Annotated in this window: 51 protein-coding genes; 23 read left to right on the top strand and 28 right to left on the bottom strand. The window is 61.2% G+C overall.

Features of this window, described 5'->3' with window-relative positions; translation table 11 throughout:
* Positions 1-132 precede the first annotated feature (132 nt).
* The 13 genes from NKG95_RS26740 to NKG95_RS26680 all read left to right on the top strand — a co-directional run bounded on the left by NKG95_RS26740 (position 133) and on the right by NKG95_RS26680 (position 10,163).
* The gene (locus tag NKG95_RS26740; protein ID WP_352845666.1) at positions 133-1,296 is read left to right on the top strand and encodes an NAD(P)/FAD-dependent oxidoreductase; all 1,164 of its coding nucleotides are present in this window, start codon (positions 133-135) and stop codon (positions 1,294-1,296) included.
* A complete protein-coding gene (locus tag NKG95_RS26735; protein ID WP_352565029.1) occupies positions 1,293-1,562 on the top strand; it encodes a 2Fe-2S iron-sulfur cluster-binding protein in 270 nt (89 codons plus the stop codon). The genes NKG95_RS26740 and NKG95_RS26735 overlap by 4 nt, the downstream gene beginning before the upstream one ends.
* On the top strand, positions 1,555-2,868 hold the full coding sequence (locus NKG95_RS26730) for an FAD-dependent oxidoreductase (protein ID WP_352565027.1): 1,314 nt from the start codon (positions 1,555-1,557) through the stop codon (positions 2,866-2,868). The genes NKG95_RS26735 and NKG95_RS26730 overlap by 8 nt, the downstream gene beginning before the upstream one ends.
* Before the next feature lie 130 nt (positions 2,869-2,998).
* Positions 2,999-3,277 carry an aldehyde dehydrogenase family protein gene (locus tag NKG95_RS26725; protein WP_352565170.1) on the top strand — a complete coding sequence of 93 codons (279 nt, stop codon included), beginning with the start codon at positions 2,999-3,001 and terminating at the stop codon, positions 3,275-3,277.
* Positions 3,214-3,774 (top strand): aldehyde dehydrogenase family protein, encoded by a 561-nt coding sequence (locus NKG95_RS26720; protein WP_353042977.1) that lies wholly within the window; start codon positions 3,214-3,216, stop codon positions 3,772-3,774. Before NKG95_RS26725 ends, NKG95_RS26720 begins: the two co-directional genes overlap by 64 nt.
* 30 nt (positions 3,775-3,804) lie before the next feature.
* Positions 3,805-4,578 carry an aspartate/glutamate racemase family protein gene (locus NKG95_RS26715; RefSeq protein WP_352565024.1) on the top strand — a complete coding sequence of 258 codons (774 nt, stop codon included), beginning with the start codon at positions 3,805-3,807 and terminating at the stop codon, positions 4,576-4,578.
* Positions 4,565-5,221 (top strand): SDR family oxidoreductase, encoded by a 657-nt coding sequence (locus NKG95_RS26710; protein ID WP_353042976.1) that lies wholly within the window; start codon positions 4,565-4,567, stop codon positions 5,219-5,221. The genes NKG95_RS26715 and NKG95_RS26710 overlap by 14 nt, the downstream gene beginning before the upstream one ends.
* A 395-nt stretch (positions 5,222-5,616) precedes the next feature.
* On the top strand, positions 5,617-6,516 hold the full coding sequence (locus tag NKG95_RS26705) for a transporter substrate-binding domain-containing protein (protein ID WP_352565020.1): 900 nt from the start codon (positions 5,617-5,619) through the stop codon (positions 6,514-6,516).
* 66 nt (positions 6,517-6,582) lie between these two features.
* Complete coding sequence (locus NKG95_RS26700; RefSeq protein WP_353042975.1) at positions 6,583-7,257, top strand: amino acid ABC transporter permease; 675 nt, start codon at positions 6,583-6,585, stop codon at positions 7,255-7,257.
* Positions 7,254-7,394 (top strand): hypothetical protein, encoded by a 141-nt coding sequence (locus tag NKG95_RS26695; protein WP_353042974.1) that lies wholly within the window; start codon positions 7,254-7,256, stop codon positions 7,392-7,394. The genes NKG95_RS26700 and NKG95_RS26695 overlap by 4 nt, the downstream gene beginning before the upstream one ends.
* Entirely contained in the window at positions 7,391-7,915 is a 525-nt protein-coding gene (locus NKG95_RS26690; RefSeq protein WP_353042973.1) for an amino acid ABC transporter permease, read from the top strand. The genes NKG95_RS26695 and NKG95_RS26690 overlap by 4 nt, the downstream gene beginning before the upstream one ends.
* Before the next feature lie 87 nt (positions 7,916-8,002).
* Positions 8,003-9,436, top strand: coding sequence for an NAD-dependent succinate-semialdehyde dehydrogenase (locus NKG95_RS26685; RefSeq protein ID WP_352565015.1), 1,434 nt, complete (start codon positions 8,003-8,005; stop codon positions 9,434-9,436).
* The gene (locus NKG95_RS26680; protein WP_352565014.1) at positions 9,429-10,163 is read left to right on the top strand and encodes an SDR family oxidoreductase; all 735 of its coding nucleotides are present in this window, start codon (positions 9,429-9,431) and stop codon (positions 10,161-10,163) included. The genes NKG95_RS26685 and NKG95_RS26680 overlap by 8 nt, the downstream gene beginning before the upstream one ends.
* A gap of 60 nt (positions 10,164-10,223) precedes the next feature.
* On the opposite strand, the gene NKG95_RS26675 is transcribed toward NKG95_RS26680, so the two are convergent.
* Positions 10,224-11,132, bottom strand: coding sequence for a LysR family transcriptional regulator (locus NKG95_RS26675; RefSeq protein WP_352565012.1), 909 nt, complete (start codon positions 11,130-11,132; stop codon positions 10,224-10,226).
* Positions 11,133-11,550: 418 nt separating this feature from the next.
* On the opposite strand from NKG95_RS26675, the gene NKG95_RS26670 reads away from it, so the two are divergent.
* From NKG95_RS26670 to NKG95_RS26650, 5 genes are all read left to right on the top strand, one after another.
* Positions 11,551-13,275: a GMC family oxidoreductase gene (locus NKG95_RS26670; protein ID WP_352565010.1), complete on the top strand. Its 1,725-nt coding sequence runs from the start codon at positions 11,551-11,553 to the stop codon at positions 13,273-13,275.
* 24 nt (positions 13,276-13,299) lie between these two features.
* Entirely contained in the window at positions 13,300-14,037 is a 738-nt protein-coding gene (locus NKG95_RS26665; protein ID WP_352565008.1) for an aspartate/glutamate racemase family protein, read from the top strand.
* Between the two features lie 84 nt (positions 14,038-14,121).
* Positions 14,122-15,864, top strand: a complete 1,743-nt coding sequence (locus NKG95_RS26660; RefSeq protein WP_352565007.1) for a thiamine pyrophosphate-binding protein — start codon at positions 14,122-14,124, stop codon at positions 15,862-15,864.
* 75 nt (positions 15,865-15,939) lie between these two features.
* Complete coding sequence (locus NKG95_RS26655) at positions 15,940-16,899, top strand: quinone oxidoreductase family protein (RefSeq protein WP_353042972.1); 960 nt, start codon at positions 15,940-15,942, stop codon at positions 16,897-16,899.
* Between the two features lie 201 nt (positions 16,900-17,100).
* Positions 17,101-17,700, top strand: a complete 600-nt coding sequence (locus tag NKG95_RS26650; protein WP_352565003.1) for a helix-turn-helix domain-containing protein — start codon at positions 17,101-17,103, stop codon at positions 17,698-17,700.
* Between the two features lie 68 nt (positions 17,701-17,768).
* Here NKG95_RS26650 and NKG95_RS26645 read toward each other — a convergent pair whose 3' ends face one another.
* The 4 genes from NKG95_RS26645 to NKG95_RS26630 are packed head-to-tail and all read right to left on the bottom strand — an operon-like array spanning position 17,769 to position 21,986.
* The gene (locus NKG95_RS26645) at positions 17,769-18,620 is read right to left on the bottom strand and encodes an ABC transporter permease (protein WP_352565002.1); all 852 of its coding nucleotides are present in this window, start codon (positions 18,618-18,620) and stop codon (positions 17,769-17,771) included.
* 8 nt (positions 18,621-18,628) lie between these two features.
* Positions 18,629-19,828, bottom strand: coding sequence for an ABC transporter permease (locus NKG95_RS26640; protein WP_353042971.1), 1,200 nt, complete (start codon positions 19,826-19,828; stop codon positions 18,629-18,631).
* A 28-nt stretch (positions 19,829-19,856) separates the two neighbouring features.
* Positions 19,857-20,939 (bottom strand): ABC transporter substrate-binding protein, encoded by a 1,083-nt coding sequence (locus NKG95_RS26635; RefSeq protein WP_352565000.1) that lies wholly within the window; start codon positions 20,937-20,939, stop codon positions 19,857-19,859.
* A 33-nt stretch (positions 20,940-20,972) separates the two neighbouring features.
* The gene (locus NKG95_RS26630) at positions 20,973-21,986 is read right to left on the bottom strand and encodes an ABC transporter ATP-binding protein (RefSeq protein WP_353042970.1); all 1,014 of its coding nucleotides are present in this window, start codon (positions 21,984-21,986) and stop codon (positions 20,973-20,975) included.
* 192 nt (positions 21,987-22,178) lie between these two features.
* Between NKG95_RS26630 and NKG95_RS26625 the strand changes: the two genes are divergently transcribed.
* Together NKG95_RS26625 and dapB are read left to right on the top strand one after the other, a co-directional pair.
* Complete coding sequence (locus NKG95_RS26625) at positions 22,179-23,063, top strand: aspartate/glutamate racemase family protein (protein WP_353042969.1); 885 nt, start codon at positions 22,179-22,181, stop codon at positions 23,061-23,063.
* Positions 23,064-23,090: 27 nt separating this feature from the next.
* Positions 23,091-23,894 carry a 4-hydroxy-tetrahydrodipicolinate reductase gene (gene dapB, locus NKG95_RS26620; protein ID WP_353042968.1) on the top strand — a complete coding sequence of 268 codons (804 nt, stop codon included), beginning with the start codon at positions 23,091-23,093 and terminating at the stop codon, positions 23,892-23,894.
* Between the two features lie 212 nt (positions 23,895-24,106).
* Here dapB and NKG95_RS26615 read toward each other — a convergent pair whose 3' ends face one another.
* The 4 genes from NKG95_RS26615 to hglS are packed head-to-tail and all read right to left on the bottom strand — an operon-like array spanning position 24,107 to position 29,777.
* Positions 24,107-25,381, bottom strand: coding sequence for a pyridoxal phosphate-dependent aminotransferase (locus NKG95_RS26615; protein WP_353042967.1), 1,275 nt, complete (start codon positions 25,379-25,381; stop codon positions 24,107-24,109).
* An 8-nt stretch (positions 25,382-25,389) separates the two neighbouring features.
* On the bottom strand, positions 25,390-26,925 hold the full coding sequence (gene amaB, locus NKG95_RS26610) for an L-piperidine-6-carboxylate dehydrogenase (protein ID WP_353042966.1): 1,536 nt from the start codon (positions 26,923-26,925) through the stop codon (positions 25,390-25,392).
* A gap of 21 nt (positions 26,926-26,946) precedes the next feature.
* Positions 26,947-28,368 (bottom strand): FAD-binding oxidoreductase, encoded by a 1,422-nt coding sequence (locus NKG95_RS26605; RefSeq protein ID WP_353042965.1) that lies wholly within the window; start codon positions 28,366-28,368, stop codon positions 26,947-26,949.
* 8 nt (positions 28,369-28,376) lie between these two features.
* Positions 28,377-29,777: a 2-oxoadipate dioxygenase/decarboxylase HglS gene (gene hglS, locus NKG95_RS26600; protein ID WP_353042964.1), complete on the bottom strand. Its 1,401-nt coding sequence runs from the start codon at positions 29,775-29,777 to the stop codon at positions 28,377-28,379.
* Between the two features lie 109 nt (positions 29,778-29,886).
* Between hglS and NKG95_RS26595 the strand changes: the two genes are divergently transcribed.
* Positions 29,887-30,825: a LysR family transcriptional regulator gene (locus NKG95_RS26595; protein ID WP_353042963.1), complete on the top strand. Its 939-nt coding sequence runs from the start codon at positions 29,887-29,889 to the stop codon at positions 30,823-30,825.
* A 476-nt stretch (positions 30,826-31,301) separates the two neighbouring features.
* On the opposite strand, the gene NKG95_RS26590 is transcribed toward NKG95_RS26595, so the two are convergent.
* Genes NKG95_RS26590 through NKG95_RS26580 form a run of 3 tightly spaced genes read right to left on the bottom strand, consistent with a single transcriptional unit; the run spans position 31,302 to position 33,572 of the window.
* Positions 31,302-32,042: an MBL fold metallo-hydrolase gene (locus tag NKG95_RS26590; protein ID WP_353042962.1), complete on the bottom strand. Its 741-nt coding sequence runs from the start codon at positions 32,040-32,042 to the stop codon at positions 31,302-31,304.
* Positions 32,042-32,719: an amino acid ABC transporter permease gene (locus NKG95_RS26585; protein ID WP_353042961.1), complete on the bottom strand. Its 678-nt coding sequence runs from the start codon at positions 32,717-32,719 to the stop codon at positions 32,042-32,044. The genes NKG95_RS26590 and NKG95_RS26585 overlap by 1 nt, the downstream gene beginning before the upstream one ends.
* A 13-nt stretch (positions 32,720-32,732) precedes the next feature.
* Entirely contained in the window at positions 32,733-33,572 is an 840-nt protein-coding gene (locus NKG95_RS26580; RefSeq protein WP_353042960.1) for a transporter substrate-binding domain-containing protein, read from the bottom strand.
* A 134-nt stretch (positions 33,573-33,706) separates the two neighbouring features.
* On the opposite strand from NKG95_RS26580, the gene NKG95_RS26575 reads away from it, so the two are divergent.
* Positions 33,707-34,603 carry a LysR substrate-binding domain-containing protein gene (locus tag NKG95_RS26575; RefSeq protein ID WP_353042959.1) on the top strand — a complete coding sequence of 299 codons (897 nt, stop codon included), beginning with the start codon at positions 33,707-33,709 and terminating at the stop codon, positions 34,601-34,603.
* Positions 34,604-35,132: 529 nt separating this feature from the next.
* Here the strand turns inward: NKG95_RS26575 and NKG95_RS26570 are convergent.
* The 7 genes from NKG95_RS26570 to NKG95_RS26540 form a co-directional block, all read right to left on the bottom strand.
* Entirely contained in the window at positions 35,133-35,765 is a 633-nt protein-coding gene (locus NKG95_RS26570; protein ID WP_353043004.1) for a tyrosine-type recombinase/integrase, read from the bottom strand.
* 240 nt (positions 35,766-36,005) lie between these two features.
* Positions 36,006-38,147 (bottom strand): beta-galactosidase, encoded by a 2,142-nt coding sequence (locus tag NKG95_RS26565; protein ID WP_353042958.1) that lies wholly within the window; start codon positions 38,145-38,147, stop codon positions 36,006-36,008.
* Between the two features lie 24 nt (positions 38,148-38,171).
* Entirely contained in the window at positions 38,172-39,074 is a 903-nt protein-coding gene (locus NKG95_RS26560; RefSeq protein WP_353042957.1) for a carbohydrate ABC transporter permease, read from the bottom strand.
* On the bottom strand, positions 39,074-40,000 hold the full coding sequence (locus NKG95_RS26555; RefSeq protein ID WP_353042956.1) for a carbohydrate ABC transporter permease: 927 nt from the start codon (positions 39,998-40,000) through the stop codon (positions 39,074-39,076). The genes NKG95_RS26560 and NKG95_RS26555 overlap by 1 nt, the downstream gene beginning before the upstream one ends.
* Before the next feature lie 71 nt (positions 40,001-40,071).
* Positions 40,072-41,379 (bottom strand): ABC transporter substrate-binding protein, encoded by a 1,308-nt coding sequence (locus NKG95_RS26550; RefSeq protein WP_353042955.1) that lies wholly within the window; start codon positions 41,377-41,379, stop codon positions 40,072-40,074.
* Between the two features lie 111 nt (positions 41,380-41,490).
* Positions 41,491-42,675: an ROK family transcriptional regulator gene (locus tag NKG95_RS26545; RefSeq protein WP_353042954.1), complete on the bottom strand. Its 1,185-nt coding sequence runs from the start codon at positions 42,673-42,675 to the stop codon at positions 41,491-41,493.
* 773 nt (positions 42,676-43,448) lie between these two features.
* Positions 43,449-45,518, bottom strand: coding sequence for an oxidoreductase (locus NKG95_RS26540; protein ID WP_353042953.1), 2,070 nt, complete (start codon positions 45,516-45,518; stop codon positions 43,449-43,451).
* A 279-nt stretch (positions 45,519-45,797) separates the two neighbouring features.
* On the opposite strand from NKG95_RS26540, the gene argE reads away from it, so the two are divergent.
* The gene (gene argE, locus NKG95_RS26535) at positions 45,798-46,964 is read left to right on the top strand and encodes an acetylornithine deacetylase (RefSeq protein WP_353042952.1); all 1,167 of its coding nucleotides are present in this window, start codon (positions 45,798-45,800) and stop codon (positions 46,962-46,964) included.
* 75 nt (positions 46,965-47,039) lie between these two features.
* Here argE and NKG95_RS26530 read toward each other — a convergent pair whose 3' ends face one another.
* The 9 genes from NKG95_RS26530 to NKG95_RS26490 all read right to left on the bottom strand — a co-directional run bounded on the left by NKG95_RS26530 (position 47,040) and on the right by NKG95_RS26490 (position 57,482).
* Positions 47,040-47,975, bottom strand: coding sequence for a LysR family transcriptional regulator (locus NKG95_RS26530; protein WP_353042951.1), 936 nt, complete (start codon positions 47,973-47,975; stop codon positions 47,040-47,042).
* Positions 47,976-48,025: 50 nt separating this feature from the next.
* The gene (locus NKG95_RS26525) at positions 48,026-49,516 is read right to left on the bottom strand and encodes an aldehyde dehydrogenase (protein ID WP_353042950.1); all 1,491 of its coding nucleotides are present in this window, start codon (positions 49,514-49,516) and stop codon (positions 48,026-48,028) included.
* Between the two features lie 26 nt (positions 49,517-49,542).
* Positions 49,543-50,217, bottom strand: coding sequence for a DUF1028 domain-containing protein (locus NKG95_RS26520; protein ID WP_353042949.1), 675 nt, complete (start codon positions 50,215-50,217; stop codon positions 49,543-49,545).
* 5 nt (positions 50,218-50,222) lie between these two features.
* The gene (locus tag NKG95_RS26515; protein ID WP_353042948.1) at positions 50,223-50,639 is read right to left on the bottom strand and encodes a RidA family protein; all 417 of its coding nucleotides are present in this window, start codon (positions 50,637-50,639) and stop codon (positions 50,223-50,225) included.
* A gap of 72 nt (positions 50,640-50,711) precedes the next feature.
* A complete protein-coding gene (locus NKG95_RS26510) occupies positions 50,712-51,986 on the bottom strand; it encodes a flavin-containing monooxygenase (RefSeq protein WP_353042947.1) in 1,275 nt (424 codons plus the stop codon).
* Positions 51,987-52,215: 229 nt separating this feature from the next.
* A complete protein-coding gene (locus NKG95_RS26505; protein ID WP_353042946.1) occupies positions 52,216-54,591 on the bottom strand; it encodes a beta-glucosidase family protein in 2,376 nt (791 codons plus the stop codon).
* A 61-nt stretch (positions 54,592-54,652) separates the two neighbouring features.
* Positions 54,653-55,723 (bottom strand): ABC transporter ATP-binding protein, encoded by a 1,071-nt coding sequence (locus tag NKG95_RS26500; protein WP_353042945.1) that lies wholly within the window; start codon positions 55,721-55,723, stop codon positions 54,653-54,655.
* A 2-nt stretch (positions 55,724-55,725) separates the two neighbouring features.
* Positions 55,726-56,610 carry a carbohydrate ABC transporter permease gene (locus NKG95_RS26495; RefSeq protein ID WP_353042944.1) on the bottom strand — a complete coding sequence of 295 codons (885 nt, stop codon included), beginning with the start codon at positions 56,608-56,610 and terminating at the stop codon, positions 55,726-55,728.
* Positions 56,607-57,482 carry a carbohydrate ABC transporter permease gene (locus NKG95_RS26490; RefSeq protein ID WP_353042943.1) on the bottom strand — a complete coding sequence of 292 codons (876 nt, stop codon included), beginning with the start codon at positions 57,480-57,482 and terminating at the stop codon, positions 56,607-56,609. The genes NKG95_RS26495 and NKG95_RS26490 overlap by 4 nt, the downstream gene beginning before the upstream one ends.
* Between the last annotated feature and the right edge of the window lie 189 nt (positions 57,483-57,671).

Below are 57,671 nucleotides of genomic sequence, written 5' to 3'. Positions count from 1 at the left end.
AAGGGGTGGCGCCTCGGGCGCCGCGCGGACCTAACAGAAAACAGACAAGCGCAGCATCCTTATTTGGATCGACTTGCCGGTCCAAATCTAAAAAAACACTCATCAATATGAAAGAGACATACGGTCCATAAAATGCCGCCCACCAGCCGATCGCGGAAAATAGTCATTATTGGCGCGGGTATTGTCGGCATTTCCATTGCTTATTTCCTGGCTCGCGAGGGCATTTCCGCGACGATCATCGACGCCGAGGGTCCGTCGGCGGGCGCAACCGGTGCTTCTGATGGCGCTGTCTCGGTTGCCAGCAAGCAACCGGGGCTGATGATGTCTCTGGCCCAGAAGGCGCGGGCTCTCTACGAGCAGATGGCCTCCGAAGGAACCCTGGCCAGGCAGTACAAATCGCGACCGACCTTCCTTATCGGGCGGACGCCTGAAGAGATCGATATTCTGGATGAACACGCACGGGATCTGGAATCCGTCGGCGAGCAGATCACAATCCTGGACAGGTCGCGTCTGCGCTCCCTGGTATCGGGTGTTGGCGAAGGCGCATTCGGCGGTGTCATGGTGTCCAGGGACGGACACGCGCTCGGCTATCAGGTCACCGAACGGCTTCTGGCATTGAGTGGCGCAAAACCCAACCGCAACCTCGCCGTCACGGGCGTTCTACTTTCCGACTCGAGAGCTACCGGCGTGGCGACGGCGGCCGGCAACATCGAGGCGGATGTGGTGATCGTCGCCGCCGGCCTCGGTTCAGCCAGTCTTGCAAGGCTTGGAAATGCGCTCTTTCCCCGAAAGGGGCAGCTCGTCATCACGGACCGAGGGGACCTTGGTCAATCGGCACTTGCCGGTCATCTCATGACGGCCGGCTACATCGCTGCCAAACGTAGCGCCGCCAAACCGGCACCGTCACCCATAGGCCTGGTTATCGATCCGCTCGTCACCGGCCAGTACCTGATCGGCGGCACGCGCGAAGACAACAGGCGCGACCGCGGCACGGATGCGGCAACGATCGCGGCCATACTCAGGGAAGCCGTGGCGCTTTATCCAAGCCTTCGCGCACGGCGCGTCATCCGAACGTTTTCGGGCGTTCGCACGGCATCGCGAGACGGCCTACCGATCATCGGCTTTCACCCTGCGATCCAAAACCTTCTCATCGCCACCGGATTCGAGGGCGACGGAATTTGCCTCGGGCCGATGACCGGAAAGATCATTGCCAATCTTGTACGCGGCCTGCCTGCCGGCACTGACATTTCCGCCCTTGCTCCCGGCAGGTTGCTTGCCCAAGCGAGCGCGGCATGACCCAGACCTTCATGTGGCGCGGAGAACGCATCGCCTACATCAGCGGTGAGACAGTCGCTTCCTCCCTGTTGCGGGCCGGGCACCTCAATCTTGGCCCAGCCTCCGAAACGACGCAGGCGCGCTATTTTTGCGGCATAGGCGCCTGCCAGGGTTGCCTTGTCTCCTGTGAGGGGGCGGCCCCTTTCGAGGCCTGCCTCACCCTTGCCCGCGACGGCATGGTGCTTTTTCCTGTCATCGCCGCTTCGACAGGCGGTCGCCATGACTGATGCGCCGGTGGTTGTGATCGGTGGCGGACCAGCGGGGGTGTCCGCCGCGGTAACCCTTGGCGAACGCGGCCACCGCGTGTTGCTGGTCGAACAACGCGCGGGCCTGGGCGGCGCAATTCACCGCCAGCCGGCCAATCGGGAAATCGGGCACGCGCTTCACCGCCGGCACCACCAACGTGTCTGGAAGAGGCTGACGGCTAGGCTGGCCGCCGTGACCAACCAAGTCACAGTGCGGCATTCGACCGTCTACATCGGCAGCGACGACAGCGGCCTTGTCCTGCTCGAGGATCGCGTTGCCGGCCGGGTGTTTTTCGTCAGGCCGCTTGCCCTGCTTCTCGCTGTCGGGGCGATCGAAACTGTTCACCCCTTCGAAGGATGGGATCTTCCCGGCGTCACTTCGGCCGGCGGCGCTCAGATGATCCTGAAGGAAACGGGATCTTTCATGCAGGGCCGGACCCTTGTTGCAGGCACCGGCCCGCTCCCTTTCGCGGTGTCGGCGCAACTGTCGTCGATCGGTCAGCCGCCTGTTGCCCTGCTCGAACGCGGCGATCCATGGCGATTTCCGCTGGTGGGCTTTCGATTGCTGTGCATGCCCAGGGTTGCGTCCGAGATGCTGGCCTACGGATTGAGGCTCCTGACGAGCCGGGTCGAATACATCACCGGTTCAGCCGTGGAACAAGTGACAAGACAGGTTGGCGGGCTGTCTGTCAGGGTCATCGACGAACGCGGTGCACGCAGCAGCTTCCTGGTCGATAATCTGATCGTCAGTGATGGCCTGCGCGCCAACGATGTCGGCCTTCCGCCAGCCAGGGAAGATGCATCCGGTCCGATCCTGAGGGCCGGAGACTGCCGCGGGGTCCTGGGCGCCGATGCCGCGGTGGCGGACGGCGAATTTGCAGCGCGCAAAGTCGCCGCGCTGCTGGCCGGAGATCCCATGCCGGTCGAAAATAGTAGCGTGATAGGCAAGGCGCGTTACCTGCAGGCCTTGTTGCGGAACCTCACCTCGGAACACTCCCCCGAGCCTACTGAACAAACGATTTTCTGCCGTTGCGAAGGTCGCACGAAAGCGGATCTGGCTTTTCTGGGCGCCGATCGATCGCCTTCCGAAACCCGACTGCTTGGCAGGTTCGGAATGGGAGCATGCCAAGGCCGGTTTTGCGGCGCGAGCGTATCCAATGCGGTCGGAATCGCGCCGGAACGCCTGAGCAGCCGGCCCGAAACCTATCCGCGTTGGCCCATACGCCCGGTGTCATTGGCCGCGCTAAGCCAGCTAGACGAAATTTCGGAAGCGACATCTTGGAAATGAACACGCCTGCAATCAAACAGTCGACAGCATCCATCGCTGTTCACAATCCCTATTCGGGAAATCTGGTGGGGTCGGTGGTTGCGGGCGATGAGCGCTCGATCGTCGAAGTGGTCGAGAACGCGAAGGTCGCCTGGCGGCGTTTCGCCATTCCACGCCCTTCGAGCGCAAGAGCCTGCTGCATGCACTGGCCGATCAGCTCGCTGGGGAAGCCGAGGCTTTTGCCGAAACAATTTCGAACGAGATGGGCAAGACGATCCGCGAGGCCAGGAACGAAGTCCGGCGTGCGCAAAACACGCTGCGGCTCTCCGGCGATGCCGCCGTGACATTGCATGGAGAAATCATACCATGCGCCATCGTCGCCGTCGCCCCCGACAAGCAGCCTACGTCACCCATCAATCGGTCGGCGTAGTCGGGGCAATCACGCCCTTCAACTATCCGCTCAATCTCCTCTGCCACAAGCTGGGGCCAGGCATCGCTGCCGGCAACGCCATCGTCGCAAAACCGTCGCCCAAGGCGCCGCTCGCGGCCGCCATGCTGGTCGAGGCGGCGAGGTATGCCGGGTTTCCGAGAAATCCATTCACGATCGTGCACGGCGGCGCGCAAGATGCGCTCGCGCTGGCTCGCTCGCCGATCGATTTGTTGAGTTTCACAGGCGGCCCGCAGACCGGCATGGCGCTCAGGAACAACACGCGCATCATCCGCTGTCTGATGGAGCTTGGCGGCAATGATCCGCTGATCGTCATGGCGGAAGCCGATCTGGAGAAGGCAGCCGACACGGCCGTTGAGCATCGCATGCCGCCGCTGTGTTGGAACTCGTTCGCGAAGGACCGCTCAAACCAGGTTTCATCGCGCAGGAGGATATCGCTGCCTCCTCTCTCTTGCGAAACCGCGTCCTGGATCGGCTAGGAGCCGTGATCCCGAAAAATGGTGGTGAACATGTCGAATGAAACACGGACTGGCTCGTACGGCACGGTCTCCGATCTGGGAGTCGGCGTCTTGATGCTGGACACGCATTTTCGCCGGCGACGCGGCGATGTCGGCAACGCCTTGACCTGGTCCTTTCCGGTGCAGTTCAAGATCGTGCGCGAAGCGCGGCCTGAAAACGTCGTCGAGGGTGGCGCCGAGGGGCTGCTCGAACCCTTCATCGACGCCGCGCGGGAACTCGTGGATCTCGGGGTCAGCGGCATCACCACCAGTTGCGGCTTCCTGGCGGTATTCCAGCAGCAACTGGCGGCAGCCTTGCCGGTGCCGGTCGCAACCAGCAGCCTCCTGCAGATTCCGCTGATCGAGGCGATGCTGCCCAAAGGCAAGCGCGCAGGCATCCTGACTTTTTCAGCAGAATCCTTGGGCGCCCGTCATTTGCGCAGTGTCGGCGCGCGCGAGGACACGCCGATCGGCGGCCTGCCGGCCGACAGCCTGTTTCGATTGTTCTATGGCGATAAGCCTGCGGTTGCGGACTTCGACACGTTCGAAGCCGAAGCGGTGACAGCGGCTCTGAGGCTCGTCGAAAAGCATCCCGACATCGGCGCAATCGTATGCGAATGCACCAATCTGCCACCCCATTCGTCAGCGATCGCGGGTGCCACCGGATTGCCGGTGTTTGACATTGTCGGCTTCATCGAATGGTTCGCCAAAGGCCTCAGACCAACCGCTTTCGTCCAGACAGACGATAGCGGCCCATCCGGAAGACGAAGGCATGCCGGAGAATAGAAAGAAGGTCGTCATCGTCACCGCGGCAAGTTCAGGTCTCGGAGCAGGCACAGCCCGTGACCTTGCGGCCAGGGGTTGGAATGTCGTCCTTTTTGCCCGTTCGGAACGGGTCGAGAGCATGGCTGGCGAAATCGGCGGCTTGGCGGTTCGCGGCGACATTACGTGTGAGGATGATCTTGCTGCGCTGGTCGGCACAGCTATCGATACTTTCGGCCGGATAGACGATCTTGTCCTCAGTACCGGCAATCCGGCGAAGGGCGGTCTCCACGATCTGACCCGGCGCGACTGGCACGAAGGGCTCTGCCTTGCGTTGCTGCCGCTTGTCAGCCTGACCCGATTGCTCGTTCCTGTCTTCAGCAGGGCTGGTTCAGGGTCAATCGTCACCATTTCGTCCCACGCCGCGACGCAGCCCAACGTGAAGTTCCCGATCTCCGGACCGCTGCGCAGCCGTCTCGAATTTTACAGGATGGCGGCGCGCGAACATGCGCATTTCGGGAATCGCATAAACCCTGTGATGCCCGGTTTCATAGACAACCGTGCCATCAGCGAGGAATGGCTGGCCAGGATTCCGGCAGGCCGCTACAGAACCATCGACGAACTCACGGGGGTCGTCGAATTTCTTCTTTCGGATGCCTCGGCCTAGGTCATAGGCCAGAACATCCTGGTCGACGGCGGCCTCGTCGGCGCGATTTGATTTTACCGTCATGTCGGCGATCTCGCACAGGACCGGCCATGGCCGGCCGACGAGAGCCAAACCGTCATTCCCGTCGTTGAACATCAAATCCTTATCCAGCTTTGCCGAAAAAATGCCGAAATCGGTCCGACCGTCGCCCGTCATGGACCGGCGACACCGTCACGCATTCTGGAAGAACCCGCCAATTCGGAAATCCAAGAAGGCAGATAGGTCCACCATTATATTTTGTATCGTCTAATAACCCAGCCTGCTCGATACTATGCAGGTAAAATAAAATAATTGGGAATTGTCCAAATTATGATCCTCGATACAGAGCAAATAACTCGTAACAATGGGAGAATATAATGGATAAATCGAAACGAGAATTACTTACGCTACTTCCTATCCTTGGTGGCGCGGCGATGATCAGCGCGGCGAATGTTTCTGGATCTGTCGCGCAGGAGCAGCCGGCGGGCGGTGAAAGTACGTGGGGCAAGATCATCAAGAGAGGAAGCATTCGCTTTGGCGCGGCCAATACCGAACCGTGGTACTTCAAGGACGTGAGCGGCAGCACGGAACCCGGCGGGGTTGAATCGAATGGCGTCGTCTGGCGCGGCGTATGCACTGCGCTTGCCAAGATGCTTGCCGACGCGATGGGCGTGAAGCTTGAATTGATCGAGACGACCTGGGGCACCGCGGTGGCCGGCCTGCAGGCAGACCAGTTCGATGTCATGCTGGCGCTTGACGGCACGCCGTTGCGCGCCCTGGCGATCGATTTCATCCCGGCCCAGATGGCCTGGAATCCTTTCAATGTGCTGGTCAGCGACGAATCGAACGTGGCCACATGGGGAGAGATGAACAAGCCCGATTTCGCCATTGCGGTGGTGCTGGGGACATCGATGGACCAGTTCATCTCGAGGCTGCTTCCCAACGCCAATGTCGTGCGTTTCCAGGAAGCGTCGCAAACTTACGCTGCCTTCCAGGCCGGTCGCGTCAACGGCATCACCGGCGCCGGTCCTGAGCTGGATCTGCTGCGCGACAAGCTGAAGACGGGCAAGGTCGTCATTCCCAAGCCGGTCTTCGCAATACCTTCGGGCGGAGGCGTTCGCTATGACACGGATACCCGCCTGCGCGACTATCTCGCCACGTCGATAACCTATCTCTACCACTCGAGCGATATTCAGAATGCTTACGAAGATTACGTTCGCTATCGTGGAATGGACCCGGCCAAGACCATTCCGCTCATGCGCGAGAAAATGCTCTAGGGAGATAACGCGAAGGGGCGGCTCTACGCCCTTCGCCTTTCATGGCATCCTAAAGACCGAGGCGGCATGAATTACCAGTGGGATTTCGCAGTCATCCTGCGCAGCAACGGAATGCTGATTGGCGGACTTCTCGGCACGCTCGACCTGACCATCATGACAGTCGTGATTGCAGCTCCGCTCGGTTTCCTCCTGTCTCTTGTGCTGCTTTCGCGACACAGAACTCCTCGCTTTATCGCGCGCTGTTTCGTCGACTTCTTTCGCACGTCGGCCTTGCTCGTGCTTATCATCTGGTTCTATTTCGCCTTCCCGATCGTCACCGGGCTGCGCGTCAACTCATTCCAAGCCGCAGCCCTGGCGCTTGGCCTTCAGAATGCCGCCTATCTTGCCGAGGTATTTCGCGCCGGAATCTCCTCGGTCGCACAAGGCCAATGGGAAGCAGCAAAGGCACTTGGCCTGCATCGGGTCCATGTCTTCTGTCTGGTGATCGCGCCACAGGCGCTTCGCAGCTTCGCGCCGGTGCTCTTCAACGTCCTCACCGAGATCATAAAGGGCACCGCTTTGGCAGCAGCGATAGCCTATGGGGAGCTTTCCTTCGAGGCTTCGCGAATAGCATCATCGACCTACCGGCCGCTGGAAACCTATACGATCGTTGCAGCCATCTATTTTGCCCTCATCTTCCTGTTGAGCCAGGTCTTCAGACGCATCGAGATGCGAATGGCTGTCGGCGGGGCGGTGCGATGATCGCTTATCATTGGGACTTCACCACCGTCTGGAACAATGTCGGCTATCTGGGTTCCGGCCTTCTGGGAACGATTGTCCTTGCGGCGATCTGCCTTTTTTTCGGTGCCGGGATCGGTATGGCCTTGGCGTCGCGTTGACGGCACGCAGCAGGACCCCACGTGTTTTCGCCCAGGTTTTTGTCGAGATATTCCGGGGCACGCCCGCGATGGTACAACTGCTGTGGATTTACTACGCGCTTCCCGTGCTCGTAGGCTTCCAGTTGTCGCCGTTCACCGCGGCCGTCATTGCCTTTTCGCTCTACAGTGCAAGTTACGTTGCCGGAATTTTCAAGGGCGGCATCGAGTCGGTTGGCAGCGGACAGCGCGAGGCTGCCAAATCGCTGGCTTTGACATATTTCCAGGAAATGCGGCTGATCGTGCTGCCGCAGGCTATTCGTCCCATGATCCCGGCGTTTTCCAACCAAGTCATGGAGATGGTGAAGCTGACGACGATCGCTTCGATCATAGCGTATGGCGAGTTGGTTATGCACACCAAGACGATTGCAGACCAGGAATTCCGGCCCATCGAGGCCTATACGACCCTGGCGATCCTGTTTTCCATTCTGCTGATCCCGCTGGCCTACCTGACCCTCTATCTGGAGAAGCGATTTTCTAGATAGCGATTGCCGCCCTGAAGCGAAGTTCCCGACGACCAACGTGCACAAATAGCGCCGCCCGTCAGGCCGGCGTTTCGAAAGGAGGATGCCATGATAAAACTTTACATCAACGGCCAATGGCGCGACGGGCAATCGAGTGGTGAAATCGCGGTGGGCAACCCCGCGACCGGAGAGCCCCTGGAAACGGTCGCGCGCGCAGAAGCCGGCGACATCGACGATGCCATTTCCGCGGCACAGGCGGCATTCGGGGTCTGGCGTTGCGTCAGCGCATATGACCGCTCGGCAATCCTGCGCAAGGCGGCGACGCTTTTGCGCGAACGCGCGCCGGCGATCGCACGTCTCATCACGCTGGAACAGGGCAAGCCAATTGCCGAGGCGCTTGCGGAAGTTTCCGTAACCGCCGATGTCATCGACTGGAGCGCCGAAGAAGGCCGCCGCACCTATGGCCGGATCATTCCGGCGCGGTCGCCAGGCGTGCGGCAACTCGTTTTGCGCGAGCCGGTGGGGATCATTGCGGCCTTCAGCCCGTGGAACTTTCCCGTCAACACCGCAGCCCTCAAAGTCGCCGCGGCGCTGGCCGCGGGATGCACGGTGATCCTGAAGGCCGCCGAAGAAACCCCCAGCGCGCCCGCAGCCCTGGTGAGCACCTTTGCAGAAGCAGGATTGCCGGCTGGTGCGCTCAACCTCGTCTATGGCGTTCCCAGTCAAATATCCGAGCGCCTGATTGCGGACCCGCGCGTGCGCAAACTGTCCTTCACCGGCTCGACCAATGTCGGACGCCGGCTTGCGTCGCTTGCCGGACAGCATTTGAAGCGAATGACCATGGAACTCGGCGGGCATGCGCCGGCGATCGTCTGCGGCGACGCGGACTGGACGCGCGCCGCGGAAATACTGAGCAACAAAAAGTATCGCAATGCCGGGCAGGTCTGCGGGTCGCCGACGCGCATTCTCGTCCATCGCGATGTTCATGAACGCTTCGTGGAACGCTTTGCCGAGCACACCGCTGCCATTCGGATAGGCGACGGCCTGGACCACGAAACGACGATGGGTCCGCTCGCCAACAGCCGTCGCGTCGATGCAATGGAAGCCTTCGTCGCAGACGCCACGTCCAAGGGTGCCAATCTGCACCATGGCGGGAGCCGGATTGGAAACAGCGGCTACTTCTTCGAACCCACCGTCCTGACAAACGTTCCCATCAACGCGTCCCCGATGAACATCGAGCCTTTCGGCCCACTCGCCTTGATTAACGCATTCGACGACATCGACGACGCGATCGAGGAAGCAAATCGTTTGCCATTCGGATTGGCCTCCTATGCCTACACGGCTTCGTCGAAGACGGCCATCGCCTTGAGCGACCGTATCGAAGCCGGGATGGTCTCGATCAATCATCATGGCCTTGGGCTGCCGGAACATCCTTTCGGCGGCATCAAGGAGAGCGGCCATGGCTCGGAAGGGGGCACGGAAGGCGTCGATGCCTACCTGACCACAAAGTTCGTGACCGAAGTCGGTGGGCTTGGTGCTTAGCTCCGGCCGGCTTGCACAGCGTCTGGCATGGGTGACCGGCGCGGGCAGCGGGATCGGCGAGCAGACCGCAATCGCACTGGCTTCGCAAGGCGCCAGAGTGGTTCTGACCGGACGTCGCATAGGCGAACTGGAGCGCGTGGCCGACAAGATTCGGGCAAATGCCGGTGAGGCCTGGATCATTCCTGGCGACCTGGCGGAGGGCCCAACCGTCCGGCGGATCGTTGGGGAAATCACAGCGCTCGGCCGACTGGACATCGTGGTCAACAATGTCGGCGTCAACATCCCGGAGCGAAGCTGGAGAGAACTCCGACCCGACACGGTCGAGTTCATGATCCACACCAACTTGACAATCGGCTTCCAGGTCGCCGCGGCAGCGCTGGATGTGATGCGCGACAGAGGCGGGCTCGGCCTGCTCATCCATATGGCCTCGTGGGCCGGCAGATATGTCGCCGAGCGTAGCGGAGCCGCCTATACAGCCTCAAAGCACGGCCTTGTGGCCATGAGCCGAAGTATCAATCTGGAAGAAAACGGTACCGGCATAAGATCCAGTGTCATTTGCCCGGCCGATGTCGCCACGCAATTTCTGTCGCAACGGCCGATCCCGCCCACCGACGCCGAAATGCAGGGTTTCCTGCAACCGTCCGACCTCGCCGATCTGATCGTCTATATCGCAACCTTGCCGAAGCACGTCCGGATAGACGAGGTCGTGTTGACTTCAGCCGGCTGACGGCGGTCGAAGCGGTTCTCGCTGATTGATCGGTCCCAAACGGTGTCCATCGAGCATGTCTCAGGAAGTGCGCTTCTCGACATCGAAAAAGACCGGAAAATTCCGTGTGCAGAGGGTCCTGAGCAGCGAAATATACTGATTCTTGGCGAGGTATTTTGCTTCGCCGAAATAGACGGGTATTTCCTTCAGCTCTTCCAGAACGACCGACGATACATGAGGTTCGGACCCGTCGACCGTCCATACCGGGAGGATGGCGAAACCCAGTCCCGCCTCGACACAGCGCTTGATGTTCGTGCTGGACGACGTCGATATGGCGACGCGAAGTTCCTCTCCATCCCGGCTTAACAGATCGAGCGCCATGTTGCGCAGCATGTGGCCGGGTTCGAATGCCACATAGGGCCGCCCGCTCGCCCATTCGGAAATGCTTGGTGAATCACGGGGCGACGGCCACGACGAAGGGTAGAGGAGAGAAAGCTTGTATGCACCCAGCGCGTATTGCTTGACTTCATCACCGACAAAGGGCCGCTCGGTCAGGAATGTATCCACCTGCCCGGTCTTCACCAGGTCGACAAGCGCGACATCGCGCTCATAGCAGATGATCTGGACATCGGGATAGACCGCGTTGAATTCGCGTATGATCTGCGGAAACAGATAGTAGAAAATCGCTTGCGGCATGCCGAAGCGAACAATCGGCCGCTCGCCATCGATCAGATGATTGAGCCGGCTCAGCATCGAGTCGAGTTCTGGCGCCAGCAGGTGGTAAAGAATCTTGCCGCGTGCCGTCAGCTCCGTCGCCTTGGCCCCCTGCTCGGAGATGACCAGCCTTTCCCCAAGCAGCTGTTCCAACCTGCGAATGTGGTTGGCGGCGGACTGATAGGAAATGTTCAGCTTTCTGGCGGCGGCCGAATAGGAGCCTTCCTTGGCCACCAGATGAAACGTCTGAACAAGGGTAAGGCTGACATCGCGCATTTCGCGCATTCCTTTGCATCAAAAACTGGCCTTTGCGTAAAAACTGGCCGCGTTGAGAGCGCCAAGATCATGGCGAGCGATTCCTAACCACCGGCATGCCGGCTGTCCAGCAGCCCGCCACGCCCGAAGGGCATTGGATGCTTGTGCCGGAATTGCGCGTTCAGGTCAGCATATCCAAGCAATGCGGGCTGCCTGCGCCAATCGTGCCCGGCCCGGTGCTCATGCGTCGGCAAGTTCCAAGCTTCCCAGTAGGACGCGCGGTCAAATTTGTATTCTTGAGGGTGTGTTTGGCCACTACGTTCGACGATAGAGAGGCAAAGCGTCGGTCGTTCGTGAGACGAACCATTCCTTTGTTCTCCCGAACAGTCGACCATGAGGTCCGACCCTGAGCCTCCGACACGCAACGCCGAAAGATCGAATGAAATACAGATACATCATCATCGGCGGCGGTTCCGCGGGGTGCGTCCTGGCCAACCGCCTGTCGCATTCCGGCAAGGAAACAGTTTGCCTGATCGAAGCAGGTCCGGACACGCCCCCGGAAAAAATGCCTCAGTCGATCTATGGCGATTCCTTCCTGCCGGACTACTTCAAGCCCAATCGCTATTGGACCGATCTGATCGCTTATGCCGACCCGATCGGCAACCGGTCGCCGCGCGAAGTCGAAGCGGAGATGAAGCCGCGCCGCTACGAGCAGGCGCGCGTCATGGGTGGCGGCTCGACGGTCAACGGCCAGGTTGCCATTCGTGGCCTGCCTTCAGATTACGACGAATGGGAACGGCTTGGCGCGCAAGGATGGTCGTATGCGGACTGCCTGCCCTTTTTCCAGAAGCTCGAAAACGACGTCGACTATCCCGACGCATCGACTTCCCGTCCTGGCCCCATTCCGATCCGGAGAACGTTTCCCAAGCATTGGAGCAGGTTCGCGCTTTCGATGCGCGATGCGGTAGGCGCCAAAGGCATACCCTATGTCGACGATTGTCATCAAAACCCCATCGACAGCTGCTTTCCATTCACGCGCAACAACCTCTATGACCATCGGGTGTCGTCGGCCTCGGGCTATCTCGACGAAGCGACAAGGGCGCGCAAGAATCTGACGATCCTGAGCGATTGCTTCGTCAAGTCGATCGAATTCGACGGCAAGGTCGCGCGCGGCGTTCAAGTTCGGCGAGCCGCCAACGTGGTCGAAAGTCTCGAGGCAGAAGAAATCATCATCTCGGCAGGTGCGCTTCATTCGCCGGCGATCCTGATGCGATCAGGCATCGGCCCCGCAGACCATCTGGCCGAGATGGGAATTCCTGTGCGTGCGAACAGGCCAGGCGTGGGACAAAATCTGCAGGACCATCCACTGATCGGTTTTGCGGTCCATCTGAAGCCACCCGGGATGATGCAGGACTACGTCAAAAGCAATCTGCTGATGCATATGCGGTGGAGTTCCGGGCATGACGGTTGCCCGCCGACCGACATGAAACTGACCGTTTCCGGTCGCTTTGCCTGGAGCGAGCTGGGCAAGCGGCTTGCCATGGTGAATTTTGGGCCCAACAAGGCCTTCTCCCGCGGGATGGTGAAGTTACGAAGCGCAAGTCCGGACGAGCATCCGTTCATTGCCTTCAACTATCTATCCGATCAGCGCGATTTGCAGCGGATGAAGGCAACCGCGATCTGGCTAAGCAAAATCCTGATGAGCCAGCCGGTGAGCACAGTGGTGCACAGTTTCTGGCCCGGCATCTACGCCGACTCCATACGCAACCTGGCCGCCAAGACCTGGGTGAACGGAGCCAAGACGCGACTTGCGGCGTCTTTCCTCGACCATGGCGGTATTGCGCGTAGCTTCATCCTCGGAAAAGCCGTGGACAAGCGTTTCCCGCTTGATCGCGTGCTCACCGACGAAACCGTGCTGGAAGCATGGCTCCGGGCGGGAGTGCAGGGCGATTGGCATGCCTGCGGCACGTGCCGGATGGGCAACGAGCGCGACGCTGGCGCGGTCGTCGACGCGTCGGGGAAGGTCTACGGTGTCCAAGGGCTTCGGGTCATCGACGCATCCGTCATGCCTTCGGTTCCGTGCGCCACCACGAATCTGACCACGATGATGATCGCCGAGAAGATGGCGCATCAGACCCTGACAGCGGACAAAGTGGCCGTTTGAAATATCCGATGGAGAGCCAAGCCAATGCCGATATACAAGGGCCGGCGCGGAGCTGTCAGCTACGGCCACGACATCGGAGTTCTGATGATCGATTGCTTCAATCCGTTCATTCCCGGCGATGTCGGAAACGCCTGTACGTACGACTATCCGGTTCTTTACCACGAGGTCCCGGATGTGACGATCAAACGCCTTCTCGATGAAGGCGATCTGTCCTTGACGCCGAACGTCATCGAGGCCGCTCGCCATCTCGAGAGGCAGGGGGTCAGGGCCATTACCAGCGATTGCGGTTACATGCTGCACTTCCAGGATGTCGTCGCCGACGCAGTCAAAATACCGGTCATGCTTTCAAGCCTGCTGCAATTGCCCTTCATCGCATCCACTCTTGGCCGCCAGCAGTCCATCGGCATTATCTGCGCCAACTCTGTCCGGCTGTCCGAGGACATGCTGGAGAAGGCTTTCCCTTACCGGAACCGACAGCTGTTCGTCGCCGGCATGGAGGGCAAAGCGGGCTTTCGTGGCGGGATTCTGGAAGAGAACGGCATCATCGACAGCGAAGCGGTGGAGCAGGAACTCGTCGAAGTCGGGCGCGATCTCTTGCGTGACAATCCGGCCATCGGCGCGATTCTTCTCGAATGCTCGAACCTGCCGCCTTATGCCCAGGCGCTTCAGCGGGCAGTGGGCCTGCCGGTCTTCGACTTCATCACGATGATAGACCAGATGCGCGGAGCCTGCTTTCGACGAAGCTTCTCTGGCTCTTACTGAAGACACGATCAACCACGCTCGGCGGATGGCCTCGGTCGGTGAATTCGAGCCTCCTCGATTCAATTCCTGGAAGGATTACCTGAAATGAACGGTGCAGATGCATTGGTGACGATGCTCCACGACTATGGCGTGGATGTCATATTCGGCGTGCCCGGCGACACCAATGTCGCTCTCTACCAGGCACTCAAACACACCAAGGACGCGCCGTTGCATGTGGTGTGCCGGGACGAGCGCTCTGCTGTTTTCATGGCGGATTGTTATGCCCGCCTGTCGGGCAAGCCAGGCGTGGCCGAGGTTCCTAGCGGAGCAGGCGCGATGTACGGGCTGCCTGGCATCGCCGAAGCCAACAAATCGTCCGTGCCTGTCATCCTGCTGGTCAACGACATCCCCCAGGCCGGCGTGGGGCGCGGTACGCTGACGGAGTTGCCAATCGAAGCAATGTTCCGTCCGATCTCGAAACATGCCGAAACCCTCAACCGTGTCGAGAAACTGCCGGAAACCATCCGCCGAGCCTTCCGCATAGCCACGGGTGGCCGCCCGGGCGCGGTCGTTCTGGCATTGCCTGAAAACCTGCTTTACGAAGATCTGCCGGCGACGCCTCAGATGTTGCGAATCGAGCCACAATGCCGTGCAGCGCCCGCGTTCCGGGTGCGGCCGGAAGAAGAAAAGATCCATGGTGCCGTCAAAGCGCTGCTGTCGGCCAAGCGCCCGCTGATCGTAGCTGGTGGCGGAGCCAACCGATCCGGTGCGGGAGAAAGCATCGTCAGGCTGGCCCAGCATCTGGATATTCCCGTCGCGACGACGATCACGGGCCAAGGGGTGATTAACGACGACCATCGGCTCGCGGTCGGCATCATCGGCGACAATGGCTTTCATCCTCATGCCATCTGGGCGCTCGGCCAGGCTGATCTCGTTGTCTATGTCGGCTGCCGGATGGGGTCCGTCGCGACCATGAACTGGAAATGGCCACCGGCCAACAATGGCGCGAAGATCATCCAGGTCGATCTCGATCCCGAAACCCTCGCCAACACCTACGACGTCGATTTCCCGTTGATGGGAGATGCCGCGGCATCGATCGATTGCTTCATCGCCGAGACGAAGTCGCAGGGTACGCGCTCCCGTGAATGGGTCGACAAGATCAACCTTCGCCGGACCGAGTTCTGGCAAACCGCCCAAATCGACCTGCAGAACGATCAGACGCCGATCCGGCCCGAACGCATCATGGACGCGATCAACCGGCATTTGCCGGCAAAATCCCATGTCGTATCGGACGCCGGCACGCCGACCCCCTACTCCACCCGCTTCCTGAAGCTGACAAATCCGGGATCGAAGCTGATCATTCCTCGCTTTTTCGGGGGGCTCGGCTATGCCATTCCCGCAGTTGTCGGCGCCCATTTCGCGGCTCCCGAAATGCGTCCCGTCGCGCTTTTTGGTGACGGCTCGCTAGGCATGTCCGCAGGAGAGCTGGAAACGCTGGCGCGCCTGCGGATTCCGGCCGTGCTCATCCACTTCAACAATGGATGTTTCGGATGGATAAAGGCGCTTCAACGCGTCATGCACAATGGCCCAGACAATGACGGAACGTTCGGCGTGGAATTCGGTCGCTATGACATGAGCAAGCTGGCCGCCGTGTACGGCATCCGCAATTTCCGGGTGGATACGGCAGAAGAACTCGAAAGCGCATTGCACGAGGCGTTTGCGCTGGACGAACCCTGCTTCATCGATATCGCGGTGGAGTCCATCGCCGACCGACTTCCACCGGTCTATTCCTGGCTGACGAAGGTCGGCGTGAACCCGGAAATTGTCGGCGTCCAAGCCAGCTTTTAGCCAACGATCGGCGGATCGCCTCTCGGCAAGGCGAAACTGATCCTGCGACAATCTTTCAATCTGAGGAGTTCGATATTGCACGCTCTCGCCTTCGAGACTTTCGGCACGCCCGACGTGCTCAGCTACCGCGAACTGCCCGATCCGATTGTCGGGCCAAAAGACGTCCAGATCGCACTCTGCGCCGCGGGATTGAACTTCGCCGACATCTATCGCCGCCAAGGCAATTACGTTCTCCACGGCCCTCCCCCGTATATACTGGGGTACGAGGGGGCCGGCGAAGTCGTTGCGGTCGGCGATCAGGTCGAGGCCCTCCATGTCGGCGATCGCATCGCGTTCGCCGACGTGCCATTCGCGAATGCGACACGCGTCAACGTGCCCGAGGAGCACGCGATCCGGTTGCCGGACGCTATCACCTTCGAAACCGCGGCGGCGATGCTGTTGCAGGGATTGACCGCCCAGTATCTGGTGAATGAGACGGCGCCTGTCGCAAACGGGCAGACGGTACTGGTTCACGCCGCCGCCGGAGGCGTCGGCCTGGCCCTGACGCAACTCGCCAAGGCACGAGGCGCGACGGTTATTGCGCTGGCTTCCTCCGCGGAGAAGCGCTGCCTCGCGCTCGAATACGGCGCGGATCGCGCCTTCGGTCATGAGAACTGGCAACGGGACGTTCGAACACTCGCTCCAAGCGGTGTCGATGTCATCTTTGATTCCATTGGATCCACCCTATCCGATAGTCTCGCAATCGCCCGGACGCGGGGCGTTGTGGTGATCTATGGCATGGCAGGCGGCAATCCCGATCCGATTGACCCAAGACGACTGATGGAGCGCTCACTGACACTCAAGGGCGGCGATCTGTGGAATTACCTGACCTCTTCTGCTGAACGAGCCGAGCGGGCGGCCGATCTGTTCCGCGCCATCGAAAGTGGTGCACTGCGTCTTCCTCCGATCCATCGCTTCCGGATGTCGGATGGGGCGGAGGCGCACCGTCTGCTGGAAGGACGAGGCGTGATCGGAAAGATCCTTTATTACATCTAGATCTCGTCACGCGCTCGCGGCGATGGTTCGCCGCCGGCTCGCCTTGTTGGGTATGAAACCTGAAGCACACGGGAAGAGTCTTTCAACCTTACTTATTGCTCCAGCCGCCGTCACGGTTTCCTATAAAGGAATCTTCCATTAAGATGGATTCCCGTATGTCGACAGCAGAGCAGAAACGACATGACCTCCAAAAAGAGCGAATTGGACCGCATCACCGGATCGGCTACGCGTACCGCCGATCCGGCAGTCGGAGATCTCGGGGTGCGGGTGAAGGCGCTGCGGCTGGCCAAGCGATGGACCCTCGAGGAGGCTAGCGCGAGGACAGGGCTGTCGCGATCATCGATCTCCAAGATCGAACGGGAAGAAATGTCACCGACCTTCGACGCGCTGCAAAAATTGGCGCGCGGCTTTCAGATCAAGCTTGGCCAGCTCATCGGCGAAAGTAACGGCGGTGCTCCAACCGGCAGCCGCCATGTCATCCGACACAACGACGGCAAAATGCATGCCATGACGCATTACCTTTTGCGCCTTCTGACGGGCGAGCTTAAGAAGAGCAACCTCAACGTGATTGAACTCGAGTTCAAGGCCACCGACTTTTCCGAGTTCCCCGACTGGGAACGCCACGACACCGAGGACTTCATGTATGTGCTTGCCGGCCAGGTCGAATTTCACTCCGAGCTTTACGCACCCGTGATTCTCGGCGTAGGCGATTCCATCCAATACGACGCCCGCATGGGACATGCCTTTGTGCGGGCGGGAAACGAGGCGGCCAAGGCGCTGTGGATTTCATTGCCCGTCTGAGGCGTGTTAAGATTCATGCCGTTGTCTAAGGCGGGCCGCTTTTGAGCGACAAGCCTTGCACAACAATCCTATTCTTCGCGCGCGCGCAGGTTGCGGTCGCTCCAGTCGCGCAGCAGGTTGGTCGCAACAAGCACTAGGGTTGAAAAAACAATCAGAACCGTGGCCATCGCCAGGATCGCCGGGCTGATCTGTTCGCGCAGGCCCGACCACATCTCCCGCGGAATTGTATAGTGATCCGGGTTCGGAGCGATGAACAGGACGATGGCAATTTCGTCGAATGAAGCCAGGAACGCAAACAGCGCGCCGGACAGAACCCCGGGCAGGATGATTGGGAGCACAATTTTGAGGAAAGCCTGCAAGGGCGCCGCGCCAAGCGTCAATGCAGCCCTGTAGAGTGTGCGATCGAACGAGGCCAACGACGCTGTCACGGTGATCACCACGAAGGGCGTGCCGACCACGACGTGCGCCAAAATGATGCCGCCATAGGTATCGACCAGCCCGACCGACGAGTAGAAGAAATACGTGCCCGCGGCAGTGATGATCATTGGCACGACAAGCGGAGAGACGATGAGGGCAGTGAGCGCCGAGCGCGCTGGCATCCTCGGATCCGTCAGTCCGAATGCAGCGGCCGTTCCCAGGACCGTCGAGATCAGCGTTGCAGCAACGCCTATGCCGACGGAATTGACGATCGATCGCCCCCAGCGCGGACTGGAAAGGAGTTCCTCGTACCAGCGCAGGGAAAAGCCCTCCGGCCTCAGCGCCAGCATATCCGACGAGAAAGTGAGATAGGGTTGGGCGTTGAAGCTCAGCGGCACAACGACGAGTATCGGCAGTATCAGAAACAACAGAACCAGCCCACACGCGATGAAGAAAGCGGCCCTGCCTGGAACCCTGCCCCAATCGGTTCGCCGAGCGATCATGTTGGAACTCAATTCATGGCTAGTTTGCCCAAGCCAATCAAGCGATTGTAAAGGGCAAAGAGGATGGTGACGCCGACAAGGAGAAACAGCGACAGCGCCGCCGCCAACCCCCAGTTGAGCGAGGTCTGCATGTGATAGGCGATCAGGTTGGAAATCAGCGTGCCGCTCGCTCCGCCAACGAGAGCAGGCGTGATATAGTAGCCGGCAGTCAGGATGAAGACGAGCAATGAGCCAGCTGCCAATCCACTGTAAGTCAGCGGCAGATAGACCCGAAGGAATCCCTGCACCGGCGAGGCACCCAGCGTCGAGGCGGCCCGCAAGAGCGATGGCGGAATGGATTTCATTGTCGAATAAAGCGGAAGCACCATGTAGGGCAGCAGTACGTAAACCGCCACGATCACCGTTCCGAAAAGATTGAATATCAGGTCCGGGCGATGCGCCGGATCGACGAGCCCCAGATTGATGAGCGCGGAGTTCACGACGCCATTGGTTTGCAGCAGCACGATCCAGGCCGCACATCGGACCAGGATGGACGTCCAGAACGGCAGCAGCACCAGTATCATCAGCATGTTGCTGATGCGGGTCGGGGCGCTGGCAAGCAGATATGCCAGGGGATAGGCGAGCAGCGCTGATATGGTGGTCACGAGGACCGCCAGCACAAGCGTGCGTTTGAACATTTCGAGATGGACGCGCTGGCTGGCGGGCACGGAAATCGCTTCGCCCTTGGCATCGAACTGATAGTCGGCCGCCGCCATGAGCTGGACCGCGTTGGGCACTGAACCAAGTCGCTCCAGAACGCTCCATGGTTCCAGCGTGCCCCATTTCGGGTTATCCGCGATCATCGCCTCCTTATAAGGTGGCGAAAAGAACGCGCTTCTCTTTGCCGTTTTGAGGAACAGACCGCGCAGGCCCGCGGCCTCGTAATTGAGGCGATTTGCGAGCGGCCCTGTCTTCCCGTCCTTGTCCAACTCCTGGAGTTCGCGCGCCAAAACGTCGAAGACCGCCGCATCGGGGATCGCTTTGTGATCCCAGTCCGCGAGGGCCGCGATGGTCTTTGGAACGGCTCTGGCAACAAGCGGATCGTCGACGCTCAGCGTCAGCAGCTTGAGAATTGGGAAGACGAACATCACAAGAAGAAAGAGAACCAGGGGAGCCACAAGCAGCACGGGTGGCAACGAGCGGCACATGCGTTTCATGTTGATGTTCAAGTCCAGCCCCCGGGTCCCGATCTCTCCACTACTTGGCCAGCCAGGTCTGGAATCGCTCGTTGAGTTCGTCCTGATGGTCGGCCCAGAATTCGAAGTCATCATTGAGCGCATTCACCAGGTGCCCCGCCGCCGTCGGCAGGTTAGGCGCCATTTCGATGCCGGTCGTCGCATGCTTCCCCACAAGCGCCATCGATGATTTGCGCAGCGGCCCGTATGATATCCAGGAGGCCTGATCGGCAAGCGCTTTCGTCCCTGTCGCGAAGGCGACAAATTCCATCGCTTTTTCCTTGCGGGGTGTTCCCTTCACGACACCGAAGAGCTGCATGCTCAGGATCTGGCCATCCCAAACGATGGTGAACGGCCGCTTTTCTATTACCTGGGCGTCAAAGATGCGGCCGCTCGAGGCGGCAGTCATGACAACCTGGCCGTCGTTCAGCATCTGCGGAGCTTGCGCGTTGGCGTCCCACCACACAATGTCGTTCTTGATTGTCGAGAGCTTCGCGAAGGCGCGCTCCACGCCTTCTTCCGTACCCAGCACCTCATAGACCTTATTGGACGGCACACCGTCGGCCATCAGCGCCATTTCGAGCGTGGTTCTGGGACTCTTGCGAAACCCGCGCTTGCCCGGAAATTTCTTGACGTCGAAGAAATCCGCGACGCTGGCCGGTTTCTCGCCTGGGAATGCGTTGTCATTGAAAGCGTAGATGCTGCTCCAGATCACCGAGCCGACCGCGCATGGCTGCAAGCTGCCCGGCAGAAAATCCGCTTCGGCGCCGGTGCCGTCCGGTGCTGCCGGGAGTTTCGCGATGTCGACTTTCTCGAAAAGCCCCTCGTCGCACCCCCGCACGGCGTCCGGCAATTCGAGATCGACGACGTCCCAGCTTATATTGCCGGACTGGACCTGGGCCTTGATCTCGGCCAAGCCCCCGAGATAGTCCGCTGAAACGATCCGCATTCCGGTCAATTTCTCAAACGGCTTGTGATAGGCCTCGACCTGGCTTTTTGTGTAGGCTCCGCCCCAGGAGACGACCGTGAGCGAGTCCTGCGCGAAAGCGCCTGTCGCGGACCCGAAGGCCAGCACCACGGATGCGGCCAACTTCAATCTTTTCATTTTCTCATCCCCTTTGAGTTTAAAATTTGATTTTCAATCGGTCAAAGCGTGACAGTCCGCGGCCGACCAACTGATCCGTGCCTGCTTTCCCTTTTTCAAATTCCCCATGGAAGCGCAGTTCTGGACTTTCAGCTTGAGCGTGACGTCTCCAAATGAAGCCTCGAGCAGGAGTTGATCTCCCAGATAGACGACCTCGTTCACCGTCGCGATGTAGTTGTTGTCCTCGGCATTGCTCGAGCCATTCACTTCTATCCGCTCGGGGCGGATGGAAATTTGCACATCCTGACCGACGCCGACGTGGCCGTAGTGCCGTGCCCTCAAGGTCTGGCCGCAGCTTGCAACGCGGCAGGTGTCGCCATCGACGGAAACCACCCTGGCGGCCAGAAGGTTGTTGGCGCCCACAAATCCGGCGACGAACCTGTTTGCTGGATGCTCGTAAATCTGCCTTGGCGGCGCTATTTGTTGAACCTTGCCTTGGCTCAGGACCGCGACACGGGTCGACATGGTCAGCGCCTCGTCCTGGTCGTGCGTGACATAGACCACTGACAGACCAAGCCGCTCATGCAGATGCTTGAGTTCGAACTGCATCTCCTCGCGCAAAGTCCGATCGAGCGCGCCCAGCGGTTCGTCCATCAGGATCAGTTCGGGCTCGAATATCAGTGCACGCGCGACCGCGACGCGTTGCTGCTGGCCTCCCGAAAGCTGACTCGGATTGCGCTGGGCGACACCATCGAGCCGGACCATCTGCAAGGCACGCTTGACGCGTTCGTCGATTTCGGCGCGCGGCAGTTTTCTGATCTTCAGCGGAAAGGCGAGATTTTCGCCGACCGAGAGATGAGGAAACAGAGCATAGTTTTGAAAAACCATGCCTATGTTGCGCCGATGCGGCGGCAAACGGCTGATCGGACGATCCTTGAGGAATATCTCGCCGCCGGTAGGCGTCTCGAAACCCGCGAGCATCATCAGGCACGTGGTTTTGCCGGATCCAGAGGGTCCAAGCAAGGTCAGGAACTCGCCCTCGAAGACAGATAGATCCACGCCGCGCACTACATCGAATTTGCCGTACGCCTTTCGGACGCCGACAAACTGCAGCAGTGGCTTGGATTGCTCGGTTTTCAGTGACGTCACCCTTTCGTACCTCTTGTCTCCTTTTCAATCAGTATTCTACTTTAATGGAATCTGTCAACTTTATTGGATTCAAATTTTTGCCGCCGCGGCAGGCCGCCGCCGGACGAACGGATGAAAACGGCGCTTCTCGACCGACTACCGAATTCTCATAAAGTTGACAAATTCTATTATAGTAGATATCGCATTCGGATGATCAATCGTTGCGAATATGCGTGCAGCATAGGCTCAAAGGGAGAGATGCCAGTGAATCGAACCAGTCGAACTACACCCGCCACCCGCGCTGGCCAGCGGCCGCGGCCTGTTCACGGGGCGCGCATCGGGATCATGGTGCTCGACACTGAGTTCGAGCGCATTCCGGGCGACATCGGCAACGCCGCTTCTTTCGATTTTCCGGTCCAGTACAAGGTCGTCAGAGGCGCTAGCGCCGACAAGGTAATCGCCGGCGGCGGCGAAGGCCTGCTTGAGCCTTTCCTTGAGGCGGCGGATGAACTGGTCGCGTCCGGCGTGGATGCCATTGGCACGAGCTGTGGCTTCCTGTCGGTCTTTCAAAAGGAACTGGCGGCCCGCTGTCCGGTTCCGATCGCGACGTCGAGCATCATGCAGGTGCCGTTTGTGCAATCGATGCTGCCCGCCGGGAAGCGCGTCGGCATTGTGACCTATGATGCGCAGTCCCTGACCGACAGACATTTCCTGGCAATCGGCGTGGATCCCGCCACCCCTAAGGCCGGGCTTCCTGAAAACTCGGAATTCCGCCGCGCGGTTGGCGGCGGCTGGAGACAGCTCAATGAAGCTGTGCTGCTTGAAGAAACGCTTGATGTGGGCAAAAAACTGCTCGGACACCACCCCGATGTCGGTGCGATCGTCATCGAGTGCGGAAACATGCCGCCCTATTCGGCGGAACTGGCGCGGCACCTCGGCGTGCCGGTCTATGATGTGGTGACGCTGGTGAACTGGCTCCATTCCGGTCTGCGCCCGCAGCGCTTCCCCCGGTACTGATCGTGTGCACACGTTGAGGAACCTTCAATGGCATTGAGGATCGTGCTGGCCGGAGCCAGCGGCTGGGTTGGCCAGGCACTCGCTCTGGAGATATCCAGACATCCGGACTTCGCGCTGGTTGCCGCCGTGGCGCGCCGGGACTCCGGGCGCAAGCTCAACGAAGTGGTTGCCGGATTCGATGGCGATCTGTTCATCGTTGGGACGCTCGAAGAAGCCCTGGCCACACCCTCGGAGGTGCTGATCGACTACACCAGGCCGGAAGTCGTCAAGAAGCATACACTCGAGGCACTGGCAGCGGGTCATCACGTCGTGATTGGAACCTCGGGCCTGAACACCGATGACTACGCGGAAATCGATTCAGCCGCGCAATCCGCCCGACGTGGTGTCGTGGCCGCGGGCAATTTCTCGGTTACAGCGACGCTCCTGCGCCGCTTCGCTCTCGAAGCCGCTCGATTTCTGCCCGAGGTGGAGGTGGTCGAGTGGGGATCGGCGGGCAAGCACGACGTACCTTCAGGCACCGGGATGGAACTTGCCGATCATCTTGCACAAGTCCGAACCGGCGCGGCGCTCTTGGGACGACCCGAATATACCGGGCGACCCGAAGCGAGGGGCGCAGCGATCGGCAGGCAAGCGCCGGTACAGGTTCATTCCGTGCGTCTGCCTTCCTATACGTCGTCGACGGAAGTGATGTTTGGCGCTGATGGCGAACGGCTTTCCATCCGGCAGGATGCGGGCAGTTCCGCAATGCCCTACGTGGCGGGCACCTTGCTTGCCGCGCAGCGTGTTGTTTCCATCATAGGCCTTCGGCGTGGATTGGACTCGGTCATGTGACCGATCGCATTCGACCGGAGAAATCAGTGACGGTCGCTGCACTGCTGCGCTCGGTCAGCCGATAGTGCCGAAATCGCCGATCCGTTCTCGGAGCCCTGCGTCCATTTGCGGTCTCGAGCTTGCGGCTCCCCGACTCGACGCATTGTGTCGATCCGCCATCGAATGGAGCTACCGGGCGCGCCAGTGCACCAACCGCGTTCGATCGTTGGCTCTCAAAGAGGTGCTTCTGCTGGCGTTCGAAGCGTTGCACCTGATTGCAGCAGTTTTCCGCAGAAATCCTTGATTCTTCGCAAGGCTTCAATCAGGTCGGTTTCGGCTGTGGCGTATGAGATGCGGAAATAGGGAGACAGGCCGAACGCTGATCCTGGCACGACGGCGACGTGCGCGTCGCCGAGCAGGAAAGCGCAAAAATCCGCGTCGCTGCGGATGATCTTGCCGCCAGGCGTCGACCGGCCGATAAGCCCGGCACAGGACGCAAACGTGTAGAACGCCCCCTCGGGAACTCGGCAATCGATGCCGTCGATGGCATTGAGCGCTCCCACGACGACATCGCGGCGGCGTTTGAAACTATCTGTTCGATCCTTCAGTAGCACCTGCGGCCCCTTGAGCGCTTCCACCGCGGCTGCCTGGCTGATCGACGATGGACAGGATGTCGACTGGCTCTGCACGACTGCCATCGCCTTGATCAAGTCGCGCGGCCCGCCTGCATAGCCAATGCGCCAGCCGGTCATGGCGTAAGCCTTGGACACGCCGTTGACGGTCAGCGTGCGGTCTTTCAGCCTCGGTTCGATCGCCGCCGGCGTGACGAAACGAAAGTCGCCATAGACAATGTGTTCATACATGTCGTCGACCATGAGCCAGACGTGCCGATGACCCAGAAGGACGTCGAGCAGTGGCCGATAGTGCTGCTCGCTGTAGGCAGCGCCCGATGGATTGGACGGCGAGTTCAGAAACACCCAGCGGCTTTTGGGCGTGATCGCCTTCTCGAGTTGATCGGCAGTCAGGAGAAAGCCGGCGGCGGCATCGCATTCGATCAGAACCGGCTTGCCTTGCGCGATCGCGACGATGTCGGAATAGGTGGTCCAGTAAGGCGTCGGAATGATGACCTCGTCGCCGGGATTCAGCGTCGCCATCATTGCGTTGAAGAGGATCTGCTTGGCGCCAGCCGCGACAGTGATCTCGTCCAGATCGAAGGTGAGCGCGTTCTCGCGCTTGAATTTCTCGCGGATTGCCGACTTCAGCTCCGGCGTGCCGTCGAGCGCGGTGTATTTCGTATCGCCGCGCAGCATAGCTGCGGTCGCCGCCCGTTTGACATGGTCGGGCGTATCGAAATCCGGCTCGCCGGCGCCGAGGATGATGATCGGCAGCCCTTCGCGTTTCATCGCCTGGGCGCGGGCTCCGATCTTCAGGATTTCCGAGACGCCTATCGAAGCGATGCGGGCTGCCGGCGTGAATTTTGCGTCGGCGGCGTTGCGGATATCGGTCATGGTGTTTCTCACTCGATGTCGAACGAGACGCCCTGGGCGAGCGGCAGCGCCTTGGAATAGTTCACCGTGTTAGTGGCGCGCCGCATATAGGCCTTCCAAGCATCGGAGCCGCTCTCGCGGCCGCCGCCGGTTTCCTTTTCGCCGCCAAAGGCGCCGCCGATCTCGGCCCCCGAGGTGCCGATGTTGACATTGGCAATGCCGCAGTCAGACCCGTCGACACCGAGGAAGCGCTCGGATTCCTGCAGGTCGCGGGTGAAGATCGACGACGACAGGCCGGCGCCAACCGCATTGTGCTCGTCGAGCACGGCGTCGAAGTCCGAATATTTCATCACATAGAGGATCGGCGCGAAGGTCTCTTCCGTCACCGGCGAAACCTGGCTTGGCATTTCGACCAGCGCCGGATGCACGTAGTAGGCATCCAGATGGCCGTTCTCGACCCGCGCTCCGCCGGTCAGCTTGCCGCCGTGAGCGGTGGCTTCCTTCAGCGCCTTCTGCATAGCATCGAACGCCGCCTTGTCGATCAGCGGCCCGACCAGCGAGGATGTCTCCAGCGGATTGCCGACGGAAACACTCTCATAGGCCTTCTTCAGTCGCGGCAGCAGCGCGTCGTAGACGCTGTCATGCACAAACAAGCGCCGCAGCGTCGTGCAGCGCTGGCCGGCGGTGCCCATGGCGCCGAAGGCGATGGCGCGCAACGCCATGTCGAGATCGGCGGTCGGGCAGACGATGCCGGCATTGTTGCCGCCGAGCTCCAGCACGGCGCGGGCAAAGCGCTTGGCCAGCCTTGGGCCGACATCCCGGCCCATGCGGGTCGAGCCGGTGGCCGAGACCAGTGCCACCTTCGGATGGTCGACCAGGATCTCACCGACGGCGCGGTCGCCGATCAGCACCGGCGCCAGTCCCTGCGGCGCGTCAGCGCCGAAGCGCTTCGCCGCACGCTTGAAGATCGCTTCGCAGGCGAGCGCCGTCAGCGGCGTCTTTTCCGACGGCTTCCACACCACGGCATCGCCGCAGACCAGCGCCAGCGCTGCATTCCACGACCACACCGCGACCGGGAAGTTGAAGGCCGAGATGACGCCGACGACGCCGAGCGGATGCCACGTCTCCATCATGCGATGTCCCGGACGTTCGGTGGCGATGGTCAGGCCGTAGAGCTGACGCGAAAGGCCGACGGCGAAATCGCAGATGTCGATCATTTCCTGGACTTCGCCGAGACCTTCGGACGGGATCTTGCCGACCTCGATCGATACCAGCCGGCCAAGCTCGGCCTTGTGGGCGCGCAATTCCTCGCCGAGCAGCCGCACCAGTTCCCCGCGCCGGGGACCCGGCACCATCCGCCAGGCCTGGAATGCCGTGTGCGCGGCATCGATGGTCCTGGCAGCATCGGCCGGCGAGATTGTCTTCAGCGCTGCGATCTGCTCGCCCGTCACCGGGCTGCGCACGATGAGGTCGCCGCCCGTAAGCGCGTCCTTGGCAACACCCAGTTTCGCCAGAAGCTCAGTCGTTTCCTTCGCTATATCGATCGATTTGACTGCAACGTTCATCCGGCAAACTCCTGTTTTGACTTATCCGAAACACACCGAACCAAGGCGCCCCGGCGACGTCAGTTGCTTCAGGCCAGCGGCAAGGTCCTTGTGCTTTTTCTGCGTATAGAGATCGTAGTAGGCTTGGTTCTTGCGGCCGACGCCGTGCTCGGCGCTGAAGCTGCCGCCGAAACGATCGACCGCGATCGAATAGACCCAATCGCGCAATCGCCGTTCGAAGGCGATGTCGACTGGACCAGCCCGCGCCTCGTCGACGACCAGATTGAAATGCACGCCGCCGTCGCCGATATGGCCGAAGTCGAAGATTACGACATCGGCAAAATGGCTGGGCAGTTCGAGCTTCATCCAGTCGCAGAACGCCAGTACGTCGGTCCTGCGGAACGACAGATCGAAAGCGACCAGCCGGCCGGCACGCTTGACGCCTTCCGACAGGGCGTGACGCAGTGTCCACATCTCACGAGCGGGACCGACAAAGGCATTGGCGAGCGGCGCGCCCTCCGCTTCCCAGACTTCGGCCAGCACCGTTTCCAGGACGGCATCGAGCGGCTGCTCATCATCACGCGGAAGCCAACTGCGGGAAACTTCGGCCAGAATGACATAGTTGGGAACATCGCCATTCTGGAATGGATTGCGCAGCGACGGAACATGGGCAAGCGTTGCGGCGATCGCATTCCCCGACATGCCCTCGAAAGCCGACAGATACGATCCGAGGCGCTCTTCCATCGCCCGCAGCAGGGACATGACGGCAGTTCCGGTTCGCGGCACCAGATAGGCTGTCGAAACTTGCCTCGGCAGACGCTCCAGGTTGAGCACGCATTCGGTGACGATGCCGAACGCGCCGGCTGTTCCGATGAAAAGCTGCTTCCAGTCGACGCCAGTATTGTTCTTGCGCAGCCCCGACAGCAGGTCGACAACGGTGCCGGCCTCGTCCGCCAGGACGATCTTCACGCCCAGTGTATTGCGGCGGACGTCGCCATATTTCAGAAACCGCGAGCCGCCGGTGTTGGTTGCCAGCATGCCCCCCACCCGCGGATCGGCGCCGAGGTCGATCGGAAAGAAGAGGCTGCCGGACTCGAGCCGCCCGTTGATGTCCGACAGTCTGGTTCCAGCGTCGACGTGGATCGAGCGGTTGTCGATATCGAGATCGAAAATCGGCGTCATCCGGTCGAGGCTGAGCACGACCTGCGCTCCACTGTTATCCGGCGTCGAGCCCGAGACCAGGCCGGTGTTGCCGGACTGCGGGATGAGCGCGATATGCTCGCGAACGCAATAGGCGACGCAAGCGGATACCTCCGCCGTGCCGCGAGGGCGCAGCACCAATGCGGCGCTGCCCCGGTCATAGCGCGCGCCATTCTCATAGGCGGCCAGGCTCGCGGAATCCTGGACAAGCCCGTCCGCGCCGAGGATTTCGACCAAAGCTGTCTTGTGCCGCTCGTCGATCATGCCGATGTTTACTCCGCTGCCTGAACGCCGCGCAGAGCGCGTCGGCACTCGTCGATCGAAGCCTGCTCGATCGTCGCATAGTGTTCGAATTCATCGAGGACGCCGGCGCCGAGGGCAGCCTCGAAGCGCTTCTGGTTGGGACTGGCGACGAAATCCTGACCCGCTTCATCGCCCAGATTGGACTGGAAAATGCCGGCCGCGCTGACGGGCAGGAAATCCTCATAGACGATCGGGTCGAAACGGACAAAGCCATCCGCCACCAGCTGATCGACACCTTCTGCATGGACGCTGCCGACCCGACGCCCTCGCTCGGTAAGCGAATAGGTGAAATAGCCAAGGCCGGCAGTGCGGATGCCGTCCCACGTGTCGGGAAACGACTGGAATGTCCGCGACAACGCCTCGACATAGTCAGCGGCATTTGACCCGTCGGCAGCCGGCCTGATCATTTTGCGCGTGGCGTCCAGCAGGTTGTCGTAGAGCGCCCTGCCCTCGGGAGTCAGCGCCACGCCGCGCTGCTCGATCTCGCCGAAACGCGCCGTGTGCGAGCCAGCCGTCCAGCCGCCGCTGCCCGACTTGAATGAGACCGGTTCGTCCAGTGCCTTGAACGATGTCTGCCTGAGCAGGATCGGGCACTGGCGAGTGGGTGGACCCTCGACGATCGCCTTGGGCTCGATGCCGCGCGACGACATGCCCGTCTGCACTGCGTCGATGTCGAGCGTGCGCGGCGTCAGGTGGTTGATATGCGGTCCCTTGAAGGAGACCACGTCGGCGACCAGCCGATGCTGCTGGTGCAGCCTGTGGTACATCTCGATGCTGACGCAGGCCTGATCGTGCCAGCGGAAGGTCTTGAGAATTTCGGCGACAAACCGATCCGCATCGGCTAGATCCAGCCCGCCCCGCGTCTCGGCCCTTTCGGTGAGTTCGACGGCGCGGTCCGTGAAAATCCGACGAGCGGCAAGAATGGCCTCCGCCTCGACCCGCAGAGCCTCGTCGCCGATCAGGTCGACCCTGAGCAACGAGGTGAAGACGCGAAAAGGATTGCGGCTGAGCGCTTCGGCACCAACCGGACGAAACGCCGTCGCATGGACAGGCACCCCGGCCGTGCTGAGGTCATAGTAACCGACCGGATGCATGCCCATCACCGCGAACACGCGCCGCATCGTCGAGAGTTCGGCCGGCGTTCCCAAGCGGATCGCGCCGTGCCGCTCTTGCGAGATGCGGTCGAGCGAATCCGTCGCCTCGAGCCGCTGGCGCAGCATTGGCGTGCCATCCAGCACTTCGGCATTCACCTCGGCGACCAGTTCCATCAGCGTGCCGTAGGCGGGAACCTCGGCCCGGTACATGGCTGACATCGCCGCAGAAAAAGCAGAACGAATGTCATCGGATGCAACGAAAGCAGCGTTTTGCACGGCGCGGTCTCGCTTTTGAGAAAATATGAGATCATTCTCGAAAAGAGTGATATTGGATTTCATCTCGCGTGGATTGCGACGATTTCGACTAGGTTGATGCGAGATACGCATGATATTGAGCAGAAAGTTGATGCCAGACTTGGTTGCAATTCAGGCGTTCGAATGCGCGGCAAGACACGCGAGCTTCACGCGCGCCGGCCGGGAGCTCAACCTGACCCAGAGCGCCGTCAGCCGTCAGGTCAAGGATCTGGAAGTCTATCTCGGCGCGCTGCTGTTCGAACGCATCCGGCAGCGCGTGGTGCTTTCCGAGGATGGGCGGCGCTTCCTGCCGGAAGCGCGGAAGCTGCTGCAGCAAGCCGAGGAGACGATGCTGCGCGCAATGTCGTCCGCCGACGCCAGATCGAGCCTGAGCATCGCCACCTTGCCGACATTCGGCAGCCGCTGGCTCAGTCCGCGCTTGCCTGAATTCCTGCGCCAGAACCCGGGCGTGATCCTCAATGTCGGCGCGCGCTCGGCACCGTTTGATTTCGACGAAGAGAATTTCGAACTCGCCATCCACTACGGACAGCCGGTTTGGGCGCGCGCCACATGCACCTATATCTGCAGCGAGTCGATCCTGCCGGTGGCCGGCGGTGCCCTGCTGGCATCGGGACCCAAGCTGACGCCGGCCGATCTTCTCAACGAGCCCTTGCTGCATCTGGCAACGCGCCCGAGGCTCTGGTCGCAATGGCTGGAGTGGGCCGGGCTGCCCGGCGAGACCGCCTACAGGGGGCACCGCTTCGATCAATTCTCAATGATCATCGAAGCGGCAGTTGCCGGCATGGGTTATGCGCTGCTTCCACGTTACCTAATCGAGCAGGAATTAAAATCCGACGAACTTCAGGTCGTTCTCGATCTGCCTATGGAAACGGAAAATTGCTACTATGCCGTACTGCCGGAGGCGAGAACGCCGTCCCCTACAACTCAGCATTTCGTCTCGTGGCTGATAAATCAGGTTACCGAGGTTGACCGGACACTGCCGTTCGATGAGCCCATGCAGTCTTCCTAGTACCAGCTAGCTGCCGAAATCAGGCTCGCTGATCCGAGGAGCCGTTCCGAAGTGTCATAGCGAAGCAGTGACCATCGCCGCCGATCGGCGGCCGGGCTGTCGTAAACCGAGCCGCATCCTCCGGGGGCGTTATGGGGGGAAGGAAATGCGCCCTTCCCTGCCCCACAATGCGACGCCGATTTCACGCCCCTGCCTGCGATTGCGACGACTGAAATGGGGCCGGAACCCGTCGGTCCGCTATCGGGGCGAGGTCGGCGGATAGCTGCCATTCGGCAGACGACCTCTGAGCCGACGTTGAGGCGGGTTGTGGCCCTGAGGAAGGGTTCTCAGTGAAGTGTGGTAGCGAGGCAGAGCTTTGACAGATGGGGGCACTGGAGCAGCATCTGGCCTGGCGGATGCGCCAGATCCGGACTTGCACTGCCACGGTTAGTCTGCGCGGGCCGGAGCGGATCGGAGCGTTCCTGGCGAAGTGACGTTCAGCTGGCCAGATAAGTTCTTGCAATCGATCGCAGTTCATTCTCGTCGATTATCTCACCGTGTCCGCAGTATGCGCTGTTGAACTCTATCTCCAGAAGCCGCAGCATTGTCTTTCGATAGACGTGCACGTCCGAACCCGGAAGATCATCGACCAATCGTCCGCGATAAATCGCATCGCCGGCTAGAAAGTCGCCGTTGCGTTCATCAAGAAGCCCGAGCGACCCCGGCGAATGACCCGGGAGGTGAAGGACCAGAAACGACCTGTCTCCTGTCTCTATGGTGCAGCCTTCGTCCAGAATTCGGGACAATGGCGCTGGTCTGATCTGGAAACGCAGCAGCGACCATGCCTCATGCGGTGACTTGCTGACGGCGTCGGGTTGCGCGCGAAAGAGATGAGCCAATGTGTGTTCATCCGCCATGTTTTCGAAAAATGCAGACTCCTCGCGATGGCCAAGTCTCGTCTCGAACTCGCTCAATGCGCCGACGTGATCGACATGGATGTGCGTTGCAACGGCTACGACCGGCTTGCCAGTCGGCAGGTCCAGCACGGGTCTGAGAGGCACGAGACCCATGCCCCCGTCGATGACAAGATCGACGTCGCGCCCGCGAACATGAAAGACATTGCTTCTGAAATAGGGATGAACGTGCGGCTCCCATATCCGCGTGATTCCCCGACCCAGAGTTTCGCGTGAGAACCAGTCGGCAGCACGGTGCACTTCGCCGGTTGCGGTGAGCGACATCAACGATGTCCCCGCCCTAGTATCTGCTCGATCTTCATCTGAAAGACGGTCAGAACCGAGACCATGGACATGTAGTAGATCAGCGCAGCGCCATACCATTCTAGGAAACGAAAGCTGGTGGCGATCGCGAACTGAGTGACGGTCATAAGCTCCTTCAAAGAGATGACCGTCGCCAGCGACGTTGCCTTGAGCAAAGAAATGAACTCGTTGACAAGAGCCGGCAGCGCGACGCGCAGCGCCTGGGGCAGGATGATGAGGAACAATATCTGGCCCCGGTGCAGGCCGAGGGCCGCCGCACCTTCCGATTGCCCCTTGCCGATGGATGCATAGGAACTGCGTAGGATCTCGGTCAGGTAGGCGATCTGGATCAACGTCAGGGCCAAAAAGGCGGCGATGAAAGGAGTGAACCAGCTAGACCGGAAGACCGCCGAAATCTGCGGCAGCCCATTCCAGATGAACAGCAGCACGAGCAGCGCCGGTGCACCACGAAAGAGCCAGACGAAGATGGCTATCCCCAAGCGGATCCAGTGCCGCTTGGACGTCGCCAGCGCCGCCGTCGCCAGGGATATCGCCAGGGCGACGGTCATCACGAGAAGCGAAAGGGTCAAGGTCAGCAAGGCACCCTTGGCAAGGGGCCAGCCGAACAGTGCCGCCAGGAAGAGCTTGGTGTCGAACACGGCCGTCCTTCCCTCAATTGGTCGTATGCTTGACGTCGGTAGCGGTCTCCGGAAGGTTCCATTTCTGCAGCAGCGTCTTCATCTCGCCGCTGCTCTGCAATGTCTCGATGGCCTTCACCAATGCCGCGCGGTTGTCACCGCCTTTTCTCAGATAGATCCCATAGGTTTCGCCGTCGCCATAGTTGTACGGCACCTGCAACCGGCCTGGCATCTGCTTGATTCGGAATGCTGCGGTTGTGTCCTGGGTGATCGTCGCCGTTGCCCGGCCGACCAGAATCTGCTCGATGACCCCGGAAGCGGAAGGGTAGGTCTGTATCTGCGCTGGCGCCTGGCCGGCCTTCGCCAATTCGGCGTTCAGATCGGCAGCTGTCTTTTCGTAGGTGGTGCCGGCCTCGATCGCCAGTACCTTGCCGCTCAGATCCTGCGGGGTTTTGGTTGTTTCGTCGGCGACAGCCGTCACCATCACGACGTTAGAAATGAAGTAGGGAACGGCATCGTAGGCCTTGAGCCGCTCCGCCGTGACCATGATCCCAGAAGCGACGAGATCGCACCGCTCGGCGCCGAGTGATGGTAGCAAACCCTTGAAGTCACCAACGACGTAATTTGTTGTGGCGTTCCATTGCTTTGCGATCGCATCGACGACATCGACTTCGAAACCGACAAGCTTCTCGTCTCCGGGGTTGGCGTAGTATTGCATCGGTGGAAAGTCGCCCCCTGTGCAGACGTTGAGCACACCGTCGCGCACCAGACTTATGTCGGTGGCCTGTGCAGCGGGAATTGTGGCGGACAGCATCGTAACGATCATCCCGCCGAGTGCGAGTTTGGTTGAGGCAGAAATCGGCGCGTTAAACATTTCTAGGTTCCCCTTGTTTTTGTGATGGCTTTGCCCGGCCGGCAGTGCAGGGAACGTTATGTTGCGGGTATTTGGCAAACAAGCTAAATCTTTATGCGAAAGCACGAGCAGTTTTTCTAAACAATGGTGTCAAAATGGCTCTCCCATCGCTTCATTCGCTTCGCACCTTCGAAAGCGTTTCTCGATTGGGGAGCATCGCTGCCGCTGCCGCCGAACTTCATGTGACATCGGGCGCGGTCAGTCAGCAATTGCGTGCGTTGCAACTGTCGCTCGGTCTCGACCTGTTCGAGAAGCACGGCCGCCGCCTTGTACTGACGGACCGCGGGACCGCGCTACAGAAGAGCGTGGGCGTTGCCATGCAGCAGATATCGGAATCTATCCGCGAAATATCGGCGGATGCCTATAGCGCCGCCGCGAAGGCGACCCTGACCGTATCGGTGCCTTCGGTTTTCGGAACGACCTGGCTAGCGGCGCGGATTTTTCGGTTTCTAGACGCGAACCCGGACATCCGCATGCGGATGCGCACGGCGGTGGGCTTCGAAGAGGTGGACTGGCGGGAAAGCGACGTCGCCATCGTCTATGGCAAACCGCCATGGACCGGATTCTGGTGGCGAATACTACATAGCATCTACGCGGCACCAGTGTGCAGCGCACAATTGCTTCGCGGCCCAAACGCCATTCGCGAGCCGCGCGACGTCCTGAAACACCGCCTGCTCCACGAAGACGATGGCGACCAGTGGAGGCGTTGGCTAACCGAAGCGCGCGTGCCACGTTCAGTGGAGTCCGATATCTATTTCGACAACTTTGCCATGGTGCTTCAGGCTGCGCGTGACGGTCATGGTGTTGCCCTTACAAACGACATCATTTCCTTCAGGGACCTGGATGAGGGCAGACTGGTTCAACCCTTGACGCTCAGTGTCGCGGCATCCCGAAGCTATTACTGCATATGCCATGAGGAAGGTTTGGCTAATCCGGCGATCGGCCGGTTCGTCGACTGGTTGGTCGACCAGGCGTCGAGACCGTCAGGCTGACGGCACAATGGCACCGCGTGCCTGCCTCGACGCAGGTCTGTTTGGAAAAGCGGTGGTCGGGGTGAAAGATGCATACGTTTCGTGCCGACCCGAGCAGCCCATTCGAACAGCCGTGGATCCAGGGGCAACCTCGAGATCCCGAGATCCGCCCGCCCAGCCAGGATGTGCTCGCCGATCTGGTCGTAGCTTCCCGAACTCGACCGGACATTCGAAGCGATCTTTGCGTGGATGATCGCCACCACCTTGGGCAGTCATGGACCGCGTTAAGGTTGGCTTCTCGGTGCCCATCGACGCTGCTGATTTCTCATGATCTCAGATGAAGGGGGCTTTTTGCCTTGAGGAGAATTGGCCGGATAGGACTCGACACGTAGGGAGCGGCAGTTGCCAGCAATGGCAACTTTGAAGCGCGAAGCTGTGTGTGCGCTGCGCATGGCTATGTCCGATTTTGGCGAGTGGACGGGACCGCCGGAATGACTGCCATTGGGCGCTTAGCATCCACGGCTTCACTCGGAAATGGAGCCGCATCTGGTTAGACTTCCGTGGCCTCGGCGAGTTCGAGGGCATCTTCTACGTCGACGCCGAGATACCGGACTGTGTTCTCGATCTTGGTGTGGCCCAGCAGAATCTGAACAGCGCGGAGGTTACCTGTCGTCTTGTAAATGATCGACGCTTTGGTACGCCGCAGCGAATGCGTGCCGTATTCCTGGGGTCGAAGTCCGATCGCCACAACCCATTCGTCCACGAGGCGGGCATACTGCCTCGTGCTCATCTGATGCTTTGGGTCGATCCTGCTCGGGAACGCATAGTCGTCGACCGTGCCGCCGCGCCGTTCCAGCCATGCGAGAAGACTGGAGCGTGCGTCGCTCATCAACTCGAACTGCACCGGTCGGCCCGTCTTCTGTTGCTCGACCATCGCGCGGGTTCGAATTTCCGGCCCGAGAACCAAGGTGCCGATCTTGATCCTGACGAGATCGCAGCCGCGCAACTTGCTGTCGATTGCTAGATCGAAGAGGGCTCGATCGCGCAATCGCCGCTCTCGATCGAGAAAAAATCGGATCGCCCATATCTGTCGAGGTTTCAGCCGGCGTTTCGTTCCGACCTTCTTGCCCGCGTTCCACGCGCGGCGATCGGGAGCGGTGGGGTCATAGTGTGATTGTCCCATTTCGTTTCTCCTTCGGCCATGATTGGCCACGGGAGGAACGCCCAGGTACTGACTCGGTTGGGATGGGGCCGACAGTAGACCGTCCGCTGCTGGGGTACCCCAGCACGCAAGCGGACATGTGAGACTTCGGTGCGAAAGTCCTAGATTAGCCCAAAGCGGACACGGGTCCTTAGAGTGGAGATTGCTGCCCAATCTAAGATCACCGGGACAGAAGATATTGAGCGTTTCCCGACAACATCCCTAGTCGAGTTCGATGATGCTGCAGCCATAGGCCGGGAGCGACAGCTTACCGCCGCGTACTTTGCCATCGCCGAGCAAATCCTTGCCCGCGGGGACATTGCCGATGCTTGCCAGCTCGCCCAGCGTGTTGAGGATGAACAGCAGGCGGCGGTCCTTGCTCTCGCGGATGGTCGCTTCGACGCCGGCCGGCATGTCGGCGATGAGCGGCACGATACCGGCGGGCGCCAGCACCTGATCGGCCAGTACCTCGACCAGAGCATCGCTGAGGTACGTGCCGAGGTAGATCACATTGCCCTTGCCGACTTTGCGCGAAGTCATCGCGGCTTGGCCCTCGGCGAAGCGGCTGGCCCAGCTGCCGATAACCTCCGTGCCGGGCGCGACGTTAAGCAGCTCATAAAGATGCGCCGCCGTCACCTGCGCATTCCCGATCTTGAGCTCGTATTGGCGGCTCGCCGACGTCGCCGGCAGCTTCTTGCGCACCGTGTTGGCGCCGAAGCGGCCGCCATGCTCGAACAGGCCGTCGCCGCCGATCGGCGGCAGCAACCCGAACTCCTCGACCGTGATCCCGGCCAGCGCCGAGAGCGTCTTGCCCGGCGAGGTGTCGCGGATGACGTGGTTGTTAACGTCGCGTGATCCGGTGCGGCCGCCCAGGATTACCGTTCCACCCGCCTTAGCGAAGGCCTCGATCCGCGCCGTCCACGCATCGGTCCATTTCAGCCAATGCGGCACGTAGAGCGCCTTGAGCTTGCTGAGATCATCCTCGGGATGGATGAAGCCGCAGGCGATGTTGTGGCGGTAGCAATAGCGGTGCAGCAGCGTCGCATCGTCCTGCGGGCTCGGCATGCCGATGGGGTAGGAGCGGTGCATCTCCTGATTGTCGAAATCTGATCCGGCGATGCCCAAATCCATGCGCACATGCGTGCCGAGGATCTTGTCCTTGAGCGCCGTGACCTCACCCGCAAACTGCTTGGCCTCGTCATAGCGCCGCCGCGGGATGTCGTCGTGATCGATGATGCCCATCCAATAGATCTCGGCGCCGAAATGCGCCGGCCGCCAACGGAAGAACATCACGCCATCGGCGCCGCGCGCTACTGACGTATAGGCCATGCGGCGCATCTCGCCGGGTTCGGGCGTCAGCGTCGAGAAGTTCGGCTGCGCACCGAAGCCCGATTGCTGTTCGGGCACGATGAAATTGCCGGTGAAGCCGCGGCAGAGATCGAGACGCAGCGCCTGCGCCTCGCCGACGCCGCCGACCCGCTGCATCTCGTCATCGAGATGCGGGTAGATGTCGAAGCCGAGAAAATCGAGATCGGTCGAGAACTCGCCGCGGAAGTCGATGTCGTCGATCCGCCCCAGATTGTGGAAGACGAACCAGTCTGGATTGGTGGCGCGCAGGATCAGCACCTGATCGTGCTGGAACCGCGCCGTGACGAAGGCGAGGAAGCGGTGATAGTCGACCACATGGGTCGGCCCGACCGGCGCAGGGGCGTAGTCGAGCGGCAGCACCACTTGATCGAAATCGTCGTAGGCGGTGGCCCAGAAATGCCCGCCCCACGCATCGTTGAGCGCGGCGATGGTCTTGTACTTGTCCTTGAGGAAGGCCTGGAACTCGGCCAGAGTCACCGGACCGTAGGACAGCGATCCAGAGGTATTGAGCTCATTGTCCGTCTGCCAGCCGATGATGTGCGAATTGCCGCGATAATGCTCGGCCATCGCTTTAGTGATGCGCTTCGAATGCTCGCGGAACACTCCGCTCGCAAGATTGGCGTGCTGGCGCGAGCCATGGCTCATGGCGCGGCCATTGGCATCGACGCGCAACACTTCGGGATAACGCGCCGTCAGCCAGCGCGGCGGCGTCGCCGTCGGCGTGCACATGATGGTCTTGATGCCAGCCTTGCTCAGCACATCTATGGCGCGGTCGAACAAATCGAAGTCGAACGTCCCTTCATGCGGCTCGATAATATGCCAGGCGAATTCCGCAAGTCGCACCGCGTTGAAGCCCGCGGCTGCCATGCGGTCGGCGTCGCGCTGCCAATAGCTCTCATCGACATGCTCCGGGTAATGCGGGGTACCGACGAGGAAAGTGTCGGTCGCGATCGGCCGCCAGACAGAGAGCGGCGCGGATTTCGAGGCAGTCGTCATAGTCGGAAAACTCCAGGCGATAGTCTATTTGATGGCGCCGGCGGTGAGGCCGCCCTGCCAGAACCGCTGCAGCAGCAGGAACACCACGATGACCGGGATGATGCTGACCAGCGCGCCGGTGATGATGATCGAGAACAGCACCTGTCCGCCGCCACCGCCCTGCTGCGCGAGCTGATACCAGGTCGCAAGGCCCACCGTGATCGGCTGATACTCGGGCGTGCGCAGCACGATCAGCGGCAGGAAGTAATTGTTCCAGGTCCCGACGAACGAGAGCAGCGCCACGGTCACCATGCCCGGCGCCACCAGCCGCAGCACGATGGCGCGGAAGATCACGAACTCGCCGGCGCCATCGATACGCGCTGCGTCGAGCAGTTCGTCGTCGACGCCCTGCTCGATATAGACGCGCATCAGATAGACGCCGATCGGCGAGATCATCGAGGGCAGGATCACGCCCAGCGGATTGTCGCTGAGTCCCGAAAGCGCCAGCAGCAGGAAGGTCGGCACGACGAGAGCCGTCTGCGGGATCATCACAGCGCCCAAGACCAGCGCAAACAGCAGATTGCGGCCGACGAATTTGAATTTGGCTAACGCATAGCCTGCCGCGGTAGCCAAGATCGCGGCACCGAGCCCGGCGACGGTCGAATAGAGCAGGCTGTTGAACATCCAGCGCATGAAGACGCCGTTGTCGCGCACCAGAAGATCGCTCAGATTCTGCCAGAGGTTGAACTCGGTGCCGAAGCCGAAGCCGAACGTGGTGAACAGGTCGCCATTCGTCTTGGTTGCCGATAGGACCAGATAGACCAGCGGCATGAAGCTGTAGAGGAGGAACAGTGACAGCAGCAGCGTGAGCATGATCCGCGAGCGCCGCCGTTCGCCGGGCCGGCGCTTGGCAGCTTCGAAAGTGGCGATGTCGGTGGTCGCAGTCATCATTGCTCCGGCCGACGGCGGTTGGCGATCAGGGTGAAGATGTAGGAGGCCCCGGCGATCACGATGCCAAGCACGAACGAGACGGCGGCCGCATAGCCATACTGCTGGTTCGAAGTCGCCAGCGAATAGGCATAGAGGTTCGGCGTGTAGCTCGAATTGATGGTGTTTCTGGCGAGCGCGCGCATCAAATATGGCTCATTGAACAGCTGCAGTGTGCCGTTGATCGAAAAGATGATGGTGAGCAGGATCGCCGGCCACAGCAGCGGCAGCTGGATCATCCGCGCAAATTGCCAGGGCGAGGCGCCATCGACCCGCGCGGCCTCGGCGAGGTCCGAAGGGATCGCCTTCAGCGCGGCGTAGTAGATCACCATATTGTAGCCGACATATTCCCACGTCACGATATTGGCCAATGAGAAGATCATCACGCCCGGCGACAGGAAGTCCGGCGGCGGCAGGTTGAACGCCTTGGCCATCTGCGTGAACGGGCCGAAGGTGGGGCCGTAGAGATAACCCCAGATGATCGTCGCGATCACGCTCGGCACGGCGTAGGGGAGGAAGAAGCCGAGCCGGAAGACGCCCTTGGCATAGACCTGGCCACGATCGAGCACGATGGCGAACAACAGCGCCAGGCCCAGCATGATCGGCATCTGCACGATGCCGAACAAAACGAGGTTCCACACGCCGCCCCAGAATTTGGCGTCTCCCATGACCTTGATGTAGTTGGCTGCACCCGCGAATTGCCGTCCGCCCACCAGCGTGTCGCGGTAGAGGCTCATATAGAACGCATAAACCAGCGGCGCGACGATGAAGGCGATAAACAGCAGCACGAAGGGCGCCAGGAGCAGATAGGGCGCGAGCTTTCGTGACGTAAAACCGCGCGATCGCGCTGGGCGCGTCGCTGCGGCTGGCGAATTCGACAATGCCATGGTCCCCCGTCCGGCAAGATGAAGAGATCGGGCGCGCCGATCAAGCGCGCCCGGCCGTTGCCCGGGAGAAGTCAGGCTACGGTGAAGCCTTGTTCCTTCGCGTAGGTGACCACGGCGTGCTGGATGCGGTCGAACGCATCCGACAGCGGGCCCTTGCCGCCGATCGAGGCGCCGAATTCATCGGACATCGACTGGTACAAGAAGCTCTGGAACGGGCTCCACTCAAATGGCGTCACAGCATTCGCCGATTTGGCGAACACTTCGTTCACCGCCTGGCCGCCGTAGAAATCCATCTTGTTGCCCGCCCATTCCGGGCTCGACAGCAGCGCGGAGGTACAGGGGAAGAAGAATTGCTTAGTGGTGTAGAGCATTGTGGCTTCGGGATTCGTGGTCAGCCAAATCGCGACTTCGGCGGCCTCGGGCAGATGCTGGGTCGCTTTCATCACGGCCAGCGATGAGCCACCCCAATTGCCGGTCGCGAACTTGCTCGTGTCCCACTGCGGCAGATCGGCGGCACGCCACTGGCCCGCGCTGGTCTTGGCGAACGAGGTCAGGAACACTGGACCCCAGCCCGCAGTGAGCCAGGTGGCATAGCGGCCCGAGTCGAGGCCGGTGTACCACTCATTGTTGAACCCCGGCTTGGTCTCGATGACACCCGCGGTAATAAGGTCCTGCCAATAGGCGGCGAAGTCCTTGGAAATCTTGTCGTTGATGTTAATCACGAGCTTGTCGCCATCGCGGCTGACCGGCTTCCAGCCCATCGGCCACAGCAGAGCAGTGACCCAGTCGCCTGAGCTGAACAGCGCGTCGGTGATGAACACATTCGGATCGGCCGCATGGATCTTCTTGGCCGCATCGGCAAACTCGGCCCAGGTGGTGGGCGGCGTGATCCCCTGCTTGTCGAAGATGTCCTTGCGATAGAGCATCGCCATCGGACCGGTATCCTGCGGCATGGCGTTGACCACATCGCCCTTGGCGACCTGCTTCCACGTGGCTTCGGGGAACTCGCCCTTATGGGCATTGGCGTACTGGCCGATGTCGGCGAAGGCGTCGACCTGGCGGAAGCTCTCGAGGTGCTGGTATTCGATTTGGACGACGTCGGGCAGGCCGCTGCCCGCCTGCAGGCCCGCACGGACCGCCTGATACTCCGGGTCGCCCTGGCCGGGATTCACGAGTTCGATCTGGATGCCCGGATGCGCGGCGTTGAACATGTCTACCTGAAGCTGGAGATTCGGCACCCACGACCACACAAGCACCTTGACGGGCTCGGCACCGCGAACTGCCGCAGGCAGACCCGCTACCGCAACGCTCGCACCCGCAACTTTCAAGAAGTCACGACGCTGCATCATCCGCCCAAGCGGATTGAAAATCTTCGTCATTGAAGTCCTCCCACGAAAGATACGCTCCCACACGATGCAGGGCGCAGTTTTTCTTTCAGTTAGAAACTTAATGCCGACATACAGTCGCTGTCAATTGCGATCGATTGATCTTTAGTCGGCCATCACGAGGCTGTCGGCAGGGTTGAGGGTCGTCGCATCGAGCACCAGACGCACCGCGCCCAGGACGATATCGCGGTGGCCCAGCGCGCCGATCACGAGGCGCGGCGGGTCATACACATTGCCCTTGAGGCGGTGCCGCAGCACATCGAGCACCAGATCACCGCCGCCGACGACCCGACCCGCCAGTACGATGATTTCCGGGTTCATGAAGGCAGCAACACTGCCCACCGCCATCGTCGCATAGTCGAGCAACTCGGTGACAACCGGCGCGATTTTGTCCGCCTGCCGGTCGGTGACGGCAGCCAGGGTGAGCTTCCCCGCCGCATACTGCGTGTTGGCCTCTTCGAGCATCTTCGTCGCCTGTTCGGGGATGCCGAAAAAGCGCAGCGATTGCTTGTCGCCCAGATGTTTGAACGGCCTCCCGGTGAGGAGGGGGTCATCGAGATACCAGCCGAGCTCGCCCGCCGCATGCGAGTGCCCGCCATAGAGCTTGCCGTCGATCACGACCCCCGCGCCGGCACCGGGCCCGATCGAGAGGCTCACGACGCTGTCGGCGCCACGCCCGGCCCCGAATCCCCATTCGCCCACGGCGGCGAGGTTGCGCCCGTTCTCGACGACGATGGGCATCTGAAAATGTTCGCTGAGCCGCGCCCGCAACGGCATGTCGCGCCAGCCGAGCCCGAGCGTCAGCACCACTTCGCCCTCCGGCTGCCTGACGATCGAGGGCAGGCCAATGCCGATGCCGCGAATGGTCTGGCCACGCGGGCGGGGGGCCGCCATCAGTTGGCGGATCAGGCCGACCAGCTTCTCGAAATTGCGCTCGCCATCATCGTCGGCGGTCTCGTGCATTTCGGTCTGCACGACGCCCTGAAGATTGGCCACGGCGCCATAGAACTCGCCCTTGCCGGCCTCGATGCCGATGATCGCATGCGCCGCGCCGCGGAACTTGATGCGTGCCCGGGGACGGCCCCGGACATTGGCCTCGTCAAACCCGTCATACGCCACCAGATCCTCGGCAATCAGATCCTCGATCACCCGCATCACCGTCGGGATGCTGATGTTCAGTCGCTCGGCGAGGCTCGAAGGTGATGCCACTCCTTCGGTGCGGATCAAATCCACCACGGCCGAACGATTGAGTCGGCGTAACAGGCTCGACGTCGTGGGCTGGCGCTTCATTCATGGACCAGTTGCAAAAGGCCGGCGGACCGGCAACGAGCGTCGGCATAGACCAGAACCGTGCCAGAGTCCGCCTTTTTCTGATGACGCCGAACGTCAGTTGTCGCTCCGCAGTGAAAGCTACCGCGGTAGCCCGTTCGATGATTACGGCGATCCGTGGCGGGCGCCCAAGCCCTCCGGAGTCACTGCGCTTACTCGTGCAAATAACTGACTCCGGTTGCTTCAATCGGTTACGAGCTCGTCCGCCTTTGGCGCGGAACCAACATCAATGACCGCTTTTGGCGCAAAGATGCCTCACGCAGAAAGCAATGTGGTGTCTGCTTTCGGGCAGAGGCAACGGCTGACTCTAGGACCGACATGAGGCGCAAAGCTGCCGTCGCGTCGTGGAAAACCTAGCGTTTCCAAATGAAGGGAACACGGTAACACTTTAGCGATTCGAACCCTCGGACAACCTAATATCGCCTCAGGCGGCTCTGAGATCGCGAGGAAAATCGCTGGGGGGTTGGTTTTTGGTCGGAAAGAGGGGTTCGAGTCTACATGTGGGCCATCTCAAGATAATGTAGCAAAATCAATTACTTATATGGGTATTTGGTGGGCCCGGAGGACGTGGTAAGGACGTTGATTCTATTGCGTTTTTCGTGGGCCAAAATTAGAAAGTTTCCCGTATCGTTCCGTATTGTCTTGCGATTGATCCCGACACCAGATTTCGACACGCTAGCGCGAAACACTATCGGCTTGTGGCGACGTCATTCCTATCAAGCCATGCCATCGGCCTACCCCGCCGCCAAAGCCGTCACTTCTCGCCGGAACGGCAGCGCGTCGCCGATATCGAGTTCGTCCAGCTCACGAGCGAAACGATGGCCGGCGTAGGTCGCCCAGGCAATCGGACCTGGCGCCTCGGCGTCTCCGATGACCTTGATCGAGCGAATGCCATTGTCGGCCCATTCGTCGCGCCGCGCTTTCAGGTCGCGCCAGACCTGGTCGTCCTGTTGGCGCGACGTCACCAGCACCACGGCGTCCGCGGCGATGTCGTGTCGGGTGCCGGTGTAGGCGCAGGCAGTGGCAACACCTCCCGACACGATGTGAGTCACGATCCGGTTCAGCACGATCTCGACGCCGAGCTCGGCCAGCCGGCGATGGATGGCGCCTTGCTCCAGCGTGTTGCGGGTCCAGTCGGACACATAGGCGGACGGCGTCACCAGCGTCACCTTCGCGCCCCGGCGCGCCATAAGCTCGGCCAGAACGCCACCCATGTAGTAGTGGTCGTCGTCGAACAACACGACGTTGCCGGTCGGTACATTTCCGCTCATCAGGTCGTCCGGGGTATAGAGCGGCATGGCCAGATCCATCGGCATCGGCACGACATGCGCACGCGCCACGCCGTCACGGCGCCATGTCGAGCCGGTGGCAATGGCGATGTTCTGAAACCGGAAGGCCAGGATATCCTCGGCGGACAATCGGCTCTCGAAATAGACGTCGACATTGGACATCTGGCTGAGCTGATATTGGCGATAGTCGCGCACGCGACCCCAGGCGGAGAGACCAGGCAAGCGGCACTCGCGCGCCACGCGGCCGCCGAGCTCGGTGCCGGCCTCGGCGATCGCCACCTGGTAGCCGCGCAGGCCGAGTGCGCGGGCGGCCTCAAGCCCGGCGGGACCGGCGCCGACGATCAGCACGCTCTCACTGTCGCCCTTGGCCTGCATCCGCTCCGGATGCCAACCCTTGCGCCACTCCTCCATGAAGGTCGGGTTCTGCGTGCAGCGCGAGATCGACATGGTCATGTCGCCGGTGATGCAGATGTTGCAGCCGATGCATTCGCGAATGTCCTCGATCCGCCCCTCTTCCACCTTCTTCGGCAGGAAGGGATCGGCAATCGACGGGCGCGCGCAGCCGATGAAATCAAGCGTACCGGACCTGATCATCTTCACCATCACGTCCGGCGACGTAAAGCGCCCGACGCCGACGACCGGCTTCGAGGTCAGCTTTTTGATGCCGGACACGAGGCTCTCCTGCGCGGCCTCCTCCTTGAACCGCGACGGCCCGGAGCAGTCCTCCCAGGCGCCATGCGCCAGATCCCAGAGGTCGGGCAGGTCGGCATGCATCTCGATCATGTCGCGCACTTCGGAATTGGCGAAGCCCAGCTCGCCGATCATCTCGTCCAGCGACAGCCGCAGCGTCAGGCCGCAAGTGTCGCCGATGGCGTCCCTGCCCTCCTCAATCAGCTCCCGCATCAGCCGCGAGCGGTTTTCCAGCGAGCCGCCATATTCGTCGCTGCGCTGGTTGGTGGCGGTCGACAGGAAGTGCTGGATGATGCCGAAGCCATGCGCGCCGTAGAGACAGACCAGGTCGAAACCCGCCAGCTTGGCGCGTTTGAAGGCATTGCGATGCCAGCGGCGCAGGTCGCGTATATCCTGCTTGTCCATGGCGCGTGCCTGAACCGGGTCATTGGTGAAGGTGCGGATGGGCAAGGCCGACGGTCCGCGCGGCACTTCCTTGGTGTAGAGGTTCGGGCCGTTGATACCGGAATAGGCTAGTTGGATGCCGGCCAGCGCGCCATGCTGTTGCATGGCCTTGGCCATCCTGGCGAGCGCCGGGATATCGGCGTCGTCCCACAGCCTGAGCTCGATGAAGGGCGTGATCTCCGAGGTGTGGTGCATCTCGGTTTGCTCGGTGAAGATGACACCCCAGCCGCCTTCCGACTTGATGCGCCGCATCTCGGCCGCGGCGGACGGATCGCGATAGCCGCCGCCATTGCAGTGCGGCACCTGGTAGAAGCGGTTCTTGGCGGTCACCGGACCGATCTTCACGGGCTCGAACAGAATGTCGTAGCGTGGATCACGCATGGTGCTTCCTTCCTGCCAGCGTCGCATCGCGGCATGCGCGGTGATGGTTTCAAACCTTGACGCAAGCCGGTCTGCCCGGTGGGTAGATGCCGTGAACCTACTCATAAGTTGCGGCGCGTGCCGGAAAACTACAGATTTCTTCTGTGCCGATTAGGACGCGCCTAATCAGCCCCGCCGCCTGGATTAGCATCCGGTGAATCCCGGCTGAGCCAAATGCGACTTCAGCGCCGCGGCCACGCGATGCTAGATAGCGCGCACGGCCAATGAGACATACAACGCATGGACAGCATCCGAATCCTTGAAAAGCTGATCGCATTCCCGACGGTGAGCCGCGTTTCGAACCTCGACCTCATCGGCTACGTGACGGAGTTGCTGGCGGCACAGGGCATTGCATGCCAGATCATCCGCAGCGCGGACGGCCATAAGGCGAACCTTTTCGCCACCATCGGGCCGGCCGACACTCCCGGCGTCATGCTGTCCGGCCATACCGATGTCGTCCCCATCGACGGCCAGGACTGGACGCTGCCGCCTTTCGAGATGAGCGCGCGCGACGGCAAGCTTTACGGCCGCGGCGCGGCCGACATGAAGGGTTTCGTGGCCTGTGCGCTTGCCGCGTGCCTCAAGGCCTCGAAAATGAGCCTGCAAACGCCCTTGCATCTGGCGCTTTCCTACGACGAAGAGGTCGGCTGCATCGGTGTGCACAGCCTGATCGACATGCTGCAGGCTGCGCCGCACCGGCCATTGTTGTGCATCGTCGGCGAGCCGACCAGCATGCAGGTTGCGACCGGCCACAAGGGCAAGCTTGCGGTGCGCGCCATCTGCAGGGGACGGGAAGGCCATTCGGCGCTGGCCCCCTTGGCACTCAATGCCATTCATTTGGGCTGTGACTTCGTCTCCGCACTGCGCCAAGAACAGGATCGGCTGGCGCGCGATGGCGTACGCGACGGCGACTACGACATTCCCTACACGACCGTCCACGTTGGCAAGATGAATGCCGGCGTGGCGCTCAACATCGTGCCGAACCTCTGCCAGCTCGACTTCGAGATCCGCAATGTCGCGGCCGACAATCCCGACCAAATCCTCGATGGGTTGCGCGCGGCGGCAGCGCGCATTGCCGCTGCGGCTTCAACGATCGCACCTGAGGCGGCAATCGACATCGATATCACCAACACCTATCCAGGGCTGGACACGCCAGCGAACTCGCAGGCCGTAGCCTTCGTCAAATCGTTGACCGGCGCCAACGATACCATCAAGGTTGCCTTCGGCACCGAAGGCGGATTGTTCAGCCGCGACCTCGGCACGCCGACCATCGTGTGCGGACCGGGCTCGATGGCGCAAGGGCACAGACCGGACGAATTCGTCAGCGTCGAACAGATGCGCCGCTGCGACGACATGCTGGACAATCTGCTGCGGCGGCTTGCCGGTCACCGGCTTCAGACTGCCTGATAGGTCGTCGCGGGATCTCTTCATTTTGACGCAATTCCTGTGGGAAAACCGTCCCACACTTTTCCTGGAATTGCTCTATTCCACGACCCGCCCGCTGCCGAACACGCCCTGTTCGACGACGAAACGGCGGCAATGATCGATGAATGCCTGCACCGTCTGGGTGCGGTGCTCGGCGTTGGGCAATGCGACCCCCATGGTCAGAGGCCGCAAATCCCCCTCCAGAGGCACGAAGACCAGCGGCTTGCCGTCTGGCGCCAGCGTGTTGAGCGGCCGCATGTTGGCGATGCCATAGCCGAAGCCGTTCGCAACCATCGAACGCATTACCGCGATGTCGCCGGTGCGCTCGGCAATGTTCGGCCGGATCCCCCGCGAATGAAAGGCCGAGAGGAAATATTCGCGGCTATATGGCAGGTCGAGCAGCACCATCGGCTCGTCGGCCAGCTCTTCCGTCGTGATGGAAGCTTTGCCGGCGAAGCGGTGCCCCTGTGGCAGCATGACATAGGCCGGCACCAGCATCAGCGGTTCGAACGTCGTGTCCTGCGACAGTTCTAGATCGTAGGTCAGCGCCGCGTCGATTTCGCCCCGTTGCAACATTTCGAGCAGCTGACCCTGGTTGCGTTCGAACTGCCTGAACCGCACCTCGGGATAGGCGCGCTCGAACTTCATGCGCAGGGTCGGCATGACGATCTGCGCGAAGGTCAGCAGGCATCCGACCGCCAGCGGCCCACGCACCTTCTCGGCGATGTCGCCGGCAATATCGTGCAGGGCGTCGGCGTCGGTTAGCAGCCTGGCGGCCTCCTTGAGGAAAACGCGCCCGCCGGCCGTGAGCGACAGGCCATGCGAATGCTTGCGCACAAAAAGCTGGACGCCGAATTCGGCCTCGAGCTGCGCGATGGACGCCGAGATCGAAGGCGGCGAAACATTGACCTGCTCGGCCGCCTTGGTAATGGAGCCGGCTTCGCCGACGGCGACGAAATATTCCAGTTGTCTCAGCGTGAAGCGTAACGGCATGGGCGGCTATGTTGCCGGTTTGGGCGCTGCGATCAAGCGCCCGCACTGCCTCAGTACTTGATCCATGTCGTTTTCAGCGCGGTGTACTTGTCCAGAGAATGCAGCGACAGGTCGCGACCGAAGCCGGATTGCTTGATCCCGCCGAACGGGGTCATCGGGCTCAGCGCATCGACCGTATTGACGGAAACCGTGCCGGCGCGGAGCCGGCCGGCAACGCGGTGCGCGCGCGAGAGACTGTCGGTCCACAGTGATGCGGCCAGTCCGTACGGGCTGTCATTGGCAATGCGGATAGCCTCCTCTTCGTCGTCGAAGGCTATGACCGAAAGCACCGGTCCGAATATCTCGTCGCGGGCAATCGGGTCGTCATGGGCAACATTGTCGAAGATGGTGGGCTGTATGAAGCTGCCGCGACCATTGATCGTGACGCGATCGCCGCCGGCAACCAGGCGCGCGGTCCTCTTGCCGGCCTCGACGAACCGCATGACGTTGGCGGCGTGGCGGGCATCGACCATGGCCCCCATTTTCGAGGCCGGATCGAGCGGATCTCCGGGTTGCGTCGCCGCCGCACGCTGCACCAGTTTCTCTACTACGGCATCCTTGATGCCGCGTTGCACGAGCAGGCGTGAATTGGCGGAACAGACCTCGCCCTGGTTGAAGAAGATGCCGAAGGCCGCCATGTCGGCCGCCGCATCGAGATCCTTGCAGTCAGCAAAGACGAGGTTTGGGCTTTTGCCGCCGGTTTCCAGCCACACCTGCTTCATGTTCGACTGGCCGGAATACTGGAGGAACATCTTGCCCACCGAGGTCGATCCGGTGAAGGCAAGGCAATCCACATCCATGTGGCGGCCGAGCGCTTGGCCGGCCGTCTCGCCAAGGCCAGGCACGACATTGAGCACACCGGCGGGCAGGCCCGCCTCCATGGCAAGTTCCGCCAGCCGGAGCGCCGAGAAAGGCGACTGCTCCGCAGGCTTCAGCACTATCGAATTGCCCGCCGCCAGCGCGGGCGCGCATTTCCAGGTCGCCATGTCGAGCGGGAAATTCCACGGCACCACGGCGCCGATGACGCCGAGCGGCTCGCGCCGCACCAGCACCAGATCGCTCCCGCCGGTCGGCGCCACTTCGCCGTAGATCTTGTCGATGGCCTCGCCATACCACTGGAAGATCGCCGCAGAACCCGGGACATCGACAGTCGCCGCATCCGTGACAAGCTTGCCCATGTCGAGCGACTCGAGCAGGGCAAGCTCCTGCAGGTTTTCGCGCAGCAGCCGCGCCAGCCGCAGCAGCACCTCCTTGCGGTGCGCCGGGCTCGTGCGTGACCAGACACCGGCCTCGAAACCGCGGCGCGCCGCAGCAACGGCGAGATCGATATCTTCCTCGCCGCAGGACGCCACCTCGGCCAGCGTTTCGCCGGTGGCCGGATTAATGCTGGCGAAGGTTCGGCCCGAACGCGCCGCGACCGTCTTGCCGTCGATGAACGCCTTGTCGCGAAAACGGATCGCGGATGCCTTGCTGATCCAGTCCTTGTGACTGAGTTCGCTCATGCGGATGCCTTCCCCCTGTGTGCCGGCTACTCGTCGCCCGGCACGCCGTAGCTCGGCGCGTCGGACGGATTGATCGCGCGGGTCACATAGGCATCGAGCTGCGGCTTGTAGCGGTCCCACAAGGCTGCCAATTCCTCGATCGGGCAGCCGTCTGTCCAGTCGCAGCGCAGGTCCGCGACGGGCCATGCGACTTCGCGCACCAGCTTCATTCCAGCGGAGTGGACCGGGCCCGCCTCGCCACCCGCTTTCAGCGCGGCGCGCATGGTCGCGATCAGGCGGTTGCCGAGATGCCCTTCAGAGGCGAGGAAGGCCTCGACCATGGCTTGCGGCACGCCATCATGGGCCAGCATGTTGCCGCCGCAGGCGACATTGTCCGCACGCGCCTCCGCCCAGGTGCCAAGCGCCTTGGGTCCGGAATGGATAGCCGTGGTCCCGGCGGCATCGACAGCTAGCACCTGACGGTAGTCGCTGTAGGCGCCGGTGCGCTTCAGGATAGCGACCGCCTCGGCAGCCGAGGCACCGCGCGCCAGCAGTTCGAGCCCCCTCGTGCCGAGCGTCGGATCGGTGACGTTCTGGCTGGCAATGGCGCCGACGCCTGCCTGCGCATAGGCACAACGCGCGGCCACCGCAGGCGACGAGGATGAGACCGCGACCCCGAACATGCCGGTGCGGCTGCAGCGCGCGACAATGGAAAATGTCATGACTTTCAATCCGGGATTACGGCTGTGCCGTCGATCTCGACCAGCCAGTCCGGCCGCGCCAGGGCGTGCACGACGAGGCCGGTCGAAACGGGATGCACGCCTTTGATGTACTCGCCCATGGTGCGGTAGACCGCCTCGCGATGGCGCACGTCGGTGATGTAGACGACCACCTTGACCAGATGCTCCATGGTGCCGCCGCACTCCTCGATGAGCTGCTTGATGTTCTGCATCACCTTGTGCGTCTGCTCGGCCGGATCGTGGCTGTCGATATTCTTGGCCGTGTCGAGATCCTGAGGACACTGGCCACGCAGATAGACCGTCCGGCCTCCCCGCGTGACGACCGCCTGACACAGATCATTGTCGAGCTTCTGTTCGGGATAGGTGTCCTTCGTGTTGAACTTGCGGATTCTTGTATGCGCCATCCTGGTCTCCATCAGATCGGGCTCGTGGTCGAAACATCGTCGCGCATGGCGCCAGGCTGCCGCCAGCCTGCGCTATGCCGCCTGAGTCTGGCGTTTCGCGGACACATGATAGGTCAGGTATTTGCGCTGCGTGGAAATATGGTCCGCCAGATGCTTGGCATCGTGCCAGACGCCCCAGATGAAGCTGGAGCCTCGCCTTGACTGCCACGGCAGGCCCAGGAAATAGATCCCGGGCTCGCTCGAAACACCGCGCTGGTGCTTCGGCTTGCCCTTTTCGCCGAACACATCGACCTTCAACCAGCTGTAATCGAAGCTGAACCCCGTCGCCCATATGATCGAAGTTACTCCAGCCTTGGCGAGGTTCAGGTCGAGAATTGGATCGGTCACGCATTGCGGGTCCGGCTCGATCTTGCGGGCATTGGGCTCTTCGGGGAGATCGAGGCCGTTGCGGGCGACATAGGCATCGGCCTCGTCGAGCAGCGACATGTAGTTGGCATCACCGCGGGCGATGTTCCGGCCGAGATCGGGTGCGAAATTCATGACGCCGTCCTTGTAGAGTTCCGTCCGGCCGACGAGCTTCATACCTTGCGCGGCAAGGCGCCGGAAGTCGATCGTCTGGCCGCCGCGCGCGCCGCTCACCGCGATCGTGACATGTTCGGTGTCAGGCGCCGGCGCCTGGGCGTCCCATTTGCCGAGAACCCCCAGCCACCAGCAGAAGTCGCGCTCGCGATAGGCGCGTGGCGGACGGTCATGCGGCCCGACCGAGAGGTAGACGGTCCTTCCGGCGCGCACGAGCTCGTCCGCGATCTGCACGCCCGACGATCCCGACCCGACCACCAGGACCGCGCCCTTGGGCAGCTGGTCGGGATTGCGATAGGCGCTGGAATGGATCTGCATGAGCCTTGCATCGCTAGGAACGATGCTCGGCATGACGGGGTGCTGGAAGGCCCCGGTAGCGGCGACCACGTTGGCGGCCTCGATGACGCCCTCCGAGGTTTCGACCCGGAAACCGGGGCGACCGACAAGCCTCTGCACTTTCTCAACATCCACACCGGTACGGATGGGCGCGGAGATCATGTCCGCGTAGGCGACGAAGTAGTCGGCAACGTCCTCCTTGGAGACAAAGGCATCGGGATCGGTATCGGGAAACTCCATGCCCGGAAAACGATCGTGCCAAGCAGGGCCGTTGGCAGCCAGGGAGTCCCATCTTTCCGAGCGCCAGCGTTCGGCGATGCGGTTCCGCTCAAGGACGAGATGCGGCACGTCGCTCTTGCTCAGATGTTCGCTCATAGCCACCCCCGCCTGGCCGGCACCAACAACGAGCGTGTTTATTTTTTCGACTGACATTTCAGCGCCCTTTTCAGCTCCCCCGAGAATTTCTGCGGATGCGAGGAGGTCAGATCGCTGGTGTACTGGAGGGACCGGATAGCGAAAATTACGATTTCACGTGGCAGTGGTTAGCTTGTCCCTAAATGCCGGGAGGGACATGCCGAACACGAACCGCGGCGTGCGGCTTCATCGCACCCGGCACAGGTGCGATGGCCATCACGCGCGGGAAGCTTCGACCGTCAGGAAATCAGGCGGCGCGACGCTCCTGCTCGTCCGATTCCTGATTGATCTCGGCAAGAAGGGCCTCGATGTCGGCTTTCGGGAAGGTGCGGCGGAAACGCCGGTCGAAGGTCGTGAAGATGCCGACGAATGAGTTCGTGCAGTGCTCCAGCATGCGATCGGCATCTTCCGCAGAAATGTCGAGCTGTTTCTGGAGAAAGCGGTTGAACTTGCGGCGAGCGGCCGGGTTTTCCAGAATGAAGATCGGTTGCGTATCCCGTTCGATGCGCCGGTGAATCGCGACGGCGGAGACAGTCTGCAATTCGGCGCTGAGGTGAATATCGCGTGACGACGACGCCACCTCAATGGTGACGGCGTCATTGTCGAGTACCCAGGCTTGAAGCGCGGTATCGTAGGCACAAAGGTCTTCCGCCGCGATTTCCACCGTCACCGTCCGGCTCTCACCTGGCTTCAACTCGACTTTGGCAAAGCCCTTCAGCTCGCGCACCGGACGCGTCAGCCTCGGCCGCCCGTAGCGCGCATAGACCTGGCAGATCTCCTTGCCGCCGACCTTTCCGGTGTTCGTGACGGCAAAGCTGACCGCAACCTTCTCGCCGGTCCGCAGGATGGTGCGGTCAAGCGCCAGATTCGAATAGGCGAACTCAGTGTAGCTCAGCCCGAAGCCGAACGGAAAAAGCGGCTCGATGCCACGCGCATCATACCAGCGGTAGCCCACGAAAATTCCTTCGCTGTAGACGTGCCGCCCGTTTTCGCCGGGATAGGTGAGATAGGTCGGCATGTCCTCCATGCGCTTCGGGAAGGTGGTCGTCAGCTTGCCCGACGGGTTGACACGGCCAAACAGGATGTCGGCGACGGCACCGCCCGTCGCCTGACCGGAGAAGAACATCTCGATGACCGCCGGCACCTCCCCGATCCAGGGCATGGCGACCGCATCGGGGCTCGATATGACGACGACAATGTTCGGATTGGCGCGGGCAAGCCGGTCCACCAGCGCGTCGTGGCCTGGCGCGAGGCCGAGCGATCGGCGATCGGACCCTTCGCCGTCATAACCATTTTCCGTGTTGGCGAAGACCAGCACGATATCGGCGCCGGCCACTCCCTGCTCGGCCTCTCTGACCAATGCCTCGCGCTCGGACGCGATCTCGCTCGTTCCCTGAAAGACATCGATCGTGATGTCGATGCCGGCAAGCCTGCGGATTTCGTCCACCGGCACGTCCTTGGATGTCGGCGTCGTCGTCGCGCAGCCTGAACCCTGGATGACGGGAGCCGCGGCCCCCTCTCCCACGATCGCGATCCGTTTGACCTTGGTTTGCGAAATCGGCAGCAGGCCGCCATCGTTCTTCAGCAGAACCATGGAGTCCGCAGCCAGGCGGCGGGCAAGCGCGTGGTGTTGCGCCCGGTCGAACGTCACCGTCCGGTTCTCTCCTTGCCTGGCCTTGCGGACCAGTTCGAGAACCCGCTCGCAGGCGCGATCGACGAGCGCCCGACCGACATCGCCCGCTTCGATCGCCGCCAGAAGATCGGCCTTGCGGGTTTCACTTTCCGGCATGTCCAGATCATTGCCGGCGCTCAGTGAAGCCGGCCTGTCCTTGACACCGTGCCAATCGGAAACCACCAACCCGTCATACCCCCATTCCTCGCGCAGCACCTTGGTCAGCAGCCAGGAATTTTCAGCGGCCTGAACGCCGTTGAGCCGGTTGTAGGAGCTCATGACCGTCCACGGCTCGCTCTGGCGGATCGCCCGCTCGAACCCTTTAAGGTAGATCTCGCGAAGCGCCCTTTCCTCCACGACGGAATCCATCGTGGTGCGCTCGACCTCCGAATTGTTGCAGGCGAAGTGTTTGAGGGAAGCGCCGACACCGTTTTCCTGCAGGCCGTTGATGACACCGGCGGCAAAATCGCCGGTCAGTATCGGATCCTCCGAGTAGTATTCATAGGAGCGTCCGCCGAGCGGCGTGCGGCGGATGTTGATCCCGGGTCCCAGCAGCAGATGCACGCCGAATTCCTGGCACTCACGGGCCAGCGCCTCGCCCAGCTGGTGCGCGAGATCGATGTCCCAGGAACAGGCCAGGCTGGTCCCGTTCGGAAAGCAGGTGGCTGGCTTCATTTGCCCCCATGCGGTCTGCACATGATCCGCGCGCTGGTTCACCACCGAAAGGAACGCCGCGAAATCCATGCCACCGGCCTGATCGTCGTCGATCTGCGGGAGGGAGTAGCGCACGCCATAAGTGCCATCGGTCATCACCATGTCTGGAATGCCCAGTCGGTCGATCGCCTGTGTCTTCCACATGCGATGGCCGGCCAGCAGCGAGACTTTCTCCTCGTCCGTCATCTGCGCGACCAGAGCGGTGAAATCGCCGGCCTTGAATTGTTCACTGATCATTTGACGTCTCCGGAAATCACTGTGGAACAAGGGCGGCAGGGCCGCGAACAAAGCGGCGTTGTCATAGCCGGCGCTCCGTCGCCGCCGAGAAGAACGATGCCTTGGACATGTTGAACCGAAAGCCAACGTCCTTTTGCATGGCCCGGGCCGCATCGACGGTCTGCTTCACGCTGAAGCGCTGGCCGAGGCAGTCGAACCAGCCGAGCGCGTCGGCGCCCAGAAGTTCGGTGAAGGCGAGCGTCGCTGGAATGCTGTCCGGTGTGCCGCGCGCGACGACATCAACGTCCTCGCAGCGGATTCCCAATATGACCTCCGCCGCCGTCGGCCCGTCCGCGAAATCGTAAGACGAAGCGTCAAGGCAGACATCATGCGTCTTGAACCGCCGCGTGCCTTCCAGATGTCCCTTGAGAAAATTCATCGCTGGCGATCCGATAAAACCCGCGACGAACAAGCTGGCCGGCTTTTCGTAGACCGTCTGCGGCTCCGCGAACTGTTCCACCTTGCCCTTGTGCATGACCGCCACGCGGTCAGCCATGGTCATGGCCTCGATCTGATCATGCGTCACGTAGATCATCGTCGACTTCAGCGTCTCGTGGAGTTGCTTGAGCTCCACCCGTGTTTCCGCGCGCAGCTTGGCATCGAGATTGGAAAGCGGTTCGTCGAACAGGCAGATGCTGGAGGAACGGACTAGGGCCCGCCCGATCGCCACACGCTGACGCTGGCCACCTGAAAGCTGGCTTGGCTTGCGGTCGAGCAGCACTTCGATCTGCAGCAGCCTGGCCGCCCATGCGACCTTTTCGGCGATCGTCGCCTTGGGCGTGCCGGCGATTTCCATGCCGAAGGACAGGTTGCGCCGCACCGTCATGGCCGGAAACAGCGCATAGGACTGGAACACCATCGCCAGGCCGCGCTGGCTCGGCTCCAGGTGACTTACGTCGACATCGTCGATGAGGATCTGGCCGGAATCGCAATCGTCCAGACCGGCGATGACGTTGAGCAAGGTGGATTTTCCGCAACCCGACGAGCCGAGAATGACCACAAACTCGCCCGGCGCGATCTCCATGTCGACGGAGTCCAGCACGGTAAGGCCGGCGAAGGATTTCCTGATCTGGCGGATGGATACGCTTGACATGTCTATCCCTTGACCGCGCCGGCGGCGATGCCGCGCACGAAATAACGACCTGAAAGAAAGTAGACCACCAGCGTCGGAATGGCGGTGATGACGGCGGCGGCCATGTTGACGTTGGGCGATACCGAACCGCGGGCATTGTTGACGATGTTCGTCAGCTGCACCGTCATCGGCAGATTGTCGTTGCCGGCAAAGATCAGGCCGAGCAGATAGTCGTTCCATATGCCGGTGAATTGCAGGATCGCCACGACGACGAGGATGTTGGTCGAAATCGGCAGGATGACCGACCGGAATGTCCTGAGGAAGCTGGCGCCCTCCATGCGGGCCGCCCGGCTGATCTCTTCGGGCACCCCGACATAGAAATTGCGGAACAAAAGCGTCGTATAGGGCAGGCCGTAGACCACATGCACCAGGACGATACCGGCATAAGTGCGGAACAGCCCCATGCTGCTCAGTATCTTGACCGTGGGGTAGAGCATGGCCTGGTAGGGGATGAACAAGCCTATGGTGACCAGCAGCATGATCAAATTGGCGCGACGCGACTTCCATTGCGCAAGGGCGTAGCCATTCAGCGCACCCACCAGGGTGGAGATGGCAACGCTCGGCACCGCGATCTTGATCGAATTCCACAGTCCGGGGCGAACCCCGCCACATTCGAGCCCGGTGCAGGCGCTTTTCCAGGCCGTGATCCAGGCATCGAAAGTCGGCCTGACCGGCAAGGCAAGGAGATTACCCTGCCGGATCTCCTCCAGCGGCTTGAGCGAATTGCTGATGATCAGCAGCAAGGGCAGCAGAAAGAACGCCGCCGACACGATCAAGAATGCATAGAGACCGAAGCGCGCCACGCGCTGCCCGAACACCGGTCTGTCGACATGAACGGCGTGGCTCATATCCGTTTCCTGAATTCGCTGTAGAAGTAGGGCGTCAGCATCACCAGCGAGATCAGCAGCATGACGATCGAGGCCGCCGAGGCCAGGCCCAGATTGACGCGGGCGAAGTAGAAATCGACGGCGAATTTCGCCGGCATTTCGGTGGCGATACCAGGCCCGCCCTTGGTCATGGCGATGACCAGATCGTAGCCGCGGATCACTTCCGACATGAGCAGCACGACGCAGGAGGCGATGACCGGCCGCATCCCGGGAAAGATCACTTGCAGATAGGCGCGCCAGAGCGGAACGCCTTCCATGCGGATCGCCTTCCAAAGGTCATTGTCGACGCCGCGCAAGCCGGCCAGGACGATGACCATGACCAGGCCTGTCGAATGCCAGATGCTGGCAATGACGAGCGTGTAGATGGCGCGGTCGGGATTGGTCAGCCAATCGAAAGTGAAGCTTTCCCACCCTGCGCTTCGCATGAGGCCCTGCAGACCGTTCACCGGGTCGAGCACCCATCGCCAGGACAGTCCGGTCACGATCAGCGACACGGCAAGCGGATAGAGAAAGATGGTCCGAAACAGCGATTCAGCCTGGATGCGGCGATCCGCGAAGATGGCGAGCACCATGCCGAAACAAAGGGTCCCGAGGATGAACAGGACACCGAAGATCACCATGTTCATGCACGACACGAGCCAGCGATAATTGGTGAACAGCTTGATGTACTGATCGAAGCCAATCAGTTCATAGCTCGGCATCAGCGTCGAGCGCGTCATCGACATATAGAAGGTCCAAAGGATCGACCCGTAAAAGAATATGGCGACAACACCGAAGAACACGGCAACCGTGACATCCGGCTTGAAACTCTTCCGATGCAGCCAGGTCCTCATTCTGCCTCCAGACCGCGCATCGATGGCAGGGTCGCGCTCATAAACCCATTCCTCTCAGGACCTTGCATTTCCCGACCGCAGCGGTGGGGGGGGGGGGGGCGGGGCAGGGAGCGCCGCCACAACGGCGAAAAAAAAGAAGACTAAATGAATAAATAAATAGAGCACGCTACAAGGTTAGTGTTCTGAGGT

Origin of the sequence: Mesorhizobium sp. M1423 (genome assembly GCF_040317575.1) — a bacterium.
Taxonomy (GTDB): Bacteria; Pseudomonadota; Alphaproteobacteria; order Rhizobiales; family Rhizobiaceae; genus Mesorhizobium.
Note: the sequence above shows the minus strand (reverse complement) of the source record. Positions and strands in the feature narration are given on the sequence as shown.

Coding starts and splice junctions, on each gene's coding strand:
- NKG95_RS26740 (WP_352845666.1), top strand. CDS start 133: ATGCCGCCCACCAGCCGATCGCGGAAAATAGTCATTATTGGCGCGGGT.
- NKG95_RS26735 (WP_352565029.1), top strand. CDS start 1,293: ATGACCCAGACCTTCATGTGGCGCGGAGAACGCATCGCCTACATCAGC.
- NKG95_RS26730 (WP_352565027.1), top strand. CDS start 1,555: ATGACTGATGCGCCGGTGGTTGTGATCGGTGGCGGACCAGCGGGGGTG.
- NKG95_RS26720 (WP_353042977.1), top strand. CDS start 3,214: ATGCGCCATCGTCGCCGTCGCCCCCGACAAGCAGCCTACGTCACCCAT.
- NKG95_RS26715 (WP_352565024.1), top strand. CDS start 3,805: ATGTCGAATGAAACACGGACTGGCTCGTACGGCACGGTCTCCGATCTG.
- NKG95_RS26710 (WP_353042976.1), top strand. CDS start 4,565: ATGCCGGAGAATAGAAAGAAGGTCGTCATCGTCACCGCGGCAAGTTCA.
- NKG95_RS26705 (WP_352565020.1), top strand. CDS start 5,617: ATGGATAAATCGAAACGAGAATTACTTACGCTACTTCCTATCCTTGGT.
- NKG95_RS26700 (WP_353042975.1), top strand. CDS start 6,583: ATGAATTACCAGTGGGATTTCGCAGTCATCCTGCGCAGCAACGGAATG.
- NKG95_RS26695 (WP_353042974.1), top strand. CDS start 7,254: ATGATCGCTTATCATTGGGACTTCACCACCGTCTGGAACAATGTCGGC.
- NKG95_RS26685 (WP_352565015.1), top strand. CDS start 8,003: ATGATAAAACTTTACATCAACGGCCAATGGCGCGACGGGCAATCGAGT.
- NKG95_RS26675 (WP_352565012.1), bottom strand. CDS start 11,132: ATGCGCGATGTCAGCCTTACCCTTGTTCAGACGTTTCATCTGGTGGCC.
- NKG95_RS26670 (WP_352565010.1), top strand. CDS start 11,551: ATGAAATACAGATACATCATCATCGGCGGCGGTTCCGCGGGGTGCGTC.
- NKG95_RS26665 (WP_352565008.1), top strand. CDS start 13,300: ATGCCGATATACAAGGGCCGGCGCGGAGCTGTCAGCTACGGCCACGAC.
- NKG95_RS26660 (WP_352565007.1), top strand. CDS start 14,122: ATGAACGGTGCAGATGCATTGGTGACGATGCTCCACGACTATGGCGTG.
- NKG95_RS26645 (WP_352565002.1), bottom strand. CDS start 18,620: ATGATCGCTCGGCGAACCGATTGGGGCAGGGTTCCAGGCAGGGCCGCT.
- NKG95_RS26635 (WP_352565000.1), bottom strand. CDS start 20,939: ATGAAAAGATTGAAGTTGGCCGCATCCGTGGTGCTGGCCTTCGGGTCC.
- NKG95_RS26625 (WP_353042969.1), top strand. CDS start 22,179: ATGAAAACGGCGCTTCTCGACCGACTACCGAATTCTCATAAAGTTGAC.
- dapB (WP_353042968.1), top strand. CDS start 23,091: ATGGCATTGAGGATCGTGCTGGCCGGAGCCAGCGGCTGGGTTGGCCAG.
- NKG95_RS26615 (WP_353042967.1), bottom strand. CDS start 25,381: ATGACCGATATCCGCAACGCCGCCGACGCAAAATTCACGCCGGCAGCC.
- amaB (WP_353042966.1), bottom strand. CDS start 26,925: ATGAACGTTGCAGTCAAATCGATCGATATAGCGAAGGAAACGACTGAG.
- NKG95_RS26605 (WP_353042965.1), bottom strand. CDS start 28,368: ATGATCGACGAGCGGCACAAGACAGCTTTGGTCGAAATCCTCGGCGCG.
- NKG95_RS26595 (WP_353042963.1), top strand. CDS start 29,887: ATGATATTGAGCAGAAAGTTGATGCCAGACTTGGTTGCAATTCAGGCG.
- NKG95_RS26590 (WP_353042962.1), bottom strand. CDS start 32,042: ATGTCGCTCACCGCAACCGGCGAAGTGCACCGTGCTGCCGACTGGTTC.
- NKG95_RS26580 (WP_353042960.1), bottom strand. CDS start 33,572: ATGTTTAACGCGCCGATTTCTGCCTCAACCAAACTCGCACTCGGCGGG.
- NKG95_RS26575 (WP_353042959.1), top strand. CDS start 33,707: ATGGCTCTCCCATCGCTTCATTCGCTTCGCACCTTCGAAAGCGTTTCT.
- NKG95_RS26570 (WP_353043004.1), bottom strand. CDS start 35,765: ATGGGACAATCACACTATGACCCCACCGCTCCCGATCGCCGCGCGTGG.
- NKG95_RS26565 (WP_353042958.1), bottom strand. CDS start 38,147: ATGACGACTGCCTCGAAATCCGCGCCGCTCTCTGTCTGGCGGCCGATC.
- NKG95_RS26560 (WP_353042957.1), bottom strand. CDS start 39,074: ATGACTGCGACCACCGACATCGCCACTTTCGAAGCTGCCAAGCGCCGG.
- NKG95_RS26555 (WP_353042956.1), bottom strand. CDS start 40,000: ATGGCATTGTCGAATTCGCCAGCCGCAGCGACGCGCCCAGCGCGATCG.
- NKG95_RS26550 (WP_353042955.1), bottom strand. CDS start 41,379: ATGACGAAGATTTTCAATCCGCTTGGGCGGATGATGCAGCGTCGTGAC.
- NKG95_RS26545 (WP_353042954.1), bottom strand. CDS start 42,675: ATGAAGCGCCAGCCCACGACGTCGAGCCTGTTACGCCGACTCAATCGT.
- NKG95_RS26540 (WP_353042953.1), bottom strand. CDS start 45,518: ATGCGTGATCCACGCTACGACATTCTGTTCGAGCCCGTGAAGATCGGT.
- argE (WP_353042952.1), top strand. CDS start 45,798: ATGGACAGCATCCGAATCCTTGAAAAGCTGATCGCATTCCCGACGGTG.
- NKG95_RS26530 (WP_353042951.1), bottom strand. CDS start 47,975: ATGCCGTTACGCTTCACGCTGAGACAACTGGAATATTTCGTCGCCGTC.
- NKG95_RS26525 (WP_353042950.1), bottom strand. CDS start 49,516: ATGAGCGAACTCAGTCACAAGGACTGGATCAGCAAGGCATCCGCGATC.
- NKG95_RS26520 (WP_353042949.1), bottom strand. CDS start 50,217: ATGACATTTTCCATTGTCGCGCGCTGCAGCCGCACCGGCATGTTCGGG.
- NKG95_RS26515 (WP_353042948.1), bottom strand. CDS start 50,639: ATGGCGCATACAAGAATCCGCAAGTTCAACACGAAGGACACCTATCCC.
- NKG95_RS26510 (WP_353042947.1), bottom strand. CDS start 51,986: ATGTCAGTCGAAAAAATAAACACGCTCGTTGTTGGTGCCGGCCAGGCG.
- NKG95_RS26505 (WP_353042946.1), bottom strand. CDS start 54,591: ATGATCAGTGAACAATTCAAGGCCGGCGATTTCACCGCTCTGGTCGCG.
- NKG95_RS26500 (WP_353042945.1), bottom strand. CDS start 55,723: ATGTCAAGCGTATCCATCCGCCAGATCAGGAAATCCTTCGCCGGCCTT.
- NKG95_RS26495 (WP_353042944.1), bottom strand. CDS start 56,610: ATGAGCCACGCCGTTCATGTCGACAGACCGGTGTTCGGGCAGCGCGTG.
- NKG95_RS26490 (WP_353042943.1), bottom strand. CDS start 57,482: ATGAGGACCTGGCTGCATCGGAAGAGTTTCAAGCCGGATGTCACGGTT.